This is a genomic window from Desulfovibrio desulfuricans, assembly GCF_024460775.1.
Classification (GTDB): domain Bacteria; phylum Desulfobacterota; class Desulfovibrionia; order Desulfovibrionales; family Desulfovibrionaceae; genus Desulfovibrio; species Desulfovibrio desulfuricans_E.
Genome location: NZ_JANFYZ010000007.1, coordinates 57,672 through 115,342 on the forward strand (window position 1 = coordinate 57,672; position 57,671 = coordinate 115,342).

Consider the following 57,671-nt stretch of genomic DNA (forward strand, 5'->3'; position numbering starts at 1 on the left):
ATTGACATTCAAAATCGGGGCAACGTTGATCCCATTAAATTATTCCTGGATCGTTCTGCGCGTGTAATCGAAAAAGCCAAAAAAATTGCTCACTCTGGAAAACTTGGTGCTTTTGATGTTTTTGAGAACCATACCGCGCAGATATCATTAACCAAGAAGGCAGATATAGTTATAACATCCCCCCCGTACCCATGGATGTGTGACTACATTACATCACAGCGCCTTTCGTTTTACTGGACAAATAATTCTCAAGAAAAAATTGATCAAATAAAAAAGCTCGAAATAGGAGCCAGATTTGCACGGAAGTCATCTGCTAGGTCAGAGTTATATATAAAAAATATGAGTACATCTTTTTTTAATATTAAGCAAAATATGAAAGATAAAGCCACCCTCTGTCTTGTCTATCCAATATGTGAAAAAGGTTCACTTCGCGAAAAAACGCTAAGTTCTGTCGAAGACTCATTAAAAACACTGTTTACATTTCAGATGTCAACAACAAGAAACCTTGAAAAATATAAAAGGTCTTCCCCTTTTTCATCTATGAATTCTGAAAAAATTACTATTTGGAGAAATTAAATGAACGTATCATTGTATTTTTCAAATGAGCTTTCTACAAACAGCAACGCAACGGCTTTTATGGCTGACGGTTCTGCCTATGTGCTTAAGGACACCGACTTAGTTGAGTCGACATCAGAGTATAGAGTCCTGATCTTAAATTTTTTGTCTGAAAAACTACAAAATGTGACAGATTACCGTTCATCTAAACAATTTGATGCTTTTGCATTTATGGATGAAAGCATAACACAAAACGATTTGATAGCGTTATCTAATGTTTTTGAGGAAATTATATTACGGCCAGGTGTACTCCAAAAAAGACAAATACAAATTCTTCTTAAATTTCATATTTTGCTTTATAATCCGTCCATTCGCAACATAAAGCCAGCCAAATACCAGCTTGAAATTTCTAACGAGTACTATCTCCCAACAAACAGTGGGGGAGAAACAATCAGCTCTAATAATATCCCCATTAACCCTCTTAGCTTCGTAATTGTAAAGGCGGTTGAAATTTGCAACTTCCCCAAAAATATATGTGGCATATTTGACTTGCGGGTTAGCCTTTTTTGCCAAGGAATTATTTTATCTAACGGTGTACAGGTTGATCCTGGCTATCGCGGTGTACTACTAAGTTTACTTTTCAATTCAAGTTCATCAGTCCGCTATCTAAAGTCGAAAGAAAATTTTTCTCATCTGATGTTTTTAGCAACTTCAATTTGCAAAGGAGATGCTTATGATGGTCCATACATGGATTCAACCGAAATTCCCGCATACATGCCTCCTCTTACCCCCTCTGGATTTTCATATGAAGAGTTTAAAAAATCTTTGACTCATGTGTCTAACCTTGACAGCAAAGTTGATCATATTTCTGAAGATATTAAACCAATATTATCTGCAAATTTTGAAACTAGAATTGCTTCTCTTGAAACAAATTTACTTCCCAAGGTAACGCTCATCATCGCATCAGCAATTTCCATACTGGCATTAATAGTTACTATTATGGTTGGATCTCCAATTGCTAGCCACTTCTTCCGGCTTGAAAGTATTGATAAAAAATTTGACCTTATCGAACAATCAATAGAAAACATCAAGCAAAGCATTAATCAATCAAAGTAACCTTAAGGTTCATGCTTTTTTTGCAAAGATGAAGCACAATAAGCCATTTTTATCCACAACTCTTATGTGAGACTGACTACCAAATCACTATCATCAATCGACTGCCTTCCCGCACATCTTCAGCGCCATGTCCGCACGATGCCGACAAAAAAGCCGCCCCCGATCTTCAGCAAAAAATATCAGGGGCGGCTACCTTCCCTTCAGGCTGCGCCAGAAGAGCTTTTACCTAGAATGTCAGCGCCAGCCCCACAACCGGGCCATGTTGAACAGCGTTGACCTTGAAGTTATCCCTGCCGCTTCCGGATTCATAGTTCAGCCCAACAGCGCGATAGCCCAAGATGGCGGTGGCATTTTTCCAAAAATTATAACCTACTACACCCATGGCGTCCCACGTGTTGGTTGAGGCAGCCCCAAAGCCGCCCACCCCGCCACGCAAGTCCATGAACCAGTGTTTATCCAGATGGATAGTAGTTCGCGCGCCCACGATCGGGTCTACCCAGCTTCTGTATATGCGGCTGGAGGCTTCCAGTTGCTTGTATTCTGCGCTCAGGCCCATTTCCATAGTCCAGATTCTCACGCCGCCCAGAATGTCGAAACTTATCTTGCCGCCATTGTCGTTGAGCGGCACGGTGCCCAAGCGGTAAAAAGCCGCAACGTCAGACATTGTAGAAGTCATCTGCCCGTCAAGCGAAACACCTTTGCGCGAAGTCTGCTCGCCCATGCGGGCATAATTGACCTCGGCAATCAGGCCCACCGTATCCCGGTAGTACATTTCCATGTGGGCCATGGCAGCAAAGTTCAGGTACTTTTCCAGCTGTCCAAAGCTGTTGGATACATGGGTTTCATGCCCCCGCGCCCCCATGGTGCCGGTAAAGCCCGTAAGCCAGCCGTATGGAATCAGCACCAGCTTGAAGTCGCTTTGAGCGCTTTCATCCGCCTCTGCCGGGGCAGGCTCGGCAGCTCGAGCACCACAGACAGACGCGCACACCATAAAGACCAAGACTGACAAAGACAAAACCAGTGAGGCCGCACGCTGTTTTATATTCATAGTGCTTCCCTTTTGTGTACGTTACCAACGGCGGCATGTGTCTACGGGGCTGGCTTGGCCGAATCTGTCACGTCCTTGTAATCAGGCTGGGTCATTATGGGAATGACTTTAGGCCCTGAGGCATTTGACAGGGCCTTGAGCACATCGACCATTGACCAGTTTTTATTGTAGTAGGTGCGAAAGTAGTAGCGCAGCCGTTCGGTGTCACCCACCACAGACCAGATGGTCATGTCATACTTGTCGCCCTCGGGGGTTTTCTGGCGCACAGCCCCCTTGGGGATATCGGCGTTATCAATAAGCGTCATGGCCAGATTCACGCCTGCATCGGGGCCGCTGACAGGCAGGGCGGTCTGCGTCAGCGCCACAAAACGCACAAAACGGCTAGGAGGAGTGTAATCGCCGGGCAGGCCCAGCATGCCGGAGCCCTGCCCCGTGGGATAGATGGAGAAACCTTTCAGATCAAGTTTGGGTACGCCGTTGGCGGAGAGATTCACGTAGTTGGAAAGGTTGATGACCATCCAGTCAAAGGGCGGCGAATTGGTCATGACACCCAAGGGGTTGTCGTAAATATTAAGGCGGCCTTCCATGTATTCAATAACAATGCAATTCCCCCCGGCATCGTGTACCACGTAATGCATGGGCAGGCTGGTCGGCACGATTGAGGGCGCTTCACAAACTCGTATGTTTTTGAGGCCTTCGCGCACTTCTTCTACCGTGGCAAAACCGGAAAGCAGCCAGTTGGCCACTTCAAAATTGGCAATGGTCTTGGTTGAAAAGGCTGGATCATAGGGCTGATACCCGGCATACCCGGAAAAAAACAACATGCCAACCACCAGGCCTTTTTCATTCATGCCATCGCTGACCAGGGGCGGGCCGTAATCGCGCATGCCGACAAAACCATATTTTGAAGTCCACGTGGCACCCTCCTGCCTGCCATCGGGCAACGTGCCCCTCATGACAGTGCCCTTGGGCATCACGGCAACCTGCGGCTGGTCAGATGTGGAAAACTCCATTGTCCGGGCATAAAAAGCGTGCCCTTCCGTGGATTTCACCCTGAGGCTGGTACATGCCTGCGACGGCATAACCGCACCAAATGTGACCACCGCCACCAGAACCAACCCCAATAAGATTCTTGGTGCCATACCTTACCCACCTTGTTGATTGATCATCTTACATGGACAATTAGCCATCTCCACTTTTGAACTTCTCAAACCGTTAACGTCAAAATTACTGTTGTCTGCAAATACGGCAGCCGTCAATCTCACCCCGCAGCCAGGCCATACCGGCTCTCACTGCGCCTGCCTGGCAGAACTTTTTGCGCACGCGCTCTCAATATCGGAATCGCCGCTGATCTGTTGGACGGCTTGGGCATAACGCTGATTGCCGCCTTGCATTCCTGCGGCCTGACACAAAAACTCCAGCGCCTTTGCGCGGTCAGTTCTGGCAGCAAGGAGGCCAAGATTATAAGCGGCATCAGACATGGTCGGCGCAAGGCGCAAAGCTTTGAGCAGCATCTGCTCTGCCTCCGCCCTGAAACCTCGTTCTGCCAGTATCAGGCCAAGATTATAGGCAATGGCTGCATTGTCGGGATCAATCTCGTATGCTTTGCGCAAGGAGGCTTCCGCCCCGGCCATGCTGCCCAGACGGGCCAGAGCCATGGCGGAATTGACATGGGCGGCGCTGGCGTCCGGCCGCAGGCGCAAAGCGGCCTCATAGGCCGCAAGAGCCGCAGCAGGTTCGCCCGAGCGCAACAGGTAGTTGCCGCGATTATAACTGCCCGTCCAGTCATCGGCTCTGGCGGTAAAGGATTGCTCAAGTTCCAACCTGGCCCTGGCAACAACCTGTAAGAAGGATTCCGGAATATCCTGGCTCTGCACGCCAGCCAAGGCTTCGGCAGCCCGAACCCGCACGAGCCGGGATGGATCGGCGCAGGCTTTGGCAAGGGCGCTCACCGTAGCTGCCTCGCGATTTTCGGCCAGCGAGGCTGCGGCACTGGCGCGAACCAGCTCGAATTCATCGTTCAGGGTGGCGCGAACCACCGGCCACTTGGCGCTGTCCGGGCAGGCGCGCAGCAGGCGCAACATGGATGCGGCGTAGACAGCATCTCGCCCCGGCTCCGTCAGGGAGGCAAGCATGGCTGGCAATTGGCTGAAGTTACGCTGCCGCGCATCCAGAATATGCCGGGCGCGGGCCAGCACCGGGGCCTGATAGTCCCGGGGCCGCCATTGGCGCACAAGGGCATCTGCCCATGCGGCGTCCTTGTCCGGATGGCAACCAAGGCAGGCGTTTGGCGAACCAAAACTGGCAGTCGCGGCAGGCGTTGGCGGGCGCATGGAGTGGTCGCTCCGGCTCATGCGCGCAAAATCCGTCTTGGGCATGTGGCATGCAATACAACGGGAGCCGGGGCTTTCCGGCTTGTGCCTGGTGTGTTTGTCCAGCCCGGCTTCCTTGTCTTTATGGCAAGGCAGGCAGGCCTGATCCGGATCCTTGGCCTGACGGAAACGCCCGCTGGAAGTATGGCAAAAGATGCATTCCAGTTTGCCCGCACGCGCGCAGGGGGCAGACAGCCAAGAAGTGAAGGTGAAGTTTTCCCCCAGGTCGCGCCCGTCTGGATAGTAATCCTCATTTTCCAGCAGGATCAGATCAAAGTGGTCAAAAAAACGCTCGCCAGGGCGGAACGAATCCGTGATGGGCGACATTTTCGCATGGCACGAGGCGCAGGAATCGTCGCGCTGCTGGCGATCCAGATCTTTTTTTATACGGATGATTTTCAGATCCGTAGGCGGCTTTCCCTGTTGCGCGGCAAGGCAGACGTCATTGTGGGCCTGCGACGGCCCGTGGCATGTTTCGCAGTTGATGCCCGGTTCGCGCCATGTGGTGCTGTAGCTATCGGTTGCCGCATCATAATTGGTGACCAGTTGACTGACATGGCAGGCGTGGCAGGAGGTATTGAAGGTGTAGGCGCGGTCGCGCCAGTTGAGGCCTTCGCGCCCGCCAGCCCGAAAATGGGGGCTGCGCCGCGCCGTGCTGTCTGCAACCGCAAACCACTGGCGGTTACGCACGTCAAAAGCCAGAGGCAGGGTCTGCAAGCGCCCGCGCTCAAGCTTGGTAAGAAAATAATAAACGTTTTTGCCGCCAAGCACCTGCGCAATGGCGTAGTCGTGCTCGCCGTCCGGGCCAGTCTCACGCACAAAGCCCTGCCCTGGCCCGCAATAGGCGCGGTACACCCGCCCGCCGGATTCAATGCCTTTACCCTGCGGGGCTAGCTGCGCGCCAACCGTGGCATCTGAATACGGCTGCATGGCCAACCCGTGGCGGGATGTGGACCAGAGGGAATAAAATTTTTCGTGACAGCTCTTGCAGCTTTGCGAACCGGCAAATCCATCAGAGGCGTCTGCCGCAAGAGTCGCGTCCGGCCCGCAGACAAGGGCAAGCCCCAGCAAAAGGGCCTGCCCGCATCTGCATATATTCTCTGCTATTTTCAAGCCTAGTACCCTGGCAAACGGAAATTGGGCGGATACTTTTGCAACACGCCACGGTAGCGGCCAAATTCCGAATTAATGACATTCCCCACCGGTATGTGGCGAATACCAACGGAATCGTCTTCCTGCGGATTGGTATACAGGTTGAACATCACAAGGCCGCCGGTTTTTTCCACGATGCCGCCGGTAAAGCCGCCATTGTAGCCCTTGCGGGTGATCATGTCGGTGATCTGCACAGCCTTGTGCAGCTTGAATTCGTCAATGCGCACAGCCGCAAAGGTAGTGCCCAGCCAGTACAGGATGCTACGCCGGTTGGAATTGCCCTTGTCCGCCAGCAGGAAGGAAAGCTGGTCGATGCCGTCCACATAACGGTCTGGAGGCAGCAGCTTGGCAAGCTCTGCTCCGGGCTTGCCCGCAAGGGAAAGCGCAGTGGGAAGGATATCCGCCAGGTCAAAAAGACCTTCCGTCTTGCGGGGGGAGATCACGCCCTTGAAATAGGCAAACGTGGGCACGCGGGTGCCGCCTTCCCAGGTGGTGCCCTTGTATCCGCGGAACGGCGAACGGCCATAGGGCGAGACTTCGCCTTCCGGCCCGTTATCCGAGGTGAAAATGACCAGCGTATTGTCAATCTGGCCGGAATCTTCAAGGGCCTTCATCAGGCGGGCGAAGACATCGTCCATTTCCACCATACAGTCGGAATACGGTGTGCAGGCGCGGGATCTGCCCAGATACTTGTCGCTGGGATAGTTGTCAAAATGGCATCCGCGCGTGCCAAAATACAGAAAGAAAGGCTTGGGATTTTTTGCCTGAGCCTTGATGAAATTTTCGCCGTAGGTAGTCAGGTCGTCATCCAGATGCTTGATGCTGTCGAGATCAATAACCCGCAGATCCTTGCAGCCTTTTTCGCCTTTTTTGCACTGCACTTCGCTGTGGCTGAAGGGGGCGTTTTCAAACGCGGCAAATCTGGGGGGATTGAGGGCAATCTCTGGATTGGCATTGATGTCGCGCCATTCGGTGTATTCGTCAGAAACTGACAGAAATCCACGAAAATCGTCAAAGCCGACATTGTTGGGCAGGGAGCCTTCGTTTTCACCCATGTGCCACTTTCCTATGCCCTGGGTCACATAGCCCTGATCGGAAAGCAGTTTTGCAATGGTGATGGCCCCGTCCAGACCGCCCGCCTGCCCGTACATGGGCGGGTATTGCAGGCCGTGATGCACCGGCAGCTGCCCGGTCATTATGGTGGCGCGTGTTGGCGTGCAGCTTGGCTGCGAATACGCCGAGGTCATGATAAGCCCTTCGGAAGCGAACTTGTCCAGCGAGGGCGTATCGTTGCCCACGGCTATGCCGCCGCCGTTAAAGCCCACATCCATCCAGCCCACGTCATCAAGCACAAAAACCAGGATGTTGGGTTTTTTACCGAACTTTTTTTCCAGCGCAGCCAGTTTTTCCCGAACGGCCTTGTCCTGCTCCGGATGGGGGATGACAGGCTCCAGATTGTCGGCAATTTTAACGCTGGGGACAGTAAGATACTGGTCGGGGTGAGGATACCCCTTGGCCTGGACAGGGCCGGATGACGTGCCTCTGTCGTTTTGCGCAAGGGAGGTTCCTGAAACAAGCGCCATTGCCCCCAGCTGCATGAGGGTCAGGGCAGAACACAAACAGATAAAACGCAAAAACTTATCCATGCTTCCTCCGAACATCAGTGCTTAGCTGAAGATGTTCGAGAAATAGCATTGTAAATACGGCTTGACTAGATAAAAATATTGTTATTTCGCAATACTCATAACCACAACAATTCTATAAGCTTTATTTTTTCATCACATTAATGCGACATCATTTCAGTACAAAATTGTCGTACAAAGATGAAATTTAACACATTATTGCCACTAATATTTTCCTTTTTATATATCCTGTTCTAAATATTGTTTTTATGATTTTTATAAATCTCATAGATACATACTCCATTAACAACAAACTAACGGCACGATATATTAATAGAAATAAATTTTCATCATACATCACCTTTGTAAACCACAACTATAACCGCCAGAAAATAAAAAATATATGCATAGAACAATTAATGCATTATTCAACACCATATTTTCTATGCGCTGCAAAGACTGGCACGTGTATGGAGCACCTTTATCCATTTCCGACACAATAACCAGGTCAGCAGATATTTGATCAAGACCAGGCTGTACGCAGAGCAGCGACCGCCTTTGCGTACCTTAAATGTCGGCGCATATTTTTACTCTGCGGCCTCAACTAATAAAGAAACCCTACAATTTTAAATAGTTATGTTTTATCCAACTATTTTTATTCAAAAAACATACGGCATCATGTAAACTTGGTGCAACAGCGAGTATTTGGTGCTGCACCAGCACGGCAGGCGGGAGAATCGGCTTTCACTGGCACCCGGCTGAATTCCTTTCAAATGATGGTGAGATCATGCCCATAGCAGAGCAAAGCACCAGAGAGAAGAAAGGCGCGTTATGCAACTGCAACAGGCGCATGCTTGCCATCACGGCGGCGTCCCTTCTTTTTCTGCTGACGATCATCTGGTCGGCAACCCTGTGGGACATTGCGCGCTCAGAAAAAGAAGTTCAGTCTACCGTTGAAATTACCACGCGCACCCTGGCCCGCGCCCTGAGCGAGCACATGCTGTCCACAATCAAGCGCCTTGAGCTTGCCATCAAGGAACTGGATGCAGCATGGACTCCCGATCAAAATGATATCCGCACAGAAGCAGAGCGGCTGAAAAAAATTATCGGCGATCTTGCGCTGCAAATTTCCATAGTTGAACCCAACGGCCTTGTTGCCTATTCAACCCTGCCGCACATTGCGGGCATAAGCATAGCCGACAGAGAGCACTTCAGTGTGCACCTCACCCCGCCCTGGCGGGAAATTCATGTTGGCAAGCCGGTTTTGGGCCGCGTTTCCGGCAAATGGACCATCCAGTTTTCCAGCCCCATTGTCCGGCAAGACAAGCTTGTCGGCGTCATTGTTATTTCTGTTGAACCAGACTACTTTGCCTCATTTTTTCGCAGCCTGGGCCTTGACGTGCAAGATTCCATCGATGTCATCCGCTCGGACGGCACACTGCTTGTGCGCTCCACCGGCGATGGCCTCATCTACGGGCACATCATCAGCGGCACAGCCTATCTGAAAGCAAACTCCCCCATCAGCGGCAACTTCCGCCGCCCATCGCAAATTGACGGCATTGAACGAATATTCGGCTATTACAAACTTGGCCAGTATGGGCTGACCTTTGTGGTGGGCAGCGCTGTGGGCAACGCCTTTGCGCCCTTTGAACAGATACGCACCGCCACACTGTGCGCGGCAGCGCTGGTATCTGCCCTGCTGGTGGCTCTGGCCTTTCTTGCCTACGACAGCCTGCGCCGCCGAGATGAAGCCGAAAAACAGCTGGAACTTACGGGGCAGGTATTTGATTTCACAGGAGAGGCCATTTGCATAACAGACAGCGAAACAAATATTCTGGCCGTCAACGAATCATTCTGCCGCCTCACGGGTTTTTCGCAGCCGGAGATTATAGGCAAGACCCCGCGCGTGCTGGCCTCAGGCCGTCACGGGACGGAATTTTACAAACACATGTGGGATCAGCTGTTTTCCAACGGCTGGTGGGAAGGCGAAATCTGGAACAAGAAAAAGGACGGCACCTTTTACCTTGAGTGGTTGAACATCAAGGTAGTGCGCAACCTGCGCGGGGCCATAACCAACTATATCGGCGTGTTTGCCGACATAAAGAAAATTGCCGTAACCCAAAGGCGCATTGAGTTTCTGGCCACGCACGATGAACTGACGCAGTTGCCCAACCGCGCCGTGTTTTGCGACCGCCTGCAAAAAGCGCTGGATTGCTACCCGCCCACCAGTTGCCAGTTTGCTGTTGCCTTTATCGACATTGATGATTTTAAAATAGTCAATGATTCCATAGGGCATGCGGCGGGCGACAGCCTGCTTAAAGAAATGGCCCTCCGCCTTACCACCGCGGCTGGCGCGGATGCCGTTGTTTCACGCTTTGGCGGCGATGAATTTACCCTGCTGCTGGAAAATGTGGACGATGCCAAGGCGGCGGCCACTGCGCAGCGCATCATTGAATCTTTACGCCAGCCCATTTCTGTATGCGGCTTTGAAATATACGCCGGGGTCAGCATTGGCATAGCCGTGTACCCGCAGCACGGCAGCGACATAAGCACTCTTTTGCAAAATGCCGACATTGCCATGTACCATGCCAAGGGGCAGGGCAAAAATACTTTCAGCTTCTTTAATGACGAGTTGCAGATCAAGGCGGCCATCCAGCTTCAGATAGAAAGCGGATTGCCCCGCGCCATTACAGAAAATGAGCTGGTTTTGCACTACCAGCCCCAGGTGGAACTGGATTCCGGTCGCATAATCGGGCTTGAAGCCCTGGTGCGCTGGCAGCACCCCAATGACGGGCTGCTGTTCCCCGGCAAGTTCATTCCCCAGGCGGAAAAAACACGCCTTATCGACAAGCTGGGCGAATGGGTTGCCGACAGTGCCGCCGCGCAGATCGAGCAATGGCGCGCCGCAGGGCTCAACCCGCCCAAGGTTTCCATAAATATTTCACCATCGCAATTTTTGCGTGGCGCGGCCTTGCCCATGATTGAGCGTATCCTCAACAAATATTCCATCCCGCCGTATCTGCTTGCCATTGAGCTGACGGAAAGCGCCCTCATGACCGACCCCAAGGAGGCTCGCCGCGCTCTGGGCAAGTTCCGCGATATGGGGCTGGAAATTTCCATTGACGATTTTGGCACCGGCTTTTCTTCGCTGTCGTCCCTGCGCCACTACCCCATCAACAGGCTCAAGATCGATCAATCATTTGTGCGGGATCTGGACGAGGCCCCGGATGCCTGCGCCATCACGCAGACGGTTATTGATCTGGCAAAATATCTGGGCATAGCATCCATTGCGGAAGGCATTGAAAACGAAGGGCAGTTCACCAAAATCAAAATGATGGGCTGCAATATCGGGCAGGGATTCTTTTTCGCAAAAGCGCTTTCTGTGGAAGAACTGGAAAAAAGAGGATTCGTCAGCACCGGGCCAACAATTATCACACGCGACCAGTAGCCCCCTCCGCTCCGGCTGAGTGCATCACGATATTCTTTCCCTTGGCCTTTGCGGCGTACAGGGCGGCATCTGCCGCGCGCAGCAGCTCACGCCTGTTTTTCTTTCCCGCAGGTTCCAGCACCGCGACTCCGGCGCTCACGGTGACAACATTGCCGTGCCTGCCAGTGGCATGCTCAATGCCTATCTTTGCAAAGGCCTGCCGCACATCCTCCGCCAGCGCAAACGCCTCTGTAGCGCCCATGCCGGGCAGGATCAGGGCAAACTCCTCCCCGCCATAGCGGGCGGCTACATCCGTGGTGCGCCGGGCATGAGCCTGCAGAACCTGCGCCAGCTTGCGCAGGCACTCGTCGCCTTCCTGATGGCCGTACTGGTCATTGAAATTCTTGAAGTCGTCAACATCCAGAATCACAATCGCCATGCCAAGCCGCCCACGCACGGCCCGCTTCCATTCGCTCTCATACGCGGCATCAAACTTGCGCCGGTTGGCAAGGCTGGTGAGGGCGTCCGTCTCCGACATATCCTGAAGTTCTTCGTTGGCGACCCGCAGTTCCGCTTCCATTCTGGCAAATGTCATGGTGATGATGCTGAAAGTCAAAATTGAGGCAATGAACATTGCCATGAGCAACAGGGCCTTGGCCATGTCATCCGGCCCGGAGGGAAGGCACTGCACAGCGTTGAAGGCCTTGTATGCGCGCAGCACAAACACCGCCCCAAGAACAACAAACATCGCCGACAGCAGGGATTGCGTCGCATATCGTTTCCAGCCCTTGACCACATACGGTTCAAACCCGATGCGGAAAAACATGAAAGCCATGCCAAGGGAAAATACGGCAACCCTTGTGCAGGTGTCGAAATCAACAAACATATAGTAGGCTATTGCGGCTGAAATAACCGCAAAAACACCATAGTTCACTGCCATGCGACGCCTCGGCCTGACCCCTCCGTACAGCAACAGGCCACGGAACAGAAAAACCCCGGAGAGCAGCATCAGCACTCCGCCAATGTAGAGGGAAAGCAACAGATCAAAGGGACGGAAGTAGTTAAGAAACAGCCCTACAGACCAGCAAACCAGCCCGAGCGTCATACTCCCGAACCCAGGATAGGTTCGGCGGTACAGATACGTGTACACAAGCACGGAAGACAGCGAAAAATAGAGAGCCGCCACGAGAACTGCCATGGTGAAGGCATCAAAGTTGCTCAAAAGATCAATCATTGGCAACGATCCGTAACGGTTGGGAATAAGCCAAAAAAGGTCAGAATGCCCCAGAAACATTAAGCAAGATTAGCATGTTGATGCATACCTGAAAAGGCGCAATAACTTCCCCAGCCTGCCAGACAAGAGCACGCCTTTTGCACTACCGCCCCTTTCCGCTTGGTTGACCTGCACCGTGCTTCACGCGTAAGGGCAATAAGTGGCTGCAACCTGCCGTGTTGCCTGTTGAATACGTTCCATCCCGGCCCTGATGCCGGATCAGCGAAGGCCTTATGGATATTCCTGTTCTTGTAGTTGTGCTCGCCTGGTTTGTGGGCGGCTTTGTTTCTGGTGCAAGCGGCATCGGCGGCGCCATGATCGCCCTGCCCCTTGCGGCCCTGTTTATTCCCATTCAGGTTGTCATCGCCCTGAGCTGCATACTTAATCTGGTTATGGACGGCGCGATCGCCGCCATGCATTTTCGGTATTGCAAGGTTCGCGCGCTCTACCCTCTGTTTGCCGGTGCCATCCCCGGCTCCATCATCGGTCTTTTCATTCTCCAGATGGTTCCTGGCAGCATGCTCCAGGGCATGACCGGCATACTCCTGCTGGCATTTGTGCTTTGGCAGAGCCGTTCGCGCGTAAGCCAGACCGGGCAGGAATCCTGGCTCAAAGGCGGGCTTGCGGGCTTTGCCTCGGGCGTGCTGGGGTCGGCCATCTCTTTTGACGGCCCCCCTGTAGGCGCCTACGGCCTTTATGCCGGGTGGACTCCACGGATATTTCTCGGCACGCTGGGCGTATTTTTTATCATCAGGGCTTCGCTGACCTGCGTTCTCCAGGCCGGGGCGGGATTATACACGCCCGAAGTGCTGCGCTACGCCGCATACGGCATGCCTGCCACGGTGCTGGGCACGCTGTGCGCTTTCCCTGTAGCGAAAAGAATCAATCCTGAACGCTTCCGCACCGTGCTGCGCGGCATCATTGCCGCTGCTGCTCTCGTCTGCATCTGGCGGGCATGGTTGTAGCGCCCAAACCACCTGCAATTTCCCATCATTATTGGCCTCCTCGCGGAGGCCTTTTATTTAAGGCAAGGCCCATTCCAAACAGATGCTTGCCCCGGATGCAATACAAATTTGTAATCTACAGTGGCTTTCCGAGGTTAACAAAACAATATTGTTTTGGTACCACCCTGTTTTTTCAATTAAAAATATTTAATTTACTGAAATAAAACAATTTTCAACTTTGGCAATCATGTTGCAATACCCTCTGCAAAATCTGGAGGGTTTTCGTATGAATATGTTGCTGAAAAAAGTTGTGGTTGGTGCAGCGCTGGCAAGTTCGCTCCTTATGGGCGCCAATACCGCCCGTGCCGACCTGCTTGCGGATATCAAGGCCAAGGGCGAAATCGTCATTGGTACCGAAGCCCGTTTTACGCCGTTTGAGTTTATGGAAAATGGCAAAATCGTGGGCTACAGCACCGACCTGCTTGAAGTCATCATGAAGGACATGCCCGGCGTTAAGGTCAAGCGCATGGATATTCCCTTTCAGGGCATCCTGCCCGGCCTGAGCGCTAAAAAATTTGACTATATCGTCACGTCTGTCACCGCCACCAAGGAACGCAACGAGCACTACGCCCTGAGCGTGCCCGTAGCTGACGCCACCGTGGCCATGCTGGTACGCGCAGACAGCCCCTTTGCAAAGCCCGAAGACCTGAGCGGCAAAACCGTGGGTTGCCAGACCGGCTCCGCCCAGATCAAGGCCATCGACCTGCTTGCCGAAAAACTTGGCGGCAAGGACAAGATCAAGGTCAAGGAATACGTGGCCTTTGACGAAGCCTACGCCGACCTTGCCGCAGGACGCCTTGACGGCGTGGCGCAGTCCTACCCCAACCTTGCGGACGTTATCAAACGCCGCCCCGGCGTGTTCAAGATCCTCACCCCTCCCTTCGGCCCCAAGGTCTACTTTACCTGGGTGGGCCGCAACGATGCGGACAGCGCAAGCCTCGCGGCTTTCTTTGATGACGGTCTGCGCAAGCTCATCGCCAGCGGCAAAATGGCAGAGCTTCAGCAGAAGTGGTTTGGCTTTACCATGGAAATTCCCACAGAGCTGCCCACGCCCGTTCAATAGCCTTTCCTTCCTTCACACATGGCCCCGGTCCTATGAGGCCGGGGCCTGCTTTTGACAGTTTATACATTATTTCAGGAGAATAGGTATGAGTCCGGTCAATTCCCTGCAATCCCCCCGGTTTTGCGGCATCCGCACCTTCATGCGGCAACCGGCGGCAACGGGTGAAACCCCGCAGGCCGATGTTTCCATTATCGGCGTTCCCTTTGACAGCGGCGTATCATACCGCCCCGGCACCAGATTTGGCCCTGCGGCCATCCGCGAGGCCTCAACCCTGCTCAAGCCATACTCGCCCGAGCTTGATGTGGACGTGAACGAGAGCTTCACCATTGCCGACCACGGCGACATCGACACCATACCCGGCTACATGGAAGACAGCTTTGCCGCCATCACCAGCAGCCTGAAGCCTTTTTTCGCCTCCAAAACCCTGCCCGTCATTCTGGGCGGCGACCACAGCATCAGCCTGGCAAACCTGCGCGCCGTGCATGCGGCGCATGGGCCTGTGGCTTTGCTGCATTTTGACGCGCACAGCGACACCATACCCAGCTATTACGGCAAGCCCTACAACCACGGCACTCCCTTTTACTGGGCGCTGAAAGAAGGCCTCATCCTGCCGCAGCATTCCACGCAGATCGGCATTCGCGGGCCGCTCTACAGCCGCAACGCCCTTGACTGGCCCCGCCAGCAGGGCCTGCGCATCATCATGGGGCACGAGGCCCACGCAATGGGGCTGGAGGCTGTGATACGCGAGGCCCTCGCGCGCATCGGCGATGCCCCGGTGTTTCTGAGCTTTGACATTGATTTTCTTGATGCGGCCTATGCCCCCGGCACCGGCACGCCAGAGGTGGAAGGTTTCACCACCTACGAGGCCATGAGCCTTGTACGCGGCATTTGCAGCAAGCGCCGCGCGGTTGGCATGGATCTGGTGGAAGTGTTGCCCGACAAGGACGTGGCGGGCATTACCGCTTTGGCAGGAGCCTCCGTGATCTTTGCCTTTCTTGCGGCGCAGGCAGCCTTTCGAGGCGCGCAGCCCCGGACCGCAGATTGATCTGATGATGAAACAAAAATGTTTTGCATAAATTCAACATCCCGAAATCAAAACATTTTTGTTCTCATGGCCTCCTGATATATATCAATCAAAAATGAGCAACCTACTGTAAATAAATAATAATTGCCGCAATGGCATCCAGTTTGCTCAAAACACCATACTGACAGGCGGGGAGCTGTGCCGCAGGGGAGTCCTCCCACTGTTCCCCGCCGAAAACGCCCAACCGAGTGGATGCATCCACAGCAGGCTATCATGAACGAATGCAGCTTCATCCTTTCCATAATGCCGGAGCTGCTCCAGGGCGCAATAACTTCGGTTCTTGTGGCTATGGCGGCAATCTCGCTGGGTGTTGTGCTGGGCATTTCGGTGTGTCAGATGCGGCGGTCGCAGTTTTGGGGTTTCAAGCGGGCGGCGGGGCTGTACATCAGCTTTATGCGGGGCATTCCCGTGCTGGTGATTCTGTTTCTGCTGTTCTACCTGCCCTCGGCAGTCAATATTGAAGTACCCTCGCTGCTGGTTGCCGTGCTGGCCCTTGGCCTCAACACCAGCGCCTTTCAGGCCGAGATTTACCGCGGCGGCTTCAACTCCATACCCGTGGGCCAGATAGAGGCTGCCAAGGCGCTGGGCCTCAGCCGCATGCGCATTCTCACGCGCATCCAGTTGCCGCAGGTGCTGTCGCTCACAGGGCCGGAGCTGGTTAATGAGTTCATCATCCTGTTCAAGAACTCGTCGCTTATTTCTGTTATCGGCGTCACAGAACTCATGCGCCGCAGCGAGCAGCTTGTGTCCACAACCTACAAGCCTGTGGAAGTGTATCTGGCAGCAGCCATTATCTATCTGGCCCTGTGCCTGATTATTTCTCGCCTGGGCGAACGCCTCAAGGGGAAACACTGATGGACGCCCTCACCACGTTTCTGGCCCGCTGGCAGAGCTTTTTGATTGAGAACGGCCCGGATTTTGGCGCAGCGCTCTGGGTGACCATCCGCATCAGCCTGGTTGCCATAGTGTGCGGTCTGGCTCTGGGTTTTGCCGCGGAGCTTGGCCGCCGCATCTGCCCGTGGCTACGCAAGCCCGTGGCCTGTTATGTGGAGTTTTTTCGCGGTACGCCCCTGCTTATCCAGCTATATCTGCTCTATTACGGCGGCCCCAGAATCGGCATCGTGCTGGATGCGGAACCCGCAGGCATGCTGGGCATGTCGCTCTATGCCGCCGCCTATTTTTGCGAAATCTTCCGCGCCGGATTCGAGTCCATCCCCGAAGGTCAGCGCGAGGCGGCGCACTGCCTTGGCATTCGCCCCTGGCGCAGGCTGTGGCGCATTGAATTGCCGCAGATGGCCCAGATAGTCCTGCCGCCCGCAGTCAACCAGATCATCACGCTCATCAAGGATTCAGCGGTGCTCTCCATTATCACCGTGGCGGAACTGACCAAGACTGCCACCCGTATCATGAACATCAGCTTTGAAATTGTCATGCCCCTGTGCCTGCTGGCGTTGCTCTACTGGATTATTTCCGAGGCAGTGGCAGTTTTGTGCGGCAAGGCGGAGGCCCGCCTGACCAGGCATTTGACGCGTTAGCGCTGCATCAGACCCGCACGGATTTATACAGAAATCCGCGCCGCCAAGGCTCCAAAGGAGAACAGGTCATGGAAGAAACAATCACCCCTGCCATCAGAATATGCGATGTGCGCAAGCGCTATGGGCAGCACGAAGTGCTTCAGGGCATTGATATGGAAGTCATGCCCAAGGAAGTGGTCTGCCTTATAGGCCCTTCCGGTTCCGGTAAAAGCACCCTCTTGCGCTGCGTCAACTTTCTTGAAGTGTACGACGAGGGCGAAATTCTGGTTGAAGGCGCACTGATGGGCTACGAGGTGCAGTACAACGGCACCCGCCGCCGCGCCAGCGAAACACGCATCCGCGAAAGCAGGCGCGACCTCGGCATGGTGTTTCAGCATTTCAACCTTTGGCCGCACATGACGGTGATGGAAAACGTCACCGAGGCGCTCATTTCCGTTGCTGGCAAAAGCCGCGCCGCAGCCGAAAAAAAAGGGCTGGAATGCCTTGAACGCGTGGGCCTTGCCGAAAAACGCAACAGCTACCCGGCCCAGCTTTCCGGCGGGCAGCAACAGCGCGTTGCCATTGCGCGCGCCCTGGCAACGGAGCCGCGCATCATGCTGTTTGACGAGCCAACCTCTGCCCTTGACCCCGAGCTTGTGGGCGATGTGCTGCAAGTCATGCGCAGCCTGGCCAACGACGGCATGACCATGCTCATAGTGACCCACGAAATGGGCTTTGCCGCCGAGGTGGCGGATCGGGTGGTCTTTATGGAAGGCGGGCACGTTGTGGAGCAAGGGCCGCCGGACAAACTTTTTCATACGCCGGAAAGCCCGCGCCTTGCGGCCTTTCTGAAAAGCTGGACGCACCGCAACGGACAGGTTGCCTAGCTTCCGCAGCACTGCCGCCAACATCCGCTACGAGTGGCAGGCAGCATATCTGGCACAAGCCTTTGGCAGGAGAACATGCCCATGAGCGAATACATCACCATTCCCGGCCGCTGCGGCGATGCCGCCATTGTGCGGGCCGGTGAACGCATCAAGATCGTCAACATCACGGGGGAGCAGGTGGTGGACACCTGGGCCTTCAACCAGCGCAATCCGCAGGAATATATGTCCATGCAGCATGTGCGGCCCGACCTCAACAAAGGCATTCCCGGCCCGGGCGACAGGCTGGTGACCAACTGCCGCCGCCCGGTGCTCACCATGCAGGAAGACACCAGCAACGGCGCGCACGACACCTTTATGGCCGCCTGCGACATCTACCGCTACATGGCCCTTGGCGTGCAGGGCTACCACGCCAACTGCACGGACAACATGTATGCGGCCCTGCGCAAGCTGGGCATACAGTTGGATTTTTGCCCCTGCCCCCTGAACCTGTGGATGAACACCCCCATTGTGGACAACAAGGCCCACTGGCTGCCGCCCCTGAGCAAGGCGGGCGACTACGTGGTGCTTGAAGCCCATTTTGACTGCGTGGTGGTCATGTCTGCCTGCCCGCAGGATATTCTGCCCATCAACGGTAAAAACTGCGTGCCTTCTGACATCAAATACAAGGTCTACGCGGCCTGATCGCGCGGCAAAAAGACAAGTACCGGCCCCCATTGCGGCGGCGCACCATAACAGACCGAACTCTTCCGGCCCAAACATCGAGGTTTATATGGCTTCCATGCAACCACCCAGCGCGTCTTCGTCCCCACGTTTCTGCAACACCGGCAGCTTCATGCGCATGCCGCGTATGGACGACCCCAAGGGCATGGATTTTGCGGTTTTCGGCATTCCCTTTGATACGGGCAGTTCCTACCGCACGGGTTCGCGCTTCGGGCCTTCGGCCATCCGGCATATTTCGAGCATGATCAAGCCCAACAACGTGATCTTTGAAGTCAATATTCTCAACGAGCTGACCGGCGGCGACTTTGGCGACGTCAATATTGTGCCCGGTTACATCGAACCTTCGTACGCCGCCATCACCCAGTTCATGCAGCCCCTGCTTGAAGCCGGGGCAGTGCCGCTGGGCCTTGGCGGCGACCACGCCATCACCCTTGCCGAACTGCGTGCCGTTGCCTCCCAGCACGGCAAGGTAAGCCTGCTGCATTTTGATTCGCACCTGGATCTGAACGAATCCGTATTCGGACAGCCGTACAACCACGGCACACCCTTTCGGCGTGCGCTGGAAGAAGGCCTCATCGACCCGTCCACCTCTATCCAACTGGGCATGCGCGGTTCGCTCTATGACCCGGACGACTTCAAGATTGCCGCCGACCTTGGCTTCAAGGTGCTGCCCGCGCACATTATGCGCGAGATGGGCTTGCCTGCGGTTATAGAAGCCATCCAGCAGCGCGTTGGCGACACAAAAGTATTCCTCACCTTTGATATCGACTTTGTGGATCCTGCCTATGCCCCCGGCACCGGCACGCCCGAGGTCGGCGGTTTTACCTCATGGGAGGTGCTGAGCCTGGTACGCGCGCTCAAAAATCTGCACTACGTGGGCTTTGACATAGTGGAAGTCATGCCCGGCATAGATCAGGCAGAGCTGACAGCCTATCTGGCCGCCAACATCGGCTTTGAATTTCTGTCCATCCTCGCATTTCAAAAAAAGAACGGCCTGCGGTAAGGCCGTTTGTGGATGAAATGGATTAAGCGCCCTAAATAACCTGACAATATTTCCGCAACTTACCATCACACGCACGGCGCAGCCCTGTTACCCTCACAGCGCTGCGCCGTTATATTTTCTGCCAGACAATCCCGTCTGGCGTGGCCTGAATCCGACTAAACTTCGGCGGTGTACGGCGGGGCTGGATCGTACTGCAAAATTTTGCGCACAAGACGGGCGTGATCAGGGTCATGAATCTGCCCAACGAGCCACAGAGCCATGTCCATACCCGCAGAGACACCCTGCGAGGTAACGATCTTGCCGTCGCGCACATAGCGCGCATCCGGCAGAGCCGTTATTTCCGGGTCGCCTTCAAGGGCGTCCATGAGCTGCCAGTGCGTTGTGGCCCGGCGGCCCCTGAGCAGCCCGGCCTTTTGCAGGATCAGCCCACCTGTGCACACGGCGGCGAGGTATTCCACCTTTTCGTACTGCTGGCGCACCCAGTCCAGAATGGCCGGGTCGCTCCAGGCGTATTCGGAAACTTCCGCAGTGCCGGGCAACAGCAGCACATCCAGCGGCGGGGCGTTTTGCAGGCTGTAGTCCGGCGTGATGCGCAAGCCGCTCAATCCGCAGAGCATCTGGCCCGTGCAGCTCAGCGTCACCACCCTGCCGCCCCCGGCAAACTGGTTGGATGCCGCAAAAACCTGCATGGGCGCTACAAAATCCAGCTCCGCCACCTGTTCATAAATATATATTCCGTATGTGAGGCCTTTTTTCATCTTTATTCTCCTTTAAAAAAATGTCGGCTGTACTGATGGGGACTCAGGCCAAGGCGGCGGATGAAGGCCTTGCGCAAACGGTCTTCGCTGCCAAAACCCGCCGACTGCGCCACCGAGGCAAAGGAATCAGCCCCGGATTCAATGAGCTCCCGCGCCCGGGTAATGCGCAAGCCTTCCACAAAGCGTGCGGGGCTGCTGCCGGTTTCTGCGGGGAATACCCGCGCGAACGACCGGGGGCTCATGTTCGCCACCTCGGCCAGGCGCTCAACAGTCAGATTCTTGCCAAGATTCGCCTCCAGCCAGCGCACCAGAGGGGCAAATCTGCCCGCATTGACCTGCGCGGCCAGCGCGGAGCTGTACTGGCTCTGGTTGCCGGGGCGGCGGCGGTACAAAAGCAGTACGCGGGCGACTTCCATTGCCAGCTTGTCGCCGTAGTCTTCCTCAACCATATCCAGGGCCAGATCTATGCCCGCCGTAACGCCGCCGCTTGTGGACGTGTTGCCATCGCGTACAAAAATGGCGTCAGGCTCCACTGTAATCTGCGGGTACAGCGTGGCCAGACGGTCAGCCACCAGCCAGTGGGTTGCCGCCCTTTTGCCGTGCAGCAGACCGCAGGCCGCCAGAATGAACGCCCCGCTGCACACGCTTGCTATGCGCGCAGACAGGGCCGCCGCCGCGCTTACCTGCTTTATGATTTCCGGATTCTCCGATGTGGCTTCCGCATCCACGGCGCCGGGAACAACAAGAATATCCGGTGAAAGATTTTCGAGTGTTGTCTCCGCCGTCAGCACAAGGCCGGATGACGTGCGCACAAGGCCGGGGGTGCAGGCGGCGAATACGGGCGTATAGCCTTGATCGTTTTTGTTGCTGTGCGCCAGAATATCCGTAGCCGTGGCAAAAACCTCCAGCGGGCCGGATACATCCAGCGAGACAATGCCGGGATAAAGAAAGAAAACAACGCGCTGTTTCATGTGTGCAGAATAGAAAACGACCGTACTGGCAGCAATGACAAAAAATAGTTTTTTTCTGCCACAATAGCGGCAACAGGACGCCGCCGGAACAGGCGGTGCAGATTGGCAGAAACAAATAAAGGCCGCCCGGGGCATACTCACGGGTATGCCGGGCGGCCTTTATATTGTTGAATGTCGGGCCTTCTGGCCCGTCTTTTACTGTTTCTTTTTATCGCGGGTCTGTTTGGTGGGGCTGCTGGGAGCCGCAGCCTTGGCAGGAGCCTTGGTGGACATGCTGCGCAGGGCGGCCTTGGCATCAGGGTCTCCGTTCTTGGCGGCAAGCTGATACCAGCGACTGGCTTCGGTCAGGTTGCGGGGAACGCCCGTACCCTGTTCGTACATGAGGCCAAGGCTGTATTGGGCGGCAGCTTCGTTCTGCTCCGCAGCCTTGCGGTACCAGTCCACAGCCTGAGTATAATCCTGCGCTACGCCGCGCCCCTGCTCATACATATAGCCGAGGTTGTACTGCGCTTCCGCATAGCCCTGCTCTGCCGCGCGTGTATACCACTGCACTGCCTTGGCGGGATCCTGGGCATAGCCGCGCCCTTCAGCGTACATGTAGGCCAGGTTGTTCTGGGCTTTGGCGTGATCCTGCTCCGCGGCCTTTTCAAACCAGTGGGCCGCCTTGGTGTCGCTCTGATTTTCGCCCTTGCCGTTCATGTAGGTCCAGCCAAGGGAATACTGAGCCGAAGCCAGCCCCTGATTGGCGGCACGGGTGTACCAGTCAATGGCGGCGGCTTCGTCCTTGGGTACGCCCTTGCCATAGGCATAGAGGTAGCCAAGATTGTACTGGGCCATGGCAAGGCCCTGATCGGCGGCCTTGCGGAACCAGCGGGCGGCCTCGTGGTAATTGCGGGGAACGCCATCCCCGGTAACCAGCGACGTGGCCCAAGAATTCATGGCGCTGACGTCGCCCTTCTCCGCCGCCAGACGGAAAAATTCCGCAGCGCGCGTATTGTTTTTCTTCACGCCCTTGCCTTCAAGGATCAGGCGACCCATGACATAGAGAGCTTCAGCATTGCCGCTGTCCACCAGCGGCTTGAGCACGCGCACGGCCTGATCGTAATCGGCCTTGTCCAGCGCGGCCTGAGCCTCGCGCAGGGTCGAGGCGTCATCAGCCAGAACAGTGCCGCCCATGAGCAGAACAGAACAGAATACCGCAGCCACCAACAGCGACAACGAAAAAACACGAACTTGCATGTGTTACAGACTCTTCAGCATTTTCAGCCAGTAAGGGTTAGGACCGCCCGGAACGGTCAGGGCCTGCTGCGCGCAGTACGCCTTGCGCGCCTGCTGCACCTTATCGCTCATCCACCATGCCAGCGGATCACTCCAGACCTCGGCGGCCTTGGCGGCGGCCTTCTGGGGTGTTTCGTGCCATATACCGGCTTCGGCCAGCATGTCCAGCAGGGCCGTGGCATCGCTTGTCAGCGCCCAGGCCTCGCGCCGCCAGAACAGCACCATGGGGATATTGGCAACCAGCGATTCCAGCAGTGTTGTACCGTTGTGGTCCAGCACCAGCAAACGGCAGGCATAGAGGTGGTTTGACAACGTGCCCGTGGCCATCCGCACCGCGGGAAAACGCTCCAGCACCCAATCCGCATCGCGCAGGGAGCCGGGAACCGGGAAATAGGGACGGTACAGCGAACAGGCCTGCACATCGCGCCCCAGAGCTTCAAAAAATCGAGCCTTGTCCTTGCGGTATTCCACTATCTGCAAGGGCGAGGGATGCGCGTCAAGCCGATAGGGAAAGGCGGGCATTTCCGTGCCGACATACAGCAGGTTTTCGCCCTTCTGCCCCTGCCAGCGCCCTTCAAGACCATCAAGCTGCGGATACGGCAGGGGAATAAAATTGCCCGCACTGCCCTGATGCTGCTTCCAGCCCCATGTGCCAAAGGCATGCTGGCTGTATTCCACCATCTCCACATCCGACACGCAGCGCACCTGCCCGTAGTCGCTGCCATGCTGCACATACATGAGGCGGTTGCCCCGCCCCCGCCACTTGGCCAGCGACTGGCGGTAATCCGCATCTTCATAGGCCAGCACGCTGGCAACACGCAGGCGCGGCCCCAGCGGATCAGGCGTAAGACGGGCCGGATGTCTGTGGCTTGCCAGCAGTTGCGGCAAGGAAGCCATGAACAGCGTCACCAGCGTGCTGGCGAAATTTTCTGGCAGATCCGCCGCAATACCGGTGGCGGCGCTGCTGTATTCCGCCTGCGGGCGCGACCTGTCCGGCCCATGGCTGCGGTGCAGCAAGGCCAGCGAAAAACGCAAGGTCTGGGCAATGCTCATGCCCTTGAGCCGGGGGCAAGGCAGGCGCAACATCAGCTTGCGCAGCACCTCACGCACCTGCTCCTTGCCGGAAAGCTTTTCCTGCTCGCCATAGTTTTTTTGCACCGCAGGCAGATATTCCATGCTCCAGGCTGCGGGAAATACCTCTTCCAGCAGGCGCGAGAACAGCCAGTGGTTGTAGGTATGCCCCAGCGCCCCGTGCATCACAAAGTCCGGCCCGGTTGCAAAACTGAACGAGCAGTCCCTCGGCAGCAGCGGCACATGCAGCGGCTCCTGCCCCCAGGCCTGCACCATGGCCTTGACCCGCCACCAGCGTTCCACAACCTGCTTGGAAACATTCATTGCCCAGGGCGTGAGCAGGGTTTCCCAATAGGCAGGGGGCAAATTGCGGGCATGCGGGCAGATACGCTCGGCAACATGAGGCAGCATATCTGCACAGAGAGCCTTTACCTCCTGGCAGGCCCGCTCCTGCAAGGGAATCTCGACCAGCGGCTCAGGAGCAAAGGTGAATTTTTTATCCCAGTCGGGAAAAAATTCTTCCTGCTCGGCAAAACACCAAGGCCCGGCCGCGCGAAAAAACGCAGGGTCGGCCTTGTGGGGCATACGCCCAAGAACAAGGGTTATGCGCCCGTTGCTCATAATCAGGCCCTGTCAAGATCGGCCCAGGAAAGCACGGTATCTTCGGGCAGATCTCGGCGGGCGCGCATACCAAGCACCTCGTCGTAATTACGGGGGGAGATGCCATGCGCGGGGCGCTTCCAGGTAAGATCGGCAGCGGTCAGCGGCTGACCGGCAGGCACGGCCCGCGTCGTCACCAGGGAGCGGCGGGCATGCTGACGTGCCGGTTCTTCTTCCGGCAGGGCGCGCAGTTCCATGTCGCCCACGCTGGCCAGCGTGGCGTTGAGCCGCTTGTAGAAATGCTTGAGGTCTTCCTTGTCCATGGCATGGTAGTGGTCGTTGCCGGGCAAGGTTTTGTCGTGCGAAAAGTGTTTTTCAAGAATACGCGCGCCCAGCAGGGTGGCGGTTTCAAGAATATGCATGTCGTTGGGCAGGGTGTGGTCGGAATAGCCGATGGCATGCTGGGGGAAATGCCGCTTGAGCGCGGGAATCATGCCCAGGGCCGCGTTTTCATCCGCAGTGGGATAGTTGAGCACGCAGTGCAACAGGGCCAGCTTGTTGCCCTTTTCTTCAATCCATTCCACGGCTTCTGCAATTTCGTGCAGATGCGCCGCGCCGGTGGAAAGAATAATGGGTTTTTTGAAATCGCAAAGGATGCGGATAAAAGGCTTGTTGGTTATGTCGGACGAGGAAATCTTGAACACGTCCATGAGGTCGTTGAGAAAGTGCGCCGACTCCACATCAAAGGGCGTGGACATGAAGGCAATGCCCGCAGCATCGCAATATTTCTTGAGGGCTTCAAATTCGTTTTTCCAGAAAGAATCGTGCTTCTTGAAGAGCTCGTACTGGCTGGAGGTGGGTTCCTTGGAGGTATCCCAGTAGGCGGGCGAATCCTTGGAGGCCAGGGTTCCGGCCTTGTAGGTCTGGAACTTGATGGCGTTGGCCCCGCCCTCGGCGGCCTCGTCAACCAGACGGCGGGCGATGTCCATGCTGCCCTCGTGGTTCACGCCAGCCTCGGCAATAACATAGGGAACGGGGATATGGGTTTCCTGAGTGGGGACGTCGAATATTTCCATGAGTTTCATGCTCATTTCCTCTCTGATGAATGATGGGTAAAAACCATACTCCCGCAAGATGCAAAAGAAAAGCATACGCTGCGGCAAATTCGCATAACACTATATAATAACTATATATTTAAACTATCCAGGCGTTTTGCCCAACGCTCTTTACCTGCGCCCCACCTGCGGATATGTTCTTTGCCCAAACCCATAAAGGATGCAGACATGGCGCACAGCAAGACACTTCGTATCGTTCTGGCCACGCAAAATGCGGGCAAGGTTCGCGAACTGGCCGACCCTCTGACCGAATTCGGCGTGGAAGTTCTGGGGCTTTCGTCCTTTCCTGAAATCGGCGACATCGAAGAAACCGGCACCACATTTGAAGAAAATGCTCTCATCAAAGCCCGGGCCGTGGCGGCCCTGACCGGCCTTGTGAGTGTTGCCGATGATTCCGGCCTGGAAGTGGACGCCCTGAACGGCGCACCGGGCGTGTACTCCGCCCGCTATTCCGATGACTGGGAGAGCCTGCCCGGCGAAAGCCGCGATGCCCGCAACATCCGCAAGCTGCTGCACTCAATGGCCGCAGTGCCCGCTGACAAACGCGCCTGCCGCTTTGTCAGCTGCATGGCCGCCGCCAAGCCCAATGGCGATGAAATGGTTGTGCGCGGCACATGGGAAGGCACCCTGCTGGAAAGCCCGCACGGAGACAACGGCTTTGGCTACGACCCTATTTTTTTTGATCCATCGGCGCGCAAATCCGCCGCAGAACTGACGCGGGACGAAAAAAACGCCCGCAGCCACCGGGGCAATGCCCTGCGCGCCCTGCTGGCCCGCTGGGCCGAATTTATGCACTAAGGCGTGGCACGCACCAATGATGCGGACGGGACAAACCGCCCGCAAATGTCGCATGGCTACAAAATTAAAAAAACAGGAGCAGGCGGGGCAACCCGCCTCTTCTTTTTTGCCCCGGCTGCAAGGCCAGCGGGCTGCACCCTCCTGCCTAGACGCAGCCCCCCCCCGAGTTCCGGGGAACCAGCCCGTCATTTTTATGCCAGCCAGGTCAGCCGCCAACCATACCTGCCCATTCTTCACGCGCCGCCAGTCTCTAAACTTTTTCACCCTTGCTCCGTTAAAATAACTGAGGCGCAAGACCTTCGGCAATTTTGCATGGAGGCAAAAACTGCCTTTTCGGCAGCCCGGAGCAAAACGAATGCTCCGCATGCGCAGGCGGAAAAATACGACCAAGACGGGCATTCACGCTATCTGCTGATTTTTTTCAGCATTTCCGGCATTGCATACTCCCGCCCCGCCGTATCCACCAGTTTGCACGTATTTTGCAAATTTTTGAGTGTCCGTCATGTCTCCGGCATGTATTGCCGCCAACAACGTGCATGACGGCTGGCGGTTCCCCGAGGTTTGCGCATGCCCGCACCGGGAACGGCACATCTTTCTTGTGAGGCACCCATGGCCAGTACCATATCCGGCTCCAACGCCATATCCAACCTCAGTGGTTCGGATACTGACTTTGATACGGTTCTCGCGAACCTCAAGAAAGTTGAGTCCACGCAACTCAATCGTCTTACTGCGTGGAAAAGCGACTGGAAACTTCGCTATGATGCTTTTGACAAAGTTATTGAGCAGGTCAGCACCGCCAGCAATGTGCTCGCAACCCTCGCCAACAAAAACAGCTTTGTTACCAAGAACGTAACCAGCAGCAACAGCAATATTATTTCTGCTGTTGCCAGCGCCTCCGCGGACGACGTTCAGCACACCATCAATGTCAGCCAGGTGGCGAGCAACGCCATATGGGCCAACACCGGGCATGTCTTTTCCAGCAAGACGGACATCATCAACACATCCGGCACATCGCAGACATTTTCATACCGCTATGCCGGCAAGGAATACAGCATGGCCGTTCCGGCCAATACCACGCTCGATTCCTTTGTGAGTATGGTCAACAATTCTTCCGACAACCCCGGCATCAAGGTCAGCATTGTTCAGGCCAGCTCCGGCTATGTTTTTCAGGTTGCGGGCAAGAGCACCGGCGCGGCCAACGACCTGGTCATTCACAGTTCCGGCCTTGTGGGCATGAGCGCATCTGGCGCATCCTCCACATGGTCTACCAACAATGTGCTGGACATGGGCAGCACGCTCACCAACCCCACAAAATATGCCTACGACCTCATCATGGAGGACGGCAACACATTTTCGGTCAAAATCAACGGCGACAAGACCAACCAGGATCTTGCAACCGCCATTAATGCGCAGGTGGGGCGCAGCATCGCCAGCATTGACGGCTCCGGCAATCTGCAACTTGCTGACGTCAAGGCCATGTATCGGCGCGACACCAGTACGCAGACATCGTTCAGCACCCCGGTCACAAAATTTTCCATGGGCTCAACGCCCACAACAACCAAGCTTACGGGTGCCCTGACTGTTGATCTGAACATCAACGATGGCGTCACCACTGGCACACGCACCCTGACCATTGCTGCCGGCACCACCATGAAGGATGCCGCATTGCAGATCGCCCAGGCTTCCGGCGCCAGTTCGGCTGAAATGACCTACAACAACGCCACTGGCGGTTGGGAGCTGAACCTCTCCAATGTGAACGGCGCAACCCTTAGCTTCGCTGACAGCGCCAGCGATTCTGGCAAGATGACTTCGACCGTCGTTGCCGACCAGACCAAGCTTGGCACCAAGGTGGTGGGCGATTCCGGTTCGCAGAGCTTTACCGCCAGCACGGCTATTACCTTTGACAGCGCCAAGCTCTCGCAAAAACTTGGCGGCACAAGCGCTGACGGCACAAAAAATTTTACCTATACCATTGTTGACAACAATGGCGGAACGCAAAGCCTGACCATCAAGCAGGACGCAACCTATCAGGATCTGCTGACCCAGCTTCAATCTTTTGGCGGCACATTAAGTGGAGATGGCAAAACCGTAACTTTTGCGAATACGGAAAAATTCTACCTGAGCGCAGGCGGCACGGGCGGCGGCATGGACGGAATCACCGTCAAGACAGACTCCACGGCCACCATCACCAACATGGCCGCAGCCAGCACACTGGAGACGCCCCCGCCCCTGACCTATACCTACACCGCCAATAACAGTTCCACGCCGCAGACATTTACAATTCCTGGCGGCTCCAAGATGGCGGACGTGATCGCCGAACTCAAGAGCAAAGGCCTGTCTGGCTCACTGGTAAGCGCGGACGGGGCAACAACCATTGACCTGCAAACAGGCACTCTGCCTACGACCGGCAGTTATTTTCTCAAGCTCGACAATATTGATTCCCTCAGCGGGCCGGGCATTACCGGTCAGGTGACATCGTCCTCCAACTGGAATATCCGCGGTGCGGCCAACGCCAAATTTACGGTGGACAACTGGCCCCTGACCATGGAATCCGACACCAACAGCGTGAGCAACGTGATCGAGGGCGTGGTCTTTACCATTCAGGACAAAGGCAGCGCATCCATTACGGTCAATACAGACATCACCTCGGTGGAAAAATCCATTCAGACGTTTCTTGATTCCGTCAACTCTGTCTTGATGACCATCAATGATTACACAAAATTTGATCCGAACAAGGACGTCACCACCAACGATCCCAAGAATAAGACCAGCAGCAACTATAGCACCTCGCAACTGACTACTGAAAAAGGCGGCCTGTTGCAGGGCAACTACGGCGTGCAACTGTTCAAATCGCGCTTCACTTCGTTGATCAACAGCGCGCCCCCTGGTTTTGCCAGCCGGACGTCTGCCTCTGATGTGCTGTCGGGCGATGTGCTTGCCAACCTCGCCAACATGGGCATCAAGGTTGAAACCGACCAGTCGAGTTCCAACTATGGGCTTTTGGTAATTGCGCCTTCGTCCGGCATTGCTGAATTGCAGCAGATGGACAAGAGCAATTATGAAAAAATGATCAACAGCAACCTTTCGGATGTTGTGGATTTTTTCTGCTCCAGCGGCACCGGCACGACTACCAGTTCTGATTTTCGCTACGGCAGCCACATTGCGGGCATTACCAAGGGTGGTTCGTATGATGTGAACTACTCGGTTGACGCTGGCGGCAATATTACCAATGTCACGGTTGGCGGCGTGGCCGCAACGCGCGACACGAGCCAGCCGGGCTATTACTACAGCGTTGCTTCAGGTGATGCGCGGGGTCTCTCGCTCCAGATAGACAACCTCACCCCCGGCGATCACTCGGGCCAGATACGCATCAAGGAAGGGCTGATTCAGACGGTCAGCACATTCCTCAAGGGTGAACTAACCTATACGGACGTCAACGTCTCGGGCACTGGTACCGCAGAGCAGACGTCCGCAGCAATTGCGCTTAAATCGAAAAACGGCGCCTTGATGGTTCTGAAAAACAATTATCAGAGCATCATGGAAAATATCGATAAAAAGATTACCCAGGAACAGGAGCGCCTTGATACGTGGGAAGCCCGGCAAAAAAAATACTTTGCCAACCTTGAAACCCTACTTAAAAAATACAATACCCAGAAAGATCAGCTCACGTCACAGCTCAAGCAGCTTTCCAGTTCGTCAAGCAGTTCCTCCTAACCTGCATGAAACAACAATAAGGTCAGCCAAAGAACACCGCCATAAGGACACACTATGAACAAAGCGGCGCAAGCATATTTTCAGACCAAGGTCGGCACCACGGATCAGGGGCAACTTTTGCTCATGCTCTATGACGGCGCACTCACATTCATACAGCAGGCGCGCACAAAAATGATTGCCAATGACTATGCGGGAAAGGGCATCCTTATCTCCAAGGTCATCGACATAATCAATGAGCTTTCCGCTTCTTTGAACATGGACAAGGGCGGCAGCCTGGCTGTGAACCTGAACAACCTGTACCTGCTCTGCACGGCCCGTTTGCTGCGCGCCAACCTGAAAATGGATATGGATTCACTCAACAGTGTGGAATCTATCCTTTCGGGCCTGCGCGGCGCCTATGCCCAGATTATTGAAACCCCAGAGGCCCGTCAGGCGAGTAACGATATCGCCACCCGCCTGCAACCCATGGGAACAATGACCAGATCCGCGCAGCCCATCATACCGTCAACAGTTACCGCCGTGCCGCGCTCCCACGCTCAGGCTGCCTATGGCCGTAGCGCCATGCGCCCCGCAGCCCCGGCGGCGGAGGCTCCCCGCCAGACGGGCGATGCCCAGCGCGCGCATGTGCAGTCTTTTGATCAGGCCGCGCCGCAGGCGGCAGCGGCACAGCCGCGCCTGCCCGGCGCTTACGGCAAACCCTAGCATACCAAAGCCTTGCCCTGAACAGGGAGGCGGATAGCAGCATTACGCAAAAAGCGGCGGCGGCACATATGTGCCGCCGCTTTTTGCGTAACCAGATTGAAAGACAAAAAAAACATCTTCCTATGCCCCAATAAAAAACTGGCGTTACAAGCTTGAATCGCCGAAAATGCTTCGCACGGATTTCTGCAAGGCGCGGACTACGATCTTTCGCAGACAAACTTACGGCGGAACGGAACGCCAGTTCCAAAGAGACCGCATATATCGGGAGAACCGGCAACATGCCAGAAGGATTGCGACTTACAAAAAATTCAGATGCGGCTATTATTGTCTTGCATGAAATATATGGCATTAATCCATTTATGCACGCTGTTTGCCAAAAATATCATTCACTGGGCTATGATGCATACTGCCCAAATCTTCTGGGCAGATCTGAATATTTTCCCTACGACAGACAGGATATCGCCTACGCTCATTTCATCAAGCATGGAGGATTTGACAGGAACAGCCTTGTTACAGACCTGTGTGAAAGCATACGCCGAGAATATAAGCAAATTTTTCTACTGGGGTTCAGCGTAGGGGCGACCCTTGCCTGGATATCTTCCGCCAGCGGGATATTTGATGGAGCCGTATGTCATTACGGCTCTCGTATCAGAGACCACCTGCAACTTACCCCGTCTTGTCCCGTTTTGCTTCTCTTCGCCGGTCAGGAGGCGTCTTTTTCGCCGGAGAGCATATTGCCCTCACTTTCTGCCATCCCAAATGTGCGCGGCGAGATATTTAATGCAAGGCATGGCTTTTGCGACCCTTTCTCACCAAACTACAATGCCCCCGCCGCCATGAAGGCGGAAAAACTCGCGCAGAATTTTTTGCTGGAAAAATCAGGAACAACAAAAGAAGCCGCAGCCAAACATGAATAAAGGCATACCGGCTCTGGGAAACGATCATCATCCTCTTTGACAGGCCTTTCCCGAGAAGATATCCTCCCCAAGATTATAACGCCGCTATCCGCTCCACAATCTATCCATATTTTACATTACTGCGAAACAAGCGCCATGGTGAAATCCAAAGAGTCTTCTGTTCACTGCAAAAACACATATCTCAAATTATTTGATATGTTTGACAAAGCAGGCGTCCCGCCAGAAACGCGCTGGCGTTCCCTGCTGCTTTTTTTCAGGGAAATGAAGGACTACCATTTTCTTGATGAAGAACAAAAAATTGCCATTCTCGAGCAGATGGAAGAACTGTTAAAAAACAGACACTACTCTGATGAACAGCTTGTTTCCACAATCCGCAAATGCAGCGAAATTTTCAGCAAGCCAATTGTGAATCAGCTCGACAGTATGGTTCACGAAACGTCTTCCATCATAGACCAGTTCTTCAGCAAGCTGTCTTCGCGCTACGGCGACATTGCCCACCTTGAGAAAGAAAGCCTTTCCATTGTGGCGGAAAACGGCGATAGCACCGTCATGCTTGAAAAGCTGCAATCAGCCTTTCACAGGGTCAAAGTTCTTTTTGAGGAAGACATCTGCAACCTTGAAAACCTCGCCTTCATTGACCCCCTGACTCAGGTTGCCAACCGCCTGAGCCTTGATCTTTTTATCAAAAATTCTACGGCCCGGTGGCACGAAGAAGGGCAACCCCTTGCCCTGGCCCTCTTTGATATCGACCACTTCAAAACCTTTAACGACACCTACGGTCACCTTATCGGCGATCAGGTGCTTAAGGTTGTTGGCTCGCACCTCCGTAGGGCGCGCGAAGAAATTGATACAGAGACAGATGCCCTTGCAGCGCGCTTTGGCGGCGATGAGTTTGCCCTTGTGGCCTCCGGGGCCAACGCGTATATGTTGCCCGAAATCATCAGCCGTTTTTGCAGGGCCATCAAAAATTTCAACCTGCTCATCCGCGATACGGAAGGCAATGTTGAAAAAAACAACCTGCACATTACCGTCAGCGCTGGCATAGCGTTGCTGGATGCCAAAGCGCCGCGAATCCAAACGGCAGAGCAGCTTTTTGACCGGGCGGACAAAGCCCTGTACCACGCCAAGCACAATGCCCGTTCACGCGCTGTGGTGTTAAAAGCCAACGATCAATACCTGATTCTGGACGAAGAAAATCACAAGGCTGTCTAGCGCCGGGGCAATGGCCCGCGCAGCTTGAGCACCATTAAAAAAGGCGGGTTTTCCCGCCTTTTTAATGGTGCCAGAAAAATCAGCCGCATGCCCGCCAGTAAAGGTCCTAACCCCTTGCTCCCCCATTTTTTACAGCCCAGCCGCCTCTGGCTCGCTGAAAGCAGAAATTTACCGCCACGGCGGCAAGGCAAGCTGTCAAAAACGCCCCCGCCATATCCAGCGGATAATGCACCCCCACAAAAATCCTGGCCCAGGCCGTAGCACCCCCCAGCAGCATGACAAACAGCGCAATGCCACGCGAACCCTTTTGCAAGAGCAGCGCAAACGCCATCGAAAACAAAAAAGTAGCGTGCAAACTGGGAAAGGACGATGTGGGGTCGTGGGCAATCAGCATTCGCCCAAGCCCCAATACAAAGGGGCGGGGATTACAGTGAAACATTCGGATCAGGCAGGCTGAACCCATGGACACCGCCACGGTCAAAACCACGCGTAACGCCAGAGCAACGGCAACCCCGCGTGGCTTTTGCCGCACAACAGCCAGCAGAGCAAGCAGCATGGCGATGCCGACAGGCCACTCAGCCAGCATGGTCCCGGCCCACACTGCAAAGGGAGAGGCCGCGTCGCTGGCGTTAACAGCAAGAAAAATCTGATGATTCAGTGACATCATGCTCTATACCGGGATACAACAGATCAGAAAAAATCCGCATTATGCGCGCTGAAGCGTGTTGTCAAAAAATCCTTGAACACGGCTACAGATGAGGCCGCAGTGTTGCTCCAGGCAAAATCCTGAAAAACAAAATGTCCGCAATACGGCAGCATGAGCAGGGAGGCACCCGGGATCAGTTTTTTCATGTCCACAAGCTGCTCTGGCAAAACGATATCCCGGTCGCCGCCCACAATAAGCGTTGGCGTTTGAAGGGCTTGCAAAATTTCAACTTCAACAACGCAATCCCTGCTCCACAACTCTTTTGTCTTACTGATAAAACTCTCAAGCATTGGAGCAGGGTTCAGCTCGGCATACTGCTGCGCAACTTCCGGCATATGCTCCTGAACAAAATCCACAGACAAAGCCTCAACCGTTTCCAGCCAGCCTTGCGACATCCCCGACACGCCAAGATAATTGGCCGATATGGCAATGAGGTTCTTTACCTTGTCTGGCAGGCAGTTTGCCATATGCAAGCCGAGGTTTGCCCCATCGCTGTAGCCAACAATGTGAAAAGGCGGCAGATCAAGCGCCTGTGTGAAAGAGATCAGTTCATCCGCCATCAGGGCATACTCAAACGGAGCTTCGGTATCCGCGGTTCTGCCGTGCCCGCGCCTATCAACAGCAATCACGCGGAAATCCTTTGCCAGTTCTGCCAGCAGGGTTTCGTAATTTTCGCAGGTATCCAGCCCGCCGTGCAAAAAGAGAAGAGGCTCCCCCTGCCCTTCTGTTGTATAAAACCAGTTGATTCCATCTGTTGGTATCTGCATTGCTTGCGCTCCAGCATCTGATGTATTTGTTATATTGGCTTGTTGCGATGGTTTATCAACTTTAGAGCGTTGCCGTTAATGCCCAGAGCATACAAACAAAAAGAGCCGGGGTAGACCATACTCCGGCTCTTTTTACAAATATCAGAGTTTGCTTTTCAGGTCACTGCACGCCCTTGCCATTAAGAAATGGGCCGTAGCGTTTATCCGTTCCCATGATATGGCCCACGAGCCACTCTTTCAAAAAACGCATGATTTCCATGGTGACCTTGGCGCGACCATTTTTAAGTTCCTGCTCAAAGGCCAGAACTTTTTCTACCAGATCACGGTGCGCTTTTTTGTGTGCAGGCGCTTCTGCGTAGCCATAGCGGTCAAAAAGCTCTTCTTCCGTGGCAAAATGCTTTACCGTGTATTGCTTCAACCTGTCCAGCACGCCTGCCAGCACCTCTTCTGAGCGGCGTTGCCGCATGGCGGAATTAAGCTCATTGATAAGGGCCACAAGCGCCTTGTGCTGCTCGTCAATCTTTGCAATTCCCACAGAAAGATCGTTTGTCCAGCATATAAGCTGATCGGAATCTACAACGCCGCCAAGATTTCCTTGCCCCATGGCGCTGACGATGGCGTCCAGTTCTTCTGCCTGACCAGATATTTCCACGAGCACACGGATGGAATTATTGACGTGCTCCGCCGTTTCTTTTGCAATGGTGTTGACTTCAGCCGCACCTCTGCGAACATCTTCACTCGCTGCGGTCTGTGCCTGACTGGACGCCGCGATGGCAGAAACTTCGTTGGCGGCCTGCTGAACAAATCCCGCAATCCTGTCCACATCTTCGGCGGCCTGTTCTGCGGCGCTAGCGCTTGTAACAATATCTTGTGCGGCGGCATCTACAGCCTGAACATTTTCGCGCGCCTTGGCCTGAATATTTCTCAATGACTCGCCGACCTCGCTGGTGGCCTTCATTGTCTTTTCCGCAAGCTTCCGCACTTCGTCGGCGACCACGGCGAATCCGCGGCCGGCTTCGCCTGCCCTGGCGGCCTCAATGGCGGCGTTCAGGGCCAACAGGTTTGTTTGATCCGCGATGTCGGAAATAACTCCAAGCACAGCTCCAATGCCCTCGGCCTGTTGCCCAAGATTGGCCATGGTTTCCTTGAGCAGCAGAATGCGCTCTTTAACCTGATCAATAGAAAGAACTGCCGAGCGCACCCCTTGCGCGCCCGACACAGCCCCCTGCTGCGCCAAAGCAGCGTCATCCGCAGCTTTAACGGTATTGAGCGCTATACTCTGAATGGCGGAATTAATCTGTTCTATGGCCTGCGAGGCTTCCTGCATTCTCTCCCGCTGATGCACCACATCGCGGTCCACATTCTCCATGTTTTGACCAAGTTCGCGGATACCGGAAAAAATACTCGAGGATGCAGTGGCTGCTTTTTGCGAGGCGGTGCGCATGTCATTGAGCAGTTGCCGCACCTGCGCTTCCGCAGCGCGGCTTTCCTGCAATGCAAGCTCGCTGTCTGCCGCGAGCCGGTGCGCTTCGTCGCCTTTATGCCGGGCATCTTTAAGCGCCTGATCCAGCGAGGCAACCATAGTGCAAATACTTTCGCGCAGGTCTGAATATTCTTTGGGCATGGAACACGCTGGGTATGCTGCGGGGCGGCCACTGGCGATCTCTTGTGCGTAATTACGTATGCTGCGTAAAGGAAGTATCAGCTGCCTATAGACCGTCCATATTAAAAAAAGACCAGCCGTGGCCGCCAATAAAAATAATGCGCCGTGTATTATAAACGATGCATTAGAAATAACGCCATATGTGAATGATGCTGCGCCACCGCACATCAGCACGGCAGCAGAAGAAAATAACCGGAATGAGAGGCTTGTTCCTGATGCAATAGCCATGACAGATCCCCTGATGTCGTCGATTGTCGATTTTCAGGAAGCAAAAACGGTTCCGATAAAAATGCTGGCTAAACAACTCAACGGGAATATTAACAACTTTTGTATATAATTATACAAGTTAAATGAAACTGTCACTAAAGAAATACGGTAGCTTCCTATCTTTTAAATCGATGTCAAAGAGCCTACCCATTCTTGAGTAGTCTGTATAATAAAATCAAAAAAAGTCGCTAGAGATTCACCGCCCCATCCATTGACCATAGCACCTGCCTTGTTTGAGACATAACGGATGCATTAAATTTTTTATTAGCTGAAAAAATAATTTTTTTGGAAATAAACAAAATAATCACTGTTATACTGAACAAAACAATGAGTATTAAAACTTCTCACTACAGCAACAAAGGAAAGCATGCGCGCTTCAAGGTCAAACGTGTTCCATGATAGTCACGTGTGACATAAAGTCGCATATGACCGGGCGGCGGTATTCACATAGCAAACGCAGGATTGCGGAAGCTGCACTCCGGTAAGAGTGCAGAATGGCGCGGGGGGAGGGGGAAGGCTGCTTAACTCAAAAAAAGGACGGGTGCCGCATGTACGGCATGACACCATACATGCGGGCTGACGCTGACAGGGGGAGTTTGCTCTACCCTGCCAGTTCACCAAGCTCTTGCAGGCGCTGCTCCGCAAATTCCCAGCGCAGCAGCAGTTCGGTCTGCTCTGTTTCCAGCGCCACCAGCCGGTCTGTGGTTTTGGCAAAAGCTTCTGGATCTCGAGCGAACAGCTCAGGATCGGCAAGGGTTGCCTCCAGAGTTTTCTGCTCCTGCTCCAGGGCGTCCATGCGCTCGGGCAGGGCTTCCAGCTCCTTGCCCAGTTGTTCAAATTCCCGCTGTTCCTTAAAGCTGCGTTTGCGGGGCTTGTCCGAGGCGAGGCGCTGGCTTGTACGGGCGGTTTTTTCTTCCGGCTTGCGCTCCTGCGCAGGGGTCGAGCGCTGACGCAGCCAGTCGGTATACGCGCCAACATACTCGTGCGCCATGCCGTCGCCTTCCAGCGCGATGACGCTGGTGACAAGATTATCCAGAAAACTGCGGTCGTGGCTGACCACAAGCACGGTGCCGGAATAATCCGCAATCAGCTCTTCCAGCAGGTCAAGGGTTTCCGCATCCAGATCGTTGGTGGGTTCGTCCAGCACCAGCACGTTGGATGGCCGGGTAAAGAGCTTTGCCAGCAGCAGGCGGTTGCGCTCGCCGCCGGAGAGCACCTTGACCGGCAGGCGCAAGCGGTCGGGAGTGAAGAGAAAATCCTGTAAATATCCTGCCACATGGCGCGTGCTGCCGCCTACCGTGACCACGTCGTTGCCCTCGGCAACGCTGTGCATGACGCTGGCTTCCGGATCGAGCGTTTCGCGCAACTGATCGAAATAGCTGATTTCCAGATTGGTACCCAGGCGCACCTCGCCTTCTGTGGGCTGCTGCTCGCCCAGCAACACGCGGATAAGAGATGTTTTGCCCGTGCCGTTTTCGCCTATCAGGCCCACGCGGTCGCCGCGCTGAATGATTGTGGAAAAATTGCGGATAAGGGGCGGCTGACCGGAATAGCCGACTGAAATATTGTCGGCCTCAATAACCAGCTTGCCCGAGCGCCCGGCCTCCTGCGCGGCCATACGCACGTTGCCCTGCCTGTCGCGCCGTTCGGCGCGCTCGGCCCGCAGGGCCACAAGAGCACGCACCCGGCCCATGTTGCGCGTGCGGCGGGCCTTGATGCCCTGACGAATCCACACTTCCTCCTGCGCAAGCTTTTTGTCTTGCAGCGCAAAGGCGCGCTCCTCGGCGGCAAGGCGTTCCTCGCGCCGCTCGGGGTAACGGTCGAACCCGCAGGAATAGTTGTGCAGCTTGCCCCGGTCGATCTCCACAACACGTGTGGCAAGGCGCTTGGCAAAGGCCCTGTCGTGGCTGACAAAAATCAGTGTGCGGGCCTTGCGCAGCAAAAAATCTTCCAGCCAGGTGATGGTGGCGATGTCCAGGTGGTTGGTGGGTTCGTCCAGAATGAGGTCTTCAGAGCAGATCAGCGCCCGCGCCAAAGCCACGCGCCGCTTGGTGCCGCCAGAGAGCGAGGTAAAATCCGCATCGGGATCCAGCCCCAGATGATTGATGACGGCAAGCACATCGCCGTAGCGCTCCCAGCCGCTGCTCAGCTCAAGGCTGTGCTCGGCCCCGGCATGGGCTGCGGCAAGGGCCGTGCCCTCCTCGCCCAGAACCTCCGCCACCAGAGAAAAAACCGTGCCGCGCCAGCGTTCCGGCACATCCTGCGGCATCTGGCCTATGAGCGTGCCGGGGCGGATAATCATGCCGGAATTGGGCTGCATCTGCCCGCCGAGCAGCGCCAGCAGCGATGACTTGCCCGCGCCGTTGCGACCCACGAGACAAAGCCTGTCGCCCACTTCAACCGAAAAATCCGCAGAATCCAGTAGCGGCTTGCCGCCGAGGTTCAGGGTAACGCCCTGCATGCTCAAAAATGCCAAAATATTCTCCAACACGGTGATATGATTCTGCCCAGGGCTGTAGTTGCTCTGGGTTGTGCCTGCCCTGCGATGGTGCGTTGTGCGATCCGCAAACCGGGTGACCAGCGCTGCGCGCAAAAAAAAACGCGGCACCTGCGCCCTGCAGAGGCGTATCATTACCCCAGCGGCGAAACTGACGCAACGGGCCGCTGACAAGCCTGTGCGTGACGCATCCGCACAACACGGATGCAAAGGTGGTCTTGTCTTACCCGCACAAAGCGAGTAGCCGAAAGCATTGACGGAATTTCACTCATCACCCAAGGGCGGGAATATGCGGAGCGCAAAAATCTTTTGCTGGTGTTTTCTCTTTGTGTTTTTTGGCGGATTTGGCCGCGCCCTTGCAGGCGATATTCAGGTTCACGAGGGCACGCAAACAACATCCCAGGGCCCAGTTGTGGTTAAGGCCTTTCTTGCCGCCGGGCAAGCGCCGCACCCGGCTATCATTGTGCTGCACGGCAGCCAGGGGTTGGATAAATTTCGGGCATTTTATGAGCGCAACGCCACACAATTCGCCCGCGCTGGTTTTGATGCCTATGTGCTGGATTATTATAATGAACAGGATGTCGCATGCTCCAAAACTGTGGAAACGCGACGCGCAAATTTTTCAAAACGTATAGGCGCGTGGTCGCAGATGGTCGGCGATGTTGTGACAGGCGTGCTTGCGCAGGAGCAGAAGGCCCGCCCCGTTGGCATCGTGGGTTTTTCTCAGGGGGGATATCTGGGAACATCCGTTGCCAGCAAGGATACAAGAATCGCGGCGCTGGTTGTGTATTACGGCGGCATCCCCGCCCTGCGCAGGCCTGACGGCAAGCACCCCATTACCCACATGCCGCCCTTGCTGGAACTGCACGGCGATGCGGATACCGTTGTGCCCATGGAAAGAGGCAAGGAACTGGTGGAACTGACCCGCAGCCTTGGGCAAACCGCTGAGATGGTCATCTACCCCGGCGCAGGACACGGCTTTAACCGCTCTGCCGCCACAGACGCGGAGCAGCGGGCGCTGGAGTTTTTTCAGCGGGTGTTGATGGACAAGAGGTAAAGGGAGCCCAATAGTTAGTGTCCGTGGGATGCCAGATAACTACCAGAAGGAATTTTCACCTAAAGAGCCTGCCGCCAAATGTTAACCCCTTGGCGGTGGTTATTGAATCTGCGGTTATGCCGGGATCTGTTCGGAGGCATGAGGCCAAGGCCAGTAGGCAACTCTGGGCATTCTGACACATCTTATATTTTTCATGCAACAGGGCACGATGAACATGATGGGAAACTTGAAAAAATGATTCGTATTTGCTGATTAGATTTTTTTTGCAGTGCCGTAGCGAAAAACGCCGCGTTCCGAGATAATCAGTTCAGAAAAACTGCTTTGCCTCAAAATTTCGTCTGTACGGCGATTGAGGTTGCATCCATCGGCAATCCGTGTCCATGAGCTGTTGGCAAAGTCAACAAATTTCCCGGCCCGCGCTCCCTTGGGCCGCACATGCTCTATAAAGATAAACAGGCCGCCCGGCTTGAGCACCCGCTGTATTTCACTCATGCTTTTTTCAATATCCGCAGTGCAAAAAAGCAGCGTGGCGACCACCGTGTCAAACTGCCCTTCTGCAAAAGGCATTTCCTCAACATTGCCCCGAAAAAAAGTAAAATTCTTCCCGGCCCGCCGTTCAAGCTCCGGTGATGACTGGCGATCCACCCCGGTCAGGCTGCGTATCTTTGCAGGATTATAATATCGGAGGTTAACTCCGGTCCCTATCCCGGCTTCAAGCACATCGCCATATGCGCGGGGGATTATTGCTGAACGCATTTTCTTCAATACCCACGCTTCTAAAGGCATCATGGCGATGTCGTATATGTTCATGTCCGATTCCATTTGTTGTGCGGAGGGTGGGATTCAAATCACCATACAATATACCGATATAAAATATAATTTTAATTTTAAATTTGAGCAATATCCGGTTCTGTATCCAAAAAAACTAACTCCATAAATTTCTTTCAAATATTTTCACCATAACTTTGAACACGAGAGCAATGGAGAATATTACTCTGCTGGCGACTAACGCGCATCGTCTGGGAACCACGTTGCTCCTACGAGGAAGACAGGTAATTCCATAAAGGCGTTCAAAAATTAAAATTGATCTTGTCATGTGGCCAAAAAAAGAATAGTGGATAAAGAAATAACATAAAATCACACCAACAATATCTATGAATGAATTAGAACAATTATTTGAAATGAATTTTATTTCAGACATTTATGAAACTAAAATTCGTAACAAGTCTGGACGCGGCATTGATCGAATGTCAGTCATAGACTTTGACAGAAAAAAGGAAGTACACTTTAGCACTATTGCAAGGAAATGCTGCTCTGGCACCTATAAATTTTCTCTTTATCTCCAGCGCCTAATTCTCAAAGGCCCGCATAGCAAACCCCGTTCCATATCGATCCCAACTGTCAGATATAAAATTGTATTAAAAATTCTAAATATAATTCTCCAAAATTATTTTCCGGACTGTGTCAAACGCGAACTTCCCAATGTTAAAGTTCGTAATCTTGCCTCACAAATTTCTTCCCATGATAACGCATTATATTTGCACAGACTAGATATCAAATCATACTATGACAATATAAACATCGAAAAACTTTGTTCTATTCTTACTGGAAGTAACATACCTCCAGCGATACTAGCACTTATACGAGGAGCAATTACGACACAAAGCGTTCAATCTGGACATCACAAAAGTGACTTACACAATATCATTCCAACAAACGGAGTTCCGCAGGGCCTTCCAATATCAAACATGCTAGCAGAAATATATCTAAGAAATATTGATACTGAATTAAAAGCCAAATTTGAATATTATGATAGATATGTCGACGACATTGTTATTCTATCTAAGACCAAAGACAATATAGACAAATACTGCGAAGCAGTGTTTTCTGACATTGACCTAGAACTAAATACTGAAAAAACTAAATATTTCTGCCAAGATTCTCCCGTACAATTTTTGGGCTATACACTTTTGCAAAATGAAATCACCGTCAAGGCAACAACTCTCGAGAAGCATTTACGATCAATCTCAATGATGTTTGCAAGACTTAAAAAAACTCTATCCCTAGAAAAAAAAAGAAAACGGAAAATTGGAGTCGGGATAATAAAATCTGCTTTTGTAGAAGATTTGAATGTCAAGATTGCCGGAGCCAAATATCAAAACAAGAGATATGGTTGGCTTCAATATTTTTCTGAAATCACAGATACTCAGATCCCGTACCTAATTGACAATTTTGTTCGCACACAATTCCAAAAAAGCCCCGTATTTAGCACGATACCACCTGATCTAAAGCATGCATCCCGGGCTTTTTATGAATTAAAATTTAGCGGAAAAAGCACTACGTACTTGCATAATTATGAAGAGGTCGACACACAAAAAAAACGAGACTGGCTTACCAAGAGAGGTCTAGCCCCGGGCACATTTACAGGCCCAAATATTGACCAACTCTACGCCTACCACGTTGGACGCTTCTTAAGTCAGATCGAAAGGGATATGGGGCTTGACTATAAAATTTGAGGAAGGGGGGCCGCACTGCGGACCTGCTCCCGTTGAAGGGCGCGGCTATTCTAACCTACTCGTTTAATTACAGCTACCAGAGAAAGATTCTTTCACTGGCAAGAACCCCAATGCAATTGGGCGTCTGCACTTTGTACTTATCCCCCTTCCTCAATTAACGCAAGGCATTAGACATGAAAGACATGATTGAAAACCTAAAAAAATCAACTTGGACAACTCTAAAAAGCAGATTTATCGCTGCTGAACGATGCAGAAAGAAACATAACGTTCTTGTTTTTTCAATTTCATTTTTATCTATCACACAAGTTATTATTGCCATATTGGATAGTTGCAAATTTACCATACCAGCACTAAACATTGACAACACTAATTCAAATTACGCGACACTGTTAATGGCTATTATGGTTCTTGTAATTGCAAACCAAGATTCACTAAGCAAACTTTTAGCAAATGCTGATAATTACCATCGATGTGCAAATCAAATTTTATATTTATCAAAAAGGCTTGAAAAAATTCCTTCTGAAATGACGCCTGAAGATATTCAGGCAGTAGATCAAATATCAAAAGAGTACAGTTCAATCCTTGAGCGTTTCGACCTCAACCATTTACCTAATGACTACAGAATGGTAATGTTCGAACACCCAAACGATTTTACGCTTTCTTTTATAGAACGCTGTCGCATATATATTGCGTACATTTCAGACATTTACCTTCTTCCACTAATTTATTGTTCGACTCCTTTCTGTATTTTTCTTATTTCAAAACACACATAGCTGTTACCAGAGGTACATATCATTATTTGTATTAGTTAAAAAAAATTACGCCATAAAAAGAACGGGATCCAAGACCTCATGCATTGAGTATGGTTTGGTCACCATAACATCATAATTTTGGCTCCTAGAAACCGCGCAAACAATTTCAAGTAGATCATCTCTGTCTATAATATGCATTGATGATAAAAAAATTACCGCACCGCTCTAGCCTGCTGTAACATGCTGTAAGGAACAATCCTCTCCATATCCGTTTGCTTCTGAGCATCCATCGAATCTGCTTCGTACTGCGCCTGCAAGTTGACCCACAAATTGAGGTCAGTTTCAAAAAACTTTGCAAGCCGCAGAGCCGTATCAACAGAAATGCCCCGCTTCTCGTTAATAATCTCATGCACTCGCGAAGCGATAATCCGCAACTCCAGCGCAAGCGTGGAGGCCGTAAGACCAAGGGGGGCCATATATTCTTCGCGCAATATTTCGCCGGGGTGAATAGCAATCATAAAACATCTCCTAACCATGCGTGGTGTTTCGCTGTTCTTTGCCAGTAGCTTTGCCGCTAGTGATAATCCACCACTTCCATATCATATGCGCTTCCATCTTCCTACCGAAAGCATATGCGCCATTGCATGTTAATGGCAATTCTGAATTGTCCATCCCGATCTCCCGTCAATTTTTCCAGCCTGTTGCCTGAAGGAATTCGGAGCGAATTGAGCTGGCCTGTCGCATGCAGATTGCGCAGGTCGCCTGTGTTCACGTGTCGCTAACGGGCAATGCGCGCGCCAATTTTATTCGCCTCGGCCCGATGCAACATCCTCTTTGCCACCTCGTTTCCCTGACCTCTGATTGCTGCGTGCCGCGCTCTCAGTAAAAAGGAATATTTGTGCAAGATATCGAATCATGGATTAAAAAAAATATTGTTGTTCAATCAATCAATCTTATCTAAAATGTAATAAAACACTTGTAAATTTAATATTGAACAAAAAACAATGTATTATGTAAAAAATTAGAACAAAGAATTGAGCAATTGTTGCTATTTTCTTGATTTGTCAATCGATGAAGCATATCTTTACTCACAGAACATACCTTAATCCATGCATGACAATTAAAACTAAAGTGGTCATGTATAACCAAAGGAGTCACGAATGAGTACGGAGCTTAAGAGGATGCATATGGGACAGATCACCTCCTTTTTTATTCCCAACGTCACTCTCGTCGGCGAGGGGTGTTCCAAAGAAATTCCTGATCGTCTGAAAAATATTGGCGGCGTCAAACCCTTGCTTGTTACCGACCCAGGCATTGTCAACGCCGGCATACTCAAGCAGATCACCGACATCCTTGATGCTGCAAAAATGAAGTACGCCATATATGACAAGACCGTTCCAAACCCCACCGACAACAACGTTGCTGAGGCCTTTGGTGTATATAAAAAAGAAAAATGCGACAGTATCATTACGCTTGGCGGCGGCAGTTCGCACGACTGCGGCAAAGGCGTGGGTTTTCTTGCAAGCAACGGTGGCAAAATTCACGATTATGAAGGCGTGGACAAGTCCAAAAATCCCTTCCCGCCCTATGTAGCTGTCAACACCACGGCGGGCACGGCTTCGGAAATGACCCGTTTTTGCGTCATCACCGACACTTCCCGCAAGGTCAAAATGGCAATTGGCGACTGGCGCTGCACCCCCAGCGTGGCCATTGACGACCCGTTGCTGATGATGGGCATGCCTCCGGCACTGACCGCTGCTACGGGCATGGACGCACTGACCCATGCCGTGGAGGCCTATGTTTCCATTGCGGCGACCCCCATGACCGACGCCTGCGCTGAAAAATCCATGGAATACGTCAACCGTTATCTACGTCGTGCAGTGGCCAACGGCCGGGACAAAGAAGCCCGCGAGGGCATGTGTTACGCGCAGTATCTGGCTGGCATGGCCTTCAACAACGCAAGCCTGGGGTATGTGCATGCCATGGCGCACCAGCTTGGGGGCTTTTATGACCTGCCCCACGGCGAATGCAACGCCATCCTGCTGCCGCATGTGTGCGAATACAATCGTATTTCCAGCCGACGCCGTTTTGGCCGCATTGCTCAGCTACTGGGCGAGCTGACGCAGGGCATCAGCGCCGATGAAGCCTCGCGCAAGGCCATTACCGCCATTAACATCCTGTCCAGGGACGTGGGCATTCCCGAGGGCTTGGTTGCCCTGGGCAAAAAGTACGGCAAGAATGTGCGCGAAGCCGATATCCCCACTATGACCGCCAATGCCCAAAAGGATGTCTGCTGCTTTACCAACCCCCGCACCATGACCGATGCGGACGTGGCTGCCGTGTACAAGGCGGCCATGTAATAACGGGCTGAATACCGGTATTGCCGACTTGGGCCGTTGCGCAGCGCAACGGGCAACACGGCGCTATCCGAAAGATGCAGTGTAAAAACCGGCGCGAAATATCCACGCCGGTTTTTTGTAGGCAGCCGTACAATATTTTACGTTATTAATCTACTGTATTTTTTATATTCACCAGTGCAGCTATTGAAAGGCCGGTTTGCCAGCTTGCGAAGAGCTGGTGTATAACATTACTTCCCTATTGATGGTATAATTATGCATAATTGTATTTCTTGTGCATTACACTTTTGTATTGCTGACTTGTATTGATATGGATTCTCTATAAGTTTAATGAAAAATTATACCTGTGATTGCTTTGTGTTAAGTACAGCACCGACTTGGCCGCACAAAAAACGAATGTAATAAAAAAATAAATATTATTGACTTTTTTTATTTTTGCCTTGCAGATGCACCATTGCATATTTATGGCGATGCAGAGCTGAATTGTCCGTCACGATCTCCCTTCAACTTTTCCAGCCTGTTGCCTGAAGGGATTCTGAGCGAATTGAGCTGACCTGTTGCATGCAGAATACGCAGCATGCGCAATCCATTTCGCTACACGGTATCCAGAGGCGGGAAATTGCCAGAGGTAAAAAGCTCTTCCGTCTCTTCATTTTTGAAGCTCATAATTATCTGAACCGCACCCTCATGAATGCCTGTAGCGAACAGCCTGAACATCTTTAACAGCGTTCTCTGCGCGAATACGCTAAACGTATTCGTTAAACAAAAATATGCCCGATTGGGCTTGCTGTCGATATTGACTAGACGAGGAAAGACAGTGTTTACGCCTTTCTCGCCGTTTTCCGGCATTACCCCATACGCGCCCGTGCTGACTCAAAACCTCAACGGGTTATTCCATTTCTTGGTGAGCTTCGGCCCCGATCTAGCTCGGCAGGGCTGGTGTTGATGTTAGAGCGCGAGTTCACCTCCCCCCCCACCAATCAATTGCTATCATCTCATATTTTAGCTATTATACTAAAAAATTAAGTTAAGAGCTATTATGTTAGACGATATCTTAAAAACTCCGCAGGAAATCCGGCTCGGCATCGCCGCCAAGGCGCAGGCCAAACGTCTTGCGCTCAATATGAGCCAGAAAGATTTGGCGGCCCGCAGCGGCGTTTCCCTTGGCTCTGTGAAGCGCTTTGAAACAACAGGGGAAATCTCGCTCGCGTCCCTGCTGGCTATCGCCCTGATTCTTAACGATCTTGAAGCCTTTTCCGGTTTGTTCAACCCACCGCGAACAGAAAACCTGTTCAAGCCGCAATCCCCAGCACCCCGCAAGCGGGCAGGGAGAAAACGCCATGAATCTTGACGTGCATCTGCATGCATACGGCGTACGGCGCCATGTGGGAAAGCTCGCCGCACACAGCAACACAATTCTGTTTCAGTACGCGCCAGAATTTCTTGATTCGGGCATCAACATTTCGCCGTTCAGGCTTCCGCTCAGCCCAGAGGTCAAGGAAGACCCCAAACGCACCTTTGACGGTCTGTTCGGCGTGTTCAACGACAGCCTTCCCGATGGCTGGGGGCTGCTTTTGCTGGACAGGGCATTACGAAAAAAAGGCTCATCGCTCTATGCCTGTCTGCCCTTGCAGCGCCTTGCCATGGTGGGTGCCCACGGCATGGGCGCGCTGGAGTACACCCCGGCGGTGGAACAGGCAGGAGAAGCCGTTTCTGTGGCGGAACTGGATGCTCTGGCAGAGGAATCGCTGCGGGTTCTGCGCGATGCGCCGGTGGATGCGGGGCAACTGGACAAGCTTATTCAGCTCAACGGCTCATCCGCAGGGGCCAGACCCAAAATTCTGGTCAACGTTGCCGATGATTACCGCATTGTGCCGCAGGGGGCGGGGGAACCCCAAGGAACCCCCTGGATCATCAAATTTCGCTCCGCGCACGAACCGCCAAACACCGGGCTGACGGAATACGCATATTCCCTGGCGGCCAGAGAAGCCGGGCTGGATATGCCGGAAACGCACCTGTTTCCGTCGGCAACCTCGCCGGGATATTTCGGCGTCCAACGCTTTGACAGGGTGCATGGCCAAAAGGTGCATGTGCACACCGCCTGCGGCCTGCTGCACGCATCGCACCGCGAACCCTCGCTCACCTATGAAAGCCTGCTGCGCCTGACTCTGCTGCTCACCAAAGACATACGCGAAGTGCTAAAAATGGTGCGGCTCATGGTGTTCAACGTGCGCTCCGGCAACAAGGACGACCATTCCAAAAACTTTTCCTTTCTGCTGGATGCGGGCAACCAGTGGCGCATGGCCCCGGTTTATGACCTTACGCCGTCAGAGGGCATTAACGGTGAACAGACCTGCATGGTCAACAACAAGGGCAAGGATATAACCGAAAAGGATTTTCTGGCGGCCGCCGCAACTGTGGATGTAGACGCCCGGACAGTGCGCGAAATTATACAGCAGGTGGACGCGGCTTTGGCCGGGGTGAAAAAGTAAGGTGCTCAAATGTGCTGGAGGAGGCCGCCTGAGTGACAAATGGGAATTTCCGCAAGCAGCCTGAGAACTGCTCATAAAGGAAACGCCAGAAAAAAATATCCAGTTTGATATCTGATTTTCACAGCGCGAAATCAAACCACCAAACGCGTCACTATTCACCGAGGGAAAGACGATTTTCCTTGGAGTCGATCCAGTAACGGAGACGCCAATACTTTTTGCCAGAAGGCTTTATCTCCAGATAAAGCCCATCTGCGTCTTTGAGGGTATAAATTTTCTCGCGGGGCTTGGCCTTTTTGATGGCCATATCGCTTAGAGCCATAAGCGTTCCCTCCCTAGACCGGACATCTTTTGGACATAGGAAACGCCAAAATAAAAAATGTCCGGCGCAGTATCCGGTTTACGCTTGGCTTTGAGCGTTTTTTACCGGACATCGTCGGACAAAGTAAAACTCCGAATTCGGCTGCTGTCAACGACTAGCGGACGAATTCGGAGTTCCTTGAATCATCATATGGCGGAGAGGGTGGGATTCGAACCCACGTAGGAGCTATTAACCCCTAACTCGATTTCGAGTCTAACCATACACTTTTCGAACACAAAAAAACATGCTGCTAATACAGCGTGTTATAAAAACAACCTCGGATAAACTCGGATAAACTCGATTTTCTTTCACGCCAAAAAGGCGGCAAAATCACGCCACATCACGAATTGCCATCACCATCCAAGAGCGCCGCAACCCCGCGATCTATCGACAATTCATGTAGGTACTTTTCTGTCGTACTCAAATTTTTGTGTCTCAGTGCCGCTTGAATCTGAAACGAAGTAATCACCCCACTGTCTTTTAACAGCGTTGCAAAATAATGCCGCATAGCATGGGCAGTAAAAGGGGGATGAATGCTGGCAGCCTTGCACAACTCCGGAAGCCAAAGCCGCACGGAGTTTTTTGTAAACTGTCGCCCGGCACGTCCCACAAAAACGAACTCCGGGTGCGCAGAAGGGAGCCCTTTCCTTGCTGCCAGGATTTCGCGCAGTATTTGCGGCATGGCAAGGATCCCCGGTTCAAGGTTGCCCCCCTTACGCTTGCGCGTCCAGTACGTGATTGTATTCCGCTGAAAATCAACATCATTCCAGCAGAGGCTGCACACTTCAGAAAGTCGCGCGCCCGTGTAGCGCAGGATGTCGAGAAAATCTTTTTGTTCCTGTGTTGCCACCTCCAGCACTGCGTCAATTTCCGCAGCAGTTGGCACCCGCCGCACAAATTTCTTCTCAGGGAATTTCTCGAATGGAATGAAAGGATTCTCGTGATAAAGGCGCTTTCGGATCGCCCAGTTCATAACCGCCCGCAGTTCCACCAGATCACGATTTGCGGCCTTTGGCCCCATCGCTTGTTTTCGTGCAACAAGATACCCGCTGATCTGCGCGGCCCGAAGGCGTTCAAGCTGAAAATCCCCACCTATAAAAGACAAGAATCGCCGCAATGCGGCGATCTTGTACTGAACGGTATTGTGCTGCCGGCGCTCTTTCATATCGTCAAGATACGCTGTCGCCAGACCCAAGAAGGCCGTACCTGTCGGCTCTTTCTTTTCTGCCAGAGTGAGCGCCCTTGCTTCCCACTTTTTTGCGTCTTGCTGATTTGTGAACCCCGACTTTGAGCCTATCCGTTCGCCGTTCTGGTAGACTTCCACTTTGAACCGCTTGCCGCTCTTGGTCATGTATGGAGTAATTGCCATTGTGCTGCTCTAAAAATTTGAGGACATCATCAGGGCGAAAGCGCGCACCACGGGCCGTGCGTCCGTTGCCGACAAAAAAATGAGGCCAGGTACGCCATACCTTCGCCAATGATGATACTTCGACCATCAAAAGTTCAGCCATTCCTGCCAGATCAGTAACCGCGGGCAATGTCGTGTCATCCTGCATGGCGTTCCTCCGTGCCTCCATGCTAGGAAGTTTTACCCCATCATGCAAGAAAAAATAGGAACTTTAACCCTAATCAACTAACCCTCGCTCTTTCGCCTGCCGCTCAAGATTCCAGATCATATTGGCAAAATCCTCGCCAAAGAACTTAGCAGCCGCATACGTTTCCGCCAGCGACATGCGCCGCGACTTCCCCTCTTTCGCCCTACATAACCGCCACGCTCGAACGGCATCGCCGTCCATCACGGCTCTGGCAAACTCGCTGTGAGACAAGCCTGACGCTGTTATCCGTTCTTCCAACAGGGCCACTACCGCGCGTTCAAATTTGTCGCCATCTTTCATGCGTTGACCATACCGGAATTTTAGCCCTAGGCAATTTGTGCGTTGACTTCCTAGGAACTTTGTGCCTATTTTCCACACATGAAAAACGCCACCCGAATCCACCTGTTCCGGCTGGTACGCACCTGCGGCACCTACAGTGACGTAGCCCGCTACCTTGGCATCACCCCGCGCTGGATGCGCCGCATCCGCTCCGGGGATATCCCCCAGCACAGCGCCCACAAAATCCGCCTGGCCGGGGTCAACCTTCAACTGCGCAGCCTGTTGTGCGAGCTGCGCCGCGCTGGCGTCGTCACCCCTGCCCACCTGCAAGAGGCCTGGGCGAATATCCGCGCCCAGGAGGCCGACACCGCGCAAGGCAACCATGACACAACACCCGAGCCGCTCGCCACCACAGTGACAAAAAGCGCGTAAAGGAACACATGCCATGCCTCAACTGCAAGATATTCCTGAAATAATCCCATTTCACAAAATGGAAGCGTCAGAGGCGTTCTCCCTGGCCGCGCGGGAAAGCGGCCTCCCATTCCCCGTGATCTGCAAGCGGATGTCCTGGAGCAAAACTTACGGGCGCCGCGTTTTCCGCAACGAAAAGTTCTACCCATCATTTGCAGATCTGCCCCGCTGGTGCGCGGTTGTCGGCAACACAATCGTGCTTCAGTGGGCGCTGGCCCGCGCCACCACCCACGGCCTGGAGGCCCAGTTCGACCACGTGGACTGCCAAGCCCTGCTGCTGCGCATCACAGGCATGTTTGCCGATGCCGGCACAGTGGCCGCCCGCACTCGCGAAGCAGTGGGCGACAACCTGCTTGAACCGCACGAACTGCGCTCCGTTGTCAAAGGTCTGGACGCACTCATTTCCGGCACCCTGGATCTACTGGGCGACCTGCGCCACGAGCTGAAGGAGGCGCAACGTGGGGCATGACATTCCAGCGTCCGAGATCGTCAACGCGCTGCTTGATTCGCGCCTGTATGACCTGCGGCGATCAGGCAACTACCTGCGCGGGGTCTGCCCCTCATGCGGGGAAAAGTCCCTCTTTGTGGGCACCCTGCACCCCTACGTGTTGCGCTGCACCCGCCTGAACAAGTGCGCGTTTGAGCAGACAGTGCGCGAGGCCCTGCCAGACTTTTTCGGCAACTTCGCCAAACGCTTCCCCCCCACGGCAGAAAACCGTGAGGCAACAGCAGACGCCTACCTGGCGCTAGACCGTGGCTTCGACCTGGGCAAGATCCGCGGCTGGTACGAGCAAGGCTCCTACCCCATCCACAACACAGACCAATACATCCCCACCGTGCGCTTTTACCTCGATGCCGCCCGCACCCGCTGGTGGGAGCGCCTTATCGGCCGCAAGGGCAACAACGGCAACAAGGCCAGCTTCGGCGGCAAGCGCAAGGACGACGGAACCCTCTACCGTGGCGATGCCTGGATGCCGCCCGGCATGACCATTGAAAAGCTCGACCGCGTCTTTCTGGTGGAGGGCATCTTCCACGCCATCGCGCTCTTTCTCGCCGGGTTCAAGGCCGTGGCCTGCTTCTCGTGCAACACCTTTCCCGAGGATTTCATCAAGGCCCATTCCGGCAAAAGCGTAAAGTGGACTGTGGCCATGGATGCCGACAATGCAGGCAGCCGATGGGCAAAGAAGCACTACCTGCGCCTGAAGCAAATGTGCGAACTGGCCAGCGTCTGTTTGCCGCCCAAGGGGCAAGACTGGGACGACCTCTGGCGGGCCGAGCACCTGACCGCCGCACTCATCTCCAAGGGCCTGTACAGCGGGCGGCTCATGGTGGCGGAGAGCGTGGAAGAAAAAGCCTTCCACTACTACGTTCATAACCGCAGCAACAAGTTTTTGCTCGACTTCAAAAACGCGCTCTACTGGATTGAGCTTGGCGAGGACTTCCGCACCGAGGTCTACACCGCCGTAAACGCCCAGGCAGAAAAGGACGCCGAAAACCGCGCCGCCGAAGCCAAGGCCCAAAGGGCAAAAGAGGCTGCCAAGCAAAAAGCCGAGCAGGAAAAAGCCGCTGCCGCACCAGCGCCAGAAGCCACCCCCGCCGATGCTTCCACGTCAGAGCAATCACCAGGCCAGCCCGTTCAGCCGCAACAACCCGAGGTGAAGGACACGCCGGACGACCCTGAAGGGCAAATACTCATGACGCCTGAAGGGCGCCAGATATTCAACCGCCACTGCGGCGTCGACCAGATATCCAACGTGCTGCCGCGCTGCCTGTACATCACCAAAGATCCCATCATGGACGAGATCCGCTACCAGTTCCAGATTGCCTACGCCAACGGCACCCCGGACGAAATCATTCCGCTGGAGGGTTCGGCCATCAACAGCCCGGTGGACTTCAACAAGGCGCTGCTCAACCGCAGCCTTGGCGGCACGTTTGACGGCAACGCCGGGCATTTCAAAATTTTGCGCAAAGGCTGGCTCAACCGCCGTCTGGTCACGGTTTCTGCCCTGCCCTTTGTGGGCTACGACCCGGCCACCAAGGCCTATATCTTCAAGGATAACGCCTGGCACTGCGGCCGGCGCTTGGCAGCCAACGACCAGGGCTATTTTGAAATCAACCGCCAGGGCGTCAAAACAACTCTGGCCAGCGTGAACATCACGACAGAGGGCGACTTCAAGCCAGACTGGCTGCCCAATTTCGTCAAGGCCTTCCACTGGCAGGGGTTGGCCTTGCTGGCTTTCTTTGCCGGTTCGCTCTTTGTGCAGCAGATCCGCAGCCGTGATAAATCTTTTCCGCTTCTGGAGTTTACGGGCGACCCCGGCGCGGGCAAATCCACTGCGCTTGAGTTCTGCTGGAAGCTTGTTGGCCGCGACGATTATGAAGGTTTCGACCTGCTCAAATCCACGGCCGCAGGTCGCCGCCGTGCCTTCAGCCAGGTCAGCAACCTGCCCGTGGTCATTATTGAATCTGACCGCGACGATGGCCAGAAAGACTCCCGCCAGAAGCAGTTCGGCTTCGATGAAGTAAAGCCCTTCTTCAACGGCCGCGGCACAGGCACCCTGGGCGTTTCCCGCCGCGGCAACGAAACGGACGAGAGCGTGTTCCAGGCCTCGCTTATCATTTCGCAGAATGCCGAGGTGGAAGGCAGCGAGGCGCTCCTGCAACGTATCGTCCACTGCCATGCGGACAAAAAACACCACGCCCAGGGCACACGCGATCTTGCCCGCTGGTTTGAGCGCCAGACCGTGGCCACCGTGGGCGGCTTTCTCAACCGGGCGCTGACCCGTGAGCGCGATTTTCTGGAGGCCTACGCCCAGGCCTACGCCAAGTACGAAACAATGCTCACCGGCGCGGATCTGCACAACGAGCGCATCATCAAAAACCACGCCCAGGTGGCAGCCTGCGGCGATGCCTTGGGCGTTATCTTTGGCGACGCCATGACGCAGGAGCTTAAGACGGGCCTCGCCTGCTACCTCACCGGCCGCGCCAGGGCGCGGGAAAAACGCCTTGCCAACGACCACCCGCTGGTCGAGCAGTTTTGGGACATCTACGAATACATCACCATCAAGATCACGGCCAGCCTGCGCAACGACAAAGGCGACCAAGAGCCACTCAACCATGCCCGCACCACCGATGGCCGTATCGCCATCAACCTCAACCAGCTCATGGAAGAGTGCCGCACCTGGGGCCAGCCCGTGCCGGATATGGCCACGCTCAAAAAGCTGCTGCCCATGTGCCGCCGGCACAAGTACATGGGCAACATGCCTATCAACAGCCGCATCACGGGCAAGACCATGCGCTGCTGGGTCTTCAGCCGTGCTGGCGGATACGCCGCAACCACAGAAGATTTTTAGGGGAGGAATCATGCTCATGCACACAGGCTCACGCACCCGTAAACTCTACATCTGCACGACCACCCGCAACCTTGCGGCCTACCGCCAGTTGCAGCAGGCCCTGGAGCTTGCCCCGTATGAGGTGCAGGACTGGACGCGCTTTCTGCCCGAGCCCGGGGCAAACATCGACCAGCGCAAAAATGAGGATCCCCACGGCGCTGCCTTTTTCTTTTGCAGCCGCGCCCTGGGCGGCGCTGATCTGGTTGTGTACCTCGGGCCGTCTGGCTGCGATGCCTCGGCAGAACTGGGCATTGCCTGGGCCGCAGGTGTGCCCGTGTGGGGCGTTGCCGGGCCACATGAAAAACCCGGCGTGATGATCAAGGGCTGCGTGGCCAGATGGTTCCCCACCTTGGACGCGCTGATCGAGGAGCTTACCCGCTGGCGCGGGTGGTAAAAAAGCAGAACGGCCCCGATGCGCGAGGCCGTTCCAATGTATGGTAACCAAACTAACTAACCAGCAGGAGTCTACGTTATGAGCACCTTCATGTCATTCATTTTTGATGAGGCCCAAGTCCGTATCCACCAAGACGAGAAAGGCATGCTCTGGTTTGTGGCCAAAGACGTATGCGACATCCTGGGCATCGCCAATGCCTCAGACTCTGTCGCAACACTCGACGAAGATGAGAGAGGTTCTATAGCTATTACCGATGGAACCTCCCCCCTCGGCGGCAACCCGAACATGCTCATTGTGTCCGAATCCGGCCTCTATGCGCTCATCTTCCGCTCACGCAAGCCGGAGGCCAAAAGCTTCCGCAAATGGGTTACGTCTGAGGTTCTGCCCTCCATCCGCAAAACAGGCAGCTACGAGCTGCGCATGAACATGGATGAGGTGAAGCAGCTTGTGCGCTTGCCGGAACCCTACAAGCGCGACGCCTTCCGCCGCCTGCTGGCCCAGGCTGGCAAGCACGGAGACAAAAGCGAAGGCACGCGCCTGATGCTCAACGTATGCTGCATCTTTGCCGCTGCTGAATCTGGCGCACCCATACAACAGGCGCATATGACCTTCTAGCCATACCCACCAAGGGCTGCATCATGCAGCCTTATGCCCCGCGCTGGTTCACCCTCCCGGCGCGGGGCTTTTTTATCCCTAGGCAGGCATAACACCAAAACAGCACAACAAGCTGAAAACTTTGGCTAATACCTCTAAACCCGGCCCTTTTGAAAAAATAAGCTCAAAATATTTTCGGGGGCATCGGAAAGGCGTAATAAGTGTAATCTCATTATATTTCAGTATATTAAAGTGTAATATTTTTGTAATATGGTTACACTTTTCTATGTAATAAAATTACTCTTTGCTGTAATTTCTTCGCTCATCTAACTAGCTGAATTTATAAATATATTACAAATACCCCTAAAAAATGTTACACCATATCACACCTAAATTACAGACGATTACACTTATTACGCTGTTGCGAACCCCTGTCCCGCTTTATATACAAGCCCCCTAGGCAGCCCCTCGCCGTCCATTGACAAACGGTATATTTTTTATACCTTATAAGCATGAAGTTTGAATACGACCCCGCCAAGAGTGCGATCAACAAAATGAAGCACGGCCTCGACTTTGAGCAGGCCAAGGCCCTGTGGGAAGACGAAAACCTGCTGGAAGTGCCCGTGCTGCGCACAGGTGAACCGCGCTTTCTGGTTATCGGCATGATCGAGGGCAAAGTGTGGACAGGGGTCATCACATACAGGGGCGAGGCCGTGCGCATCATTTCCGTGCGCCGCTCCCGCAAAGAAGAGGTGGAACACTATGAATCATGAACAGCAGCTTTCTGCCGAGGAATTTGACCGCCGCTTTGAAGCGGGCGAGGACATTTCCGCGCATGTGGACTGGGCAGCGGCCCGCAGGCCCAACAAGCAGACGCAGCGCGTAAATGTGGACTTTCCCACCTGGATGGTGGAAGCGCTGGACACAGAAGCCCGCCACTTGGGCGTAAGCCGCCAGGCGCTCGTCAAGGTGTGGATTGCCAACTGCCTTGCGCGCGATTCGCACAGCGCCAGATAAAATTTCAGTCACGCAGAGAAGATGAAAAAAGCCGGAGCAATCCGGCTTTTTTACGTTTCAGACCACACGCAGTCCAATTTCACTATAAGTAACCTATGGCGTTAAGGCGCAAACAGGTATAGGGTAAGAAGTGGAATCCTAACCCGAAGGGGGATATATGGCAGATTTGATCCCGTGCCCGTCCTGCAAAAAGAAAATTTCGGTCGAGGCCCAGGCCTGCCCCAAGTGCGGCCAGCCCATCACAGACGAAGCCAGGGAGGCAGGGCGTAAAAAAATGAAGGAAGAAAAACGTGCTGGCCGTGTTGGCTGCATTTTCTTCATTATTGGGGCCATCGCCCTTGCGGTCTGGCTTGGCAAAACGGATACAGCCGACAAGGCCCAACCCACGCCAGCGCCCGTCAGTCAACCTGCGCCAACGCCGCAACCTGCCACGCAGGAGGCCGCGCCAAAAGCAGCGTTGTCATTTGGGATAACGCCCCAGCAATTCGTGGATAATTATAACGCGGCTGCGAAAAGCGCTGACACCAAGCAACGCGCAAAAATTACAAAAAAATCGGCAGAATCCGTGCAGCTTGCCATGTCAAAATTTTACGGTGCGCTGCTCACTCTGGATAAAAACGGCAAAGTCACCAGCGTCATGGGCATCGGCGCTGGCGATGGCACTGTGAATTCTGGTGCTGATATTATGATGGGATTTATGTTTTCTATTGCTGGGCTACGTCCTGATTGGCCGCCAACCAGTCGGGGGGAGATCATAAAAGCACTTATGGACAAGGACGGAAAAATCCCCAAGAACGCCAGCGTTACTAAGGATGGCATAAAATTTTCCATTGCCGTTGCCGAAGGTGCTGGCATTTTTTTTACTGCTTCACCTAACTAACTTTCAATTTATAAAACCGTCCACAGGGGAGCTAGTCGTGAGCAAAGAACGTACTGACAAGGCAACTTTTCGGCAGGCAATCATTAACAACACTCTTCCTCAGCCGAATTCACCCAAATTTTCTATTGATAAATGGGAACAATTTTTAGTAACCCACGGAGCATCAGATGCAGATGTCAAATTGTTTCATTTTGGAGAATTTATTTACGGCAGGCTGGAGGAGTTGAGAACTCATTGCGATAAAATAGGGATAAATGGTCAGGATAAAACATCTGCGATAAAAATCGCTGCAGGGCTGATCAATATTGCCGCTGTAGATATTGAAAAGAAAAAAATTGAATCAATTGCATTAGCAGCAAAAAACAACTCAGACCCATCATCAGCGGCTAGAAATGCTTTTTTCCAAGGAAAGTTGACTGATGATTTTGGAGATGAAATCGACCCAGAAAATGTTTTTGAAGCAATGATTGCGTCTTTCAAATATGTACTTAGTGAAATTTACAGCCTCAGCGACACAAATTTTCCTGCAAATATACAGTCAATTAAATCCCTATTTATGATTAGTTCGATCTACAATTTCCATATAGAGGCCTGGAAAGGCATTTTATTTGATTATTTTATATACGACACTTCAGGTTCTA

52 protein-coding genes (2 of these 52 cut by a window edge) are annotated in these 57,671 nt (G+C 53.7%); 32 read left to right on the top strand and 20 right to left on the bottom strand.

The window, feature by feature from the left end:
- Both NE637_RS10050 and NE637_RS10055 read left to right on the top strand, forming a co-directional pair.
- Positions 1 to 576 carry the end of a DNA methyltransferase gene (locus tag NE637_RS10050; RefSeq protein WP_227119200.1) on the top strand. It extends 630 nt beyond the left edge of the window, so only the last 576 of its 1,206 coding nucleotides appear in the window; its start codon lies beyond the left edge, outside the window; its stop codon occupies positions 574 to 576.
- Positions 577 to 1,671, top strand: coding sequence for a dCTP deaminase/dUTPase family protein (locus NE637_RS10055; protein ID WP_227119199.1), 1,095 nt, complete (start codon positions 577 to 579; stop codon positions 1,669 to 1,671).
- A 226-nt stretch (positions 1,672 to 1,897) separates the two neighbouring features.
- Here the strand turns inward: NE637_RS10055 and NE637_RS10060 are convergent, their stop codons facing one another.
- The 4 genes from NE637_RS10060 to NE637_RS10075 all read right to left on the bottom strand — a co-directional run bounded on the left by NE637_RS10060 (position 1,898) and on the right by NE637_RS10075 (position 7,889).
- Positions 1,898 to 2,719 (bottom strand): hypothetical protein, encoded by an 822-nt coding sequence (locus NE637_RS10060; protein ID WP_227119198.1) that lies wholly within the window; start codon positions 2,717 to 2,719, stop codon positions 1,898 to 1,900.
- Between the two features lie 41 nt (positions 2,720 to 2,760).
- Positions 2,761 to 3,861, bottom strand: coding sequence for a linear amide C-N hydrolase (locus NE637_RS10065; protein WP_227119197.1), 1,101 nt, complete (start codon positions 3,859 to 3,861; stop codon positions 2,761 to 2,763).
- Positions 3,862 to 4,008: 147 nt separating this feature from the next.
- The gene (locus NE637_RS10070) at positions 4,009 to 6,204 is read right to left on the bottom strand and encodes a tetratricopeptide repeat protein (protein WP_227119196.1); all 2,196 of its coding nucleotides are present in this window, start codon (positions 6,202 to 6,204) and stop codon (positions 4,009 to 4,011) included.
- A 2-nt stretch (positions 6,205 to 6,206) separates the two neighbouring features.
- On the bottom strand, positions 6,207 to 7,889 hold the full coding sequence (locus NE637_RS10075; RefSeq protein ID WP_215647343.1) for a sulfatase-like hydrolase/transferase: 1,683 nt from the start codon (positions 7,887 to 7,889) through the stop codon (positions 6,207 to 6,209).
- A gap of 763 nt (positions 7,890 to 8,652) precedes the next feature.
- Here NE637_RS10075 and NE637_RS10080 point away from each other — a divergent pair.
- Positions 8,653 to 11,313 carry a bifunctional diguanylate cyclase/phosphodiesterase gene (locus NE637_RS10080; protein WP_192113851.1) on the top strand — a complete coding sequence of 887 codons (2,661 nt, stop codon included), beginning with the start codon at positions 8,653 to 8,655 and terminating at the stop codon, positions 11,311 to 11,313.
- On the opposite strand, the gene NE637_RS10085 is transcribed toward NE637_RS10080, so the two are convergent.
- Positions 11,297 to 12,526: a GGDEF domain-containing protein gene (locus tag NE637_RS10085; RefSeq protein ID WP_215647345.1), complete on the bottom strand. Its 1,230-nt coding sequence runs from the start codon at positions 12,524 to 12,526 to the stop codon at positions 11,297 to 11,299. The two genes, NE637_RS10080 and NE637_RS10085, sit on opposite strands and share 17 nt — an antisense overlap.
- Before the next feature lie 272 nt (positions 12,527 to 12,798).
- On the opposite strand from NE637_RS10085, the gene NE637_RS10090 reads away from it, so the two are divergent.
- The 8 genes from NE637_RS10090 (at position 12,799) to speB (NE637_RS10125) (ending at position 19,840) form a co-directional block, all read left to right on the top strand.
- Positions 12,799 to 13,530 (top strand): sulfite exporter TauE/SafE family protein, encoded by a 732-nt coding sequence (locus NE637_RS10090; RefSeq protein ID WP_192113849.1) that lies wholly within the window; start codon positions 12,799 to 12,801, stop codon positions 13,528 to 13,530.
- A 265-nt stretch (positions 13,531 to 13,795) separates the two neighbouring features.
- Positions 13,796 to 14,632, top strand: a complete 837-nt coding sequence (locus tag NE637_RS10095) for a transporter substrate-binding domain-containing protein (protein ID WP_192113848.1) — start codon at positions 13,796 to 13,798, stop codon at positions 14,630 to 14,632.
- A gap of 85 nt (positions 14,633 to 14,717) precedes the next feature.
- Positions 14,718 to 15,677: an agmatinase gene (gene speB, locus NE637_RS10100; RefSeq protein WP_227119195.1), complete on the top strand. Its 960-nt coding sequence runs from the start codon at positions 14,718 to 14,720 to the stop codon at positions 15,675 to 15,677.
- Between the two features lie 252 nt (positions 15,678 to 15,929).
- On the top strand, positions 15,930 to 16,571 hold the full coding sequence (locus NE637_RS10105) for an amino acid ABC transporter permease (RefSeq protein ID WP_215647346.1): 642 nt from the start codon (positions 15,930 to 15,932) through the stop codon (positions 16,569 to 16,571).
- Entirely contained in the window at positions 16,571 to 17,251 is a 681-nt protein-coding gene (locus NE637_RS10110; protein WP_192113846.1) for an amino acid ABC transporter permease, read from the top strand. The genes NE637_RS10105 and NE637_RS10110 overlap by 1 nt, the downstream gene beginning before the upstream one ends.
- 68 nt (positions 17,252 to 17,319) lie before the next feature.
- Positions 17,320 to 18,117 (top strand): amino acid ABC transporter ATP-binding protein, encoded by a 798-nt coding sequence (locus NE637_RS10115; protein WP_192113845.1) that lies wholly within the window; start codon positions 17,320 to 17,322, stop codon positions 18,115 to 18,117.
- A gap of 81 nt (positions 18,118 to 18,198) precedes the next feature.
- On the top strand, positions 18,199 to 18,798 hold the full coding sequence (locus NE637_RS10120; RefSeq protein ID WP_227119194.1) for a DUF1989 domain-containing protein: 600 nt from the start codon (positions 18,199 to 18,201) through the stop codon (positions 18,796 to 18,798).
- Between the two features lie 88 nt (positions 18,799 to 18,886).
- Positions 18,887 to 19,840 (top strand): agmatinase, encoded by a 954-nt coding sequence (speB, locus tag NE637_RS10125; protein WP_227119193.1) that lies wholly within the window; start codon positions 18,887 to 18,889, stop codon positions 19,838 to 19,840.
- A gap of 155 nt (positions 19,841 to 19,995) precedes the next feature.
- Here speB (NE637_RS10125) and NE637_RS10130 read toward each other — a convergent pair whose 3' ends face one another.
- The 5 genes from NE637_RS10130 to NE637_RS10150 all read right to left on the bottom strand — a co-directional run bounded on the left by NE637_RS10130 (position 19,996) and on the right by NE637_RS10150 (position 25,603).
- Complete coding sequence (locus tag NE637_RS10130; protein ID WP_227119192.1) at positions 19,996 to 20,598, bottom strand: DJ-1/PfpI family protein; 603 nt, start codon at positions 20,596 to 20,598, stop codon at positions 19,996 to 19,998.
- A gap of 2 nt (positions 20,599 to 20,600) precedes the next feature.
- Positions 20,601 to 21,569 (bottom strand): GlxA family transcriptional regulator, encoded by a 969-nt coding sequence (locus tag NE637_RS10135; protein WP_227119191.1) that lies wholly within the window; start codon positions 21,567 to 21,569, stop codon positions 20,601 to 20,603.
- 195 nt (positions 21,570 to 21,764) lie between these two features.
- On the bottom strand, positions 21,765 to 22,808 hold the full coding sequence (locus tag NE637_RS10140) for a tetratricopeptide repeat protein (RefSeq protein WP_227119190.1): 1,044 nt from the start codon (positions 22,806 to 22,808) through the stop codon (positions 21,765 to 21,767).
- A gap of 3 nt (positions 22,809 to 22,811) precedes the next feature.
- On the bottom strand, positions 22,812 to 24,539 hold the full coding sequence (locus tag NE637_RS10145; protein WP_192113839.1) for an LIC12162 family transferase: 1,728 nt from the start codon (positions 24,537 to 24,539) through the stop codon (positions 22,812 to 22,814).
- A 2-nt stretch (positions 24,540 to 24,541) separates the two neighbouring features.
- A complete protein-coding gene (locus NE637_RS10150) occupies positions 24,542 to 25,603 on the bottom strand; it encodes an N-acetylneuraminate synthase family protein (RefSeq protein ID WP_227119189.1) in 1,062 nt (353 codons plus the stop codon).
- A gap of 198 nt (positions 25,604 to 25,801) precedes the next feature.
- Here NE637_RS10150 and rdgB point away from each other — a divergent pair, with 198 nt between their 5' ends.
- The 5 genes from rdgB (at position 25,802) to NE637_RS10175 (ending at position 32,976) form a co-directional block, all read left to right on the top strand.
- Entirely contained in the window at positions 25,802 to 26,431 is a 630-nt protein-coding gene (gene rdgB / locus NE637_RS10155; protein ID WP_215647354.1) for an RdgB/HAM1 family non-canonical purine NTP pyrophosphatase, read from the top strand.
- Between the two features lie 609 nt (positions 26,432 to 27,040).
- On the top strand, positions 27,041 to 30,145 hold the full coding sequence (gene fliD / locus NE637_RS10160; protein WP_227119188.1) for a flagellar filament capping protein FliD: 3,105 nt from the start codon (positions 27,041 to 27,043) through the stop codon (positions 30,143 to 30,145).
- Between the two features lie 54 nt (positions 30,146 to 30,199).
- The gene (gene fliS, locus NE637_RS10165; RefSeq protein ID WP_192113834.1) at positions 30,200 to 30,847 is read left to right on the top strand and encodes a flagellar export chaperone FliS; all 648 of its coding nucleotides are present in this window, start codon (positions 30,200 to 30,202) and stop codon (positions 30,845 to 30,847) included.
- A gap of 278 nt (positions 30,848 to 31,125) precedes the next feature.
- Entirely contained in the window at positions 31,126 to 31,764 is a 639-nt protein-coding gene (locus tag NE637_RS10170; protein WP_215648796.1) for a dienelactone hydrolase family protein, read from the top strand.
- 195 nt (positions 31,765 to 31,959) lie between these two features.
- Positions 31,960 to 32,976, top strand: coding sequence for a GGDEF domain-containing protein (locus NE637_RS10175; protein ID WP_227119186.1), 1,017 nt, complete (start codon positions 31,960 to 31,962; stop codon positions 32,974 to 32,976).
- 106 nt (positions 32,977 to 33,082) lie between these two features.
- On the opposite strand, the gene NE637_RS10180 is transcribed toward NE637_RS10175, so the two are convergent.
- The 3 genes from NE637_RS10180 to NE637_RS10190 all read right to left on the bottom strand — a co-directional run bounded on the left by NE637_RS10180 (position 33,083) and on the right by NE637_RS10190 (position 36,073).
- Positions 33,083 to 33,643, bottom strand: a complete 561-nt coding sequence (locus NE637_RS10180; RefSeq protein ID WP_227119184.1) for a phosphatase PAP2 family protein — start codon at positions 33,641 to 33,643, stop codon at positions 33,083 to 33,085.
- Between the two features lie 23 nt (positions 33,644 to 33,666).
- Positions 33,667 to 34,449, bottom strand: a complete 783-nt coding sequence (locus NE637_RS10185) for an alpha/beta fold hydrolase (RefSeq protein ID WP_256267728.1) — start codon at positions 34,447 to 34,449, stop codon at positions 33,667 to 33,669.
- A gap of 160 nt (positions 34,450 to 34,609) precedes the next feature.
- Positions 34,610 to 36,073 carry a bacteriohemerythrin gene (locus NE637_RS10190; RefSeq protein ID WP_227119447.1) on the bottom strand — a complete coding sequence of 488 codons (1,464 nt, stop codon included), beginning with the start codon at positions 36,071 to 36,073 and terminating at the stop codon, positions 34,610 to 34,612.
- Between the two features lie 118 nt (positions 36,074 to 36,191).
- On the opposite strand from NE637_RS10190, the gene NE637_RS10195 reads away from it, so the two are divergent.
- Positions 36,192 to 36,449 carry a hypothetical protein gene (locus tag NE637_RS10195; protein WP_227119446.1) on the top strand — a complete coding sequence of 86 codons (258 nt, stop codon included), beginning with the start codon at positions 36,192 to 36,194 and terminating at the stop codon, positions 36,447 to 36,449.
- Positions 36,450 to 36,980: 531 nt separating this feature from the next.
- Here the strand turns inward: NE637_RS10195 and NE637_RS10200 are convergent.
- Positions 36,981 to 38,855, bottom strand: coding sequence for an ATP-binding cassette domain-containing protein (locus tag NE637_RS10200; RefSeq protein ID WP_227119449.1), 1,875 nt, complete (start codon positions 38,853 to 38,855; stop codon positions 36,981 to 36,983).
- Between the two features lie 310 nt (positions 38,856 to 39,165).
- Here NE637_RS10200 and NE637_RS10205 point away from each other — a divergent pair, with 310 nt between their 5' ends.
- Positions 39,166 to 39,933, top strand: coding sequence for a dienelactone hydrolase family protein (locus tag NE637_RS10205; protein ID WP_227119445.1), 768 nt, complete (start codon positions 39,166 to 39,168; stop codon positions 39,931 to 39,933).
- 252 nt (positions 39,934 to 40,185) lie between these two features.
- On the opposite strand, the gene NE637_RS10210 is transcribed toward NE637_RS10205, so the two are convergent.
- Positions 40,186 to 40,743: a class I SAM-dependent methyltransferase gene (locus NE637_RS10210; RefSeq protein WP_227119444.1), complete on the bottom strand. Its 558-nt coding sequence runs from the start codon at positions 40,741 to 40,743 to the stop codon at positions 40,186 to 40,188.
- A 344-nt stretch (positions 40,744 to 41,087) separates the two neighbouring features.
- On the opposite strand from NE637_RS10210, the gene NE637_RS10215 reads away from it, so the two are divergent.
- Positions 41,088 to 42,449 (top strand): reverse transcriptase domain-containing protein, encoded by a 1,362-nt coding sequence (locus NE637_RS10215; protein WP_227119443.1) that lies wholly within the window; start codon positions 41,088 to 41,090, stop codon positions 42,447 to 42,449.
- A 173-nt stretch (positions 42,450 to 42,622) separates the two neighbouring features.
- Positions 42,623 to 43,222, top strand: coding sequence for an SLATT domain-containing protein (locus NE637_RS10220; protein WP_227119442.1), 600 nt, complete (start codon positions 42,623 to 42,625; stop codon positions 43,220 to 43,222).
- Between the two features lie 191 nt (positions 43,223 to 43,413).
- On the opposite strand, the gene NE637_RS10225 is transcribed toward NE637_RS10220, so the two are convergent.
- Both NE637_RS10225 and NE637_RS10230 read right to left on the bottom strand, forming a co-directional pair.
- Complete coding sequence (locus NE637_RS10225; protein ID WP_227119441.1) at positions 43,414 to 43,719, bottom strand: HigA family addiction module antitoxin; 306 nt, start codon at positions 43,717 to 43,719, stop codon at positions 43,414 to 43,416.
- 101 nt (positions 43,720 to 43,820) lie between these two features.
- Positions 43,821 to 43,973, bottom strand: a complete 153-nt coding sequence (locus tag NE637_RS10230; RefSeq protein ID WP_227119440.1) for a type II toxin-antitoxin system RelE/ParE family toxin — start codon at positions 43,971 to 43,973, stop codon at positions 43,821 to 43,823.
- Positions 43,974 to 44,361: 388 nt separating this feature from the next.
- On the opposite strand from NE637_RS10230, the gene NE637_RS10235 reads away from it, so the two are divergent.
- The 3 genes from NE637_RS10235 (at position 44,362) to NE637_RS10245 (ending at position 48,050) form a co-directional block, all read left to right on the top strand.
- Complete coding sequence (locus tag NE637_RS10235; protein WP_227119439.1) at positions 44,362 to 45,561, top strand: iron-containing alcohol dehydrogenase; 1,200 nt, start codon at positions 44,362 to 44,364, stop codon at positions 45,559 to 45,561.
- A 1,036-nt stretch (positions 45,562 to 46,597) separates the two neighbouring features.
- Entirely contained in the window at positions 46,598 to 46,909 is a 312-nt protein-coding gene (locus NE637_RS10240; RefSeq protein ID WP_227119438.1) for a helix-turn-helix domain-containing protein, read from the top strand.
- Complete coding sequence (locus NE637_RS10245) at positions 46,899 to 48,050, top strand: type II toxin-antitoxin system HipA family toxin (protein WP_227119437.1); 1,152 nt, start codon at positions 46,899 to 46,901, stop codon at positions 48,048 to 48,050. The genes NE637_RS10240 and NE637_RS10245 overlap by 11 nt, the downstream gene beginning before the upstream one ends.
- A gap of 151 nt (positions 48,051 to 48,201) precedes the next feature.
- Here NE637_RS10245 and NE637_RS10250 read toward each other — a convergent pair whose 3' ends face one another.
- The 3 genes from NE637_RS10250 to NE637_RS10260 all read right to left on the bottom strand — a co-directional run bounded on the left by NE637_RS10250 (position 48,202) and on the right by NE637_RS10260 (position 50,303).
- Positions 48,202 to 48,369: an Arm DNA-binding domain-containing protein gene (locus NE637_RS10250; protein ID WP_227119436.1), complete on the bottom strand. Its 168-nt coding sequence runs from the start codon at positions 48,367 to 48,369 to the stop codon at positions 48,202 to 48,204.
- A 379-nt stretch (positions 48,370 to 48,748) separates the two neighbouring features.
- Positions 48,749 to 49,777 carry a tyrosine-type recombinase/integrase gene (locus tag NE637_RS10255; RefSeq protein WP_227119435.1) on the bottom strand — a complete coding sequence of 343 codons (1,029 nt, stop codon included), beginning with the start codon at positions 49,775 to 49,777 and terminating at the stop codon, positions 48,749 to 48,751.
- A gap of 256 nt (positions 49,778 to 50,033) precedes the next feature.
- Positions 50,034 to 50,303: a hypothetical protein gene (locus NE637_RS10260; RefSeq protein WP_227119434.1), complete on the bottom strand. Its 270-nt coding sequence runs from the start codon at positions 50,301 to 50,303 to the stop codon at positions 50,034 to 50,036.
- A 78-nt stretch (positions 50,304 to 50,381) separates the two neighbouring features.
- Between NE637_RS10260 and NE637_RS10265 the strand changes: the two genes are divergently transcribed.
- The 9 genes from NE637_RS10265 to NE637_RS10305 form a co-directional block, all read left to right on the top strand.
- Positions 50,382 to 50,714 (top strand): hypothetical protein, encoded by a 333-nt coding sequence (locus NE637_RS10265; RefSeq protein WP_227119433.1) that lies wholly within the window; start codon positions 50,382 to 50,384, stop codon positions 50,712 to 50,714.
- Between the two features lie 13 nt (positions 50,715 to 50,727).
- Positions 50,728 to 51,222 carry a phage regulatory CII family protein gene (locus NE637_RS10270; RefSeq protein WP_227119432.1) on the top strand — a complete coding sequence of 165 codons (495 nt, stop codon included), beginning with the start codon at positions 50,728 to 50,730 and terminating at the stop codon, positions 51,220 to 51,222.
- Entirely contained in the window at positions 51,212 to 54,106 is a 2,895-nt protein-coding gene (locus tag NE637_RS10275; RefSeq protein WP_227119431.1) for a toprim domain-containing protein, read from the top strand. The genes NE637_RS10270 and NE637_RS10275 overlap by 11 nt, the downstream gene beginning before the upstream one ends.
- A gap of 10 nt (positions 54,107 to 54,116) precedes the next feature.
- Positions 54,117 to 54,539, top strand: coding sequence for a hypothetical protein (locus NE637_RS10280; RefSeq protein WP_227119430.1), 423 nt, complete (start codon positions 54,117 to 54,119; stop codon positions 54,537 to 54,539).
- Positions 54,540 to 54,617: 78 nt separating this feature from the next.
- Complete coding sequence (locus NE637_RS10285) at positions 54,618 to 55,154, top strand: BRO-N domain-containing protein (protein WP_227119429.1); 537 nt, start codon at positions 54,618 to 54,620, stop codon at positions 55,152 to 55,154.
- A gap of 491 nt (positions 55,155 to 55,645) precedes the next feature.
- Positions 55,646 to 55,906 (top strand): BrnT family toxin, encoded by a 261-nt coding sequence (locus NE637_RS10290; RefSeq protein ID WP_227119428.1) that lies wholly within the window; start codon positions 55,646 to 55,648, stop codon positions 55,904 to 55,906.
- Positions 55,896 to 56,150, top strand: a complete 255-nt coding sequence (gene brnA / locus NE637_RS10295) for a type II toxin-antitoxin system BrnA family antitoxin (RefSeq protein ID WP_227119427.1) — start codon at positions 55,896 to 55,898, stop codon at positions 56,148 to 56,150. The genes NE637_RS10290 and brnA overlap by 11 nt, the downstream gene beginning before the upstream one ends.
- Before the next feature lie 274 nt (positions 56,151 to 56,424).
- Positions 56,425 to 57,030 carry a hypothetical protein gene (locus tag NE637_RS10300; RefSeq protein ID WP_227119426.1) on the top strand — a complete coding sequence of 202 codons (606 nt, stop codon included), beginning with the start codon at positions 56,425 to 56,427 and terminating at the stop codon, positions 57,028 to 57,030.
- Positions 57,031 to 57,067: 37 nt separating this feature from the next.
- Positions 57,068 to 57,671, top strand: partial view of a hypothetical protein gene (locus tag NE637_RS10305; protein ID WP_227119425.1) — the start only. The gene runs 1,286 nt beyond the window's last position; only the first 604 of its 1,890 coding nucleotides appear in the window; its start codon is at positions 57,068 to 57,070; its stop codon lies beyond the right edge, outside the window.

What these genes read in the sequence shown, in the direction of transcription:
- NE637_RS10055 (WP_227119199.1), top strand. Translation starts at nt 577, where the DNA reads ATGAACGTATCATTGTATTTTTCAAATGAGCTTTCTACAAACAGCAAC.
- NE637_RS10060 (WP_227119198.1), bottom strand. Translation starts at nt 2,719, where the DNA reads ATGAATATAAAACAGCGTGCGGCCTCACTGGTTTTGTCTTTGTCAGTC.
- NE637_RS10065 (WP_227119197.1), bottom strand. Translation starts at nt 3,861, where the DNA reads ATGGCACCAAGAATCTTATTGGGGTTGGTTCTGGTGGCGGTGGTCACA.
- NE637_RS10075 (WP_215647343.1), bottom strand. Translation starts at nt 7,889, where the DNA reads ATGGATAAGTTTTTGCGTTTTATCTGTTTGTGTTCTGCCCTGACCCTC.
- NE637_RS10080 (WP_192113851.1), top strand. Translation starts at nt 8,653, where the DNA reads ATGCCCATAGCAGAGCAAAGCACCAGAGAGAAGAAAGGCGCGTTATGC.
- NE637_RS10085 (WP_215647345.1), bottom strand. Translation starts at nt 12,526, where the DNA reads ATGATTGATCTTTTGAGCAACTTTGATGCCTTCACCATGGCAGTTCTC.
- NE637_RS10090 (WP_192113849.1), top strand. Translation starts at nt 12,799, where the DNA reads ATGGATATTCCTGTTCTTGTAGTTGTGCTCGCCTGGTTTGTGGGCGGC.
- NE637_RS10095 (WP_192113848.1), top strand. Translation starts at nt 13,796, where the DNA reads ATGAATATGTTGCTGAAAAAAGTTGTGGTTGGTGCAGCGCTGGCAAGT.
- speB (WP_227119195.1), top strand. Translation starts at nt 14,718, where the DNA reads ATGAGTCCGGTCAATTCCCTGCAATCCCCCCGGTTTTGCGGCATCCGC.
- NE637_RS10105 (WP_215647346.1), top strand. Translation starts at nt 15,930, where the DNA reads ATGAACGAATGCAGCTTCATCCTTTCCATAATGCCGGAGCTGCTCCAG.
- NE637_RS10110 (WP_192113846.1), top strand. Translation starts at nt 16,571, where the DNA reads ATGGACGCCCTCACCACGTTTCTGGCCCGCTGGCAGAGCTTTTTGATT.
- NE637_RS10115 (WP_192113845.1), top strand. Translation starts at nt 17,320, where the DNA reads ATGGAAGAAACAATCACCCCTGCCATCAGAATATGCGATGTGCGCAAG.
- NE637_RS10120 (WP_227119194.1), top strand. Translation starts at nt 18,199, where the DNA reads ATGAGCGAATACATCACCATTCCCGGCCGCTGCGGCGATGCCGCCATT.
- speB (WP_227119193.1), top strand. Translation starts at nt 18,887, where the DNA reads ATGGCTTCCATGCAACCACCCAGCGCGTCTTCGTCCCCACGTTTCTGC.
- NE637_RS10130 (WP_227119192.1), bottom strand. Translation starts at nt 20,598, where the DNA reads ATGAAAAAAGGCCTCACATACGGAATATATATTTATGAACAGGTGGCG.
- NE637_RS10135 (WP_227119191.1), bottom strand. Translation starts at nt 21,569, where the DNA reads ATGAAACAGCGCGTTGTTTTCTTTCTTTATCCCGGCATTGTCTCGCTG.
- NE637_RS10140 (WP_227119190.1), bottom strand. Translation starts at nt 22,808, where the DNA reads ATGCAAGTTCGTGTTTTTTCGTTGTCGCTGTTGGTGGCTGCGGTATTC.
- NE637_RS10145 (WP_192113839.1), bottom strand. Translation starts at nt 24,539, where the DNA reads ATGAGCAACGGGCGCATAACCCTTGTTCTTGGGCGTATGCCCCACAAG.
- NE637_RS10150 (WP_227119189.1), bottom strand. Translation starts at nt 25,603, where the DNA reads ATGAAACTCATGGAAATATTCGACGTCCCCACTCAGGAAACCCATATC.
- rdgB (WP_215647354.1), top strand. Translation starts at nt 25,802, where the DNA reads ATGGCGCACAGCAAGACACTTCGTATCGTTCTGGCCACGCAAAATGCG.
- fliD (WP_227119188.1), top strand. Translation starts at nt 27,041, where the DNA reads ATGGCCAGTACCATATCCGGCTCCAACGCCATATCCAACCTCAGTGGT.
- fliS (WP_192113834.1), top strand. Translation starts at nt 30,200, where the DNA reads ATGAACAAAGCGGCGCAAGCATATTTTCAGACCAAGGTCGGCACCACG.
- NE637_RS10170 (WP_215648796.1), top strand. Translation starts at nt 31,126, where the DNA reads ATGCCAGAAGGATTGCGACTTACAAAAAATTCAGATGCGGCTATTATT.
- NE637_RS10175 (WP_227119186.1), top strand. Translation starts at nt 31,960, where the DNA reads ATGTTTGACAAAGCAGGCGTCCCGCCAGAAACGCGCTGGCGTTCCCTG.
- NE637_RS10180 (WP_227119184.1), bottom strand. Translation starts at nt 33,643, where the DNA reads ATGATGTCACTGAATCATCAGATTTTTCTTGCTGTTAACGCCAGCGAC.
- NE637_RS10185 (WP_256267728.1), bottom strand. Translation starts at nt 34,449, where the DNA reads ATGCAGATACCAACAGATGGAATCAACTGGTTTTATACAACAGAAGGG.
- NE637_RS10190 (WP_227119447.1), bottom strand. Translation starts at nt 36,073, where the DNA reads ATGCCCAAAGAATATTCAGACCTGCGCGAAAGTATTTGCACTATGGTT.
- NE637_RS10205 (WP_227119445.1), top strand. Translation starts at nt 39,166, where the DNA reads ATGCGGAGCGCAAAAATCTTTTGCTGGTGTTTTCTCTTTGTGTTTTTT.
- NE637_RS10210 (WP_227119444.1), bottom strand. Translation starts at nt 40,743, where the DNA reads ATGAACATATACGACATCGCCATGATGCCTTTAGAAGCGTGGGTATTG.
- NE637_RS10215 (WP_227119443.1), top strand. Translation starts at nt 41,088, where the DNA reads ATGAATGAATTAGAACAATTATTTGAAATGAATTTTATTTCAGACATT.
- NE637_RS10220 (WP_227119442.1), top strand. Translation starts at nt 42,623, where the DNA reads ATGAAAGACATGATTGAAAACCTAAAAAAATCAACTTGGACAACTCTA.
- NE637_RS10225 (WP_227119441.1), bottom strand. Translation starts at nt 43,719, where the DNA reads ATGATTGCTATTCACCCCGGCGAAATATTGCGCGAAGAATATATGGCC.
- NE637_RS10235 (WP_227119439.1), top strand. Translation starts at nt 44,362, where the DNA reads ATGAGTACGGAGCTTAAGAGGATGCATATGGGACAGATCACCTCCTTT.
- NE637_RS10240 (WP_227119438.1), top strand. Translation starts at nt 46,598, where the DNA reads ATGTTAGACGATATCTTAAAAACTCCGCAGGAAATCCGGCTCGGCATC.
- NE637_RS10245 (WP_227119437.1), top strand. Translation starts at nt 46,899, where the DNA reads ATGAATCTTGACGTGCATCTGCATGCATACGGCGTACGGCGCCATGTG.
- NE637_RS10250 (WP_227119436.1), bottom strand. Translation starts at nt 48,369, where the DNA reads ATGGCTCTAAGCGATATGGCCATCAAAAAGGCCAAGCCCCGCGAGAAA.
- NE637_RS10255 (WP_227119435.1), bottom strand. Translation starts at nt 49,777, where the DNA reads ATGGCAATTACTCCATACATGACCAAGAGCGGCAAGCGGTTCAAAGTG.
- NE637_RS10260 (WP_227119434.1), bottom strand. Translation starts at nt 50,303, where the DNA reads ATGAAAGATGGCGACAAATTTGAACGCGCGGTAGTGGCCCTGTTGGAA.
- NE637_RS10265 (WP_227119433.1), top strand. Translation starts at nt 50,382, where the DNA reads ATGAAAAACGCCACCCGAATCCACCTGTTCCGGCTGGTACGCACCTGC.
- NE637_RS10270 (WP_227119432.1), top strand. Translation starts at nt 50,728, where the DNA reads ATGCCTCAACTGCAAGATATTCCTGAAATAATCCCATTTCACAAAATG.
- NE637_RS10280 (WP_227119430.1), top strand. Translation starts at nt 54,117, where the DNA reads ATGCTCATGCACACAGGCTCACGCACCCGTAAACTCTACATCTGCACG.
- NE637_RS10285 (WP_227119429.1), top strand. Translation starts at nt 54,618, where the DNA reads ATGAGCACCTTCATGTCATTCATTTTTGATGAGGCCCAAGTCCGTATC.
- NE637_RS10290 (WP_227119428.1), top strand. Translation starts at nt 55,646, where the DNA reads ATGAAGTTTGAATACGACCCCGCCAAGAGTGCGATCAACAAAATGAAG.
- brnA (WP_227119427.1), top strand. Translation starts at nt 55,896, where the DNA reads ATGAATCATGAACAGCAGCTTTCTGCCGAGGAATTTGACCGCCGCTTT.
- NE637_RS10300 (WP_227119426.1), top strand. Translation starts at nt 56,425, where the DNA reads ATGAAGGAAGAAAAACGTGCTGGCCGTGTTGGCTGCATTTTCTTCATT.